Origin of the sequence: Streptomyces sp. NPDC002588 (assembly GCF_040295925.1) — a bacterium.
In the GTDB taxonomy this organism is placed as follows: domain Bacteria; phylum Actinomycetota; class Actinomycetes; order Streptomycetales; family Streptomycetaceae; genus Streptomyces.
The window spans coordinates 1-56658 of sequence record NZ_JBEOWF010000015.1 but is presented as its reverse complement, the minus strand read 5'-3'; the positions used below and the strand labels follow the sequence as shown (position 1 = coordinate 56658).

Below are 56658 nucleotides of genomic sequence, written 5' to 3'. Positions count from 1 at the left end.
CTGCCCGAGACAGGCCAGCACCTCGCGCTCGCGCCGGGTGAGCCCGTCGAGGACGGCGGGGTCGGCGGCCGGTTCACGGGCCGGACGCGCGGCGAACTCGGCGATCAGCCGACGGGTCACGGCCGGCGCGATCAGCCCCTCGCCGCCGGCCACCGTGCGCACGGCCGCCAGCAGATCCCGCGCCTCGGTGTTCTTCAGCAGGAACCCGGCCGCCCCCGCCCTGAGCGCCCCGAACACGTACTCGTCGAGGTCGAAGGTGGTGAGCACGAGGACGTCCGCGAGCCCCTCGCCGACCACCTGCCGGGTCGCGGCCACCCCGTCCAGACGCGGCATCTGCACGTCCATCAGGACCAGATCCGGCCGTAGTTCGCGCGCGAGCGCCACCGCCTGCTCGCCGTCGGCCGCCTCGCCGACCACCTCGATGTCGGGCGCACTGCCCAGGATGAGGACGAGCCCCGCGCGGACGGCCGACTGGTCCTCGGCGACGAGCACCCGGATGGCACGGTTCACGGACGGTCTCCTTCGGTCAGGGGGAGCGCGGCGCGCACGGTCCACCGCGTGCCCTCGCGCCCCGCCTCGAACGTGCCGCCCAGCAGTGCCACGCGCTCCCGCATACCGACCAGACCGGCACCGGAGCCGGGGGCGCGCGGCCCGTCCCGGTGGCCGTAGGGGCTGCTCACCCGGACGTCCAGCACCCGGTCCCGCTGGACGAGGCGGACCGTCACCCGGCCGGGGCAGGCATGCTTGAGGGCGTTGGTCAGTGACTCCTGGACGATCCGGTACGCGGCGAGTTCCACCGGGGCGGGGACGCGGCCGTGGTCGATGTCGCAGGTGACGTCGAGCCCGTTGGCGCGGGCGCCGGTGACCAGGGACTCCAGGCCGTCCAGCGTGGCGGCCGGGGCGGGCTCGTGGTCCCCGCTGCCGTCGCGCAGGATCCCGATCAGCCGCCGCATCTCCGCGAGGCCGTCGACGCTGTTCTCCCGGACGACGGTCAGCGCCCGCCGCGAGGTGTCCGGGTCGTCGATCGACAGCGCGGCGGTGGAGTGGATGGCGATCGCTGAAAGGTGGTTGGCGACCATGTCGTGCAACTCCCTTGCCATCCGGGCCCGTTCGGCGAGAACCGCCTGCGAGCGGTCCTCCCCCATTGCCTCAAGGGCATGGGAGGTGCCCCCACGGCCAGCAGCGCGGTCTGTTCGGCGCGCAGCCGGGCCGCCTCGGCGGCGTCCCGGTGGTCCCGGACGATCCAGCCGGTGGCGGCCGGGCCGAACGAGACGACGCCGATGACCACCCCGATCAACGGCGCCTCCGGCACCCGCCACACCGCGAACGGCGCGACCGTCCCCGCCGCCGTCAGCAGCCCGGTGATCCAGGGGATGCGGCGGGCCGAGGCGGGCGGGCCGTACAGGACGGCCGCGTAGACGAGGTCGGTGAACATCAGGATCGTGGCCACATTGCCCTGCGTCACCAGGTCGGCGCAGATCGTGGCGGTCCCGGTGAGCAGGGCCGTGCGGGGGGCCGTCCGGCGGAGCAGTTCGCAGCCGGACATCACGACCAGCGGTACCAGGACCGGCCAGTGGCCGTCGAAGAGCGTGACCGGATCGGTGGACGGCCGCACGCCCAGCCGGAGGGCCACCAGCAGCAGCCCGCCGAGCAGCCCGCCGACCGCGACGCACACGTCGAAGCGATGCGGCCGAGGCAGTCGTCGCAGGTCCATGCCCTCCATCCAACACGGCGTACCGCCCCTTCACGTGGCCCCGGAGAAGGGTCCGCGAGTACATCGAAGGATGCACCGCGGGGCGCCGCACACTGACGGCCGACGCACCGCGCGCCGGCCTTGCGGACGTGCTCGCGGACAGCCGCCGAGAGCTGTTGCCGTCGGCCTCAGCGTTCCCCGCCCGGGACCCACAGCACGTCCCCGACGTCCTTGTTGGCCGTGCGGGCGAGGATGAAGAGCAGGTCCGAGAGGCGGTTGAGGTAGGTCGCGGTGAGAGGGTTCATCAAGTCTGCGTGGGTCTCCAGGGCGGCCCACGTGGACCGTTCCGCGCGCCGTACGACCGTGCAGGCCTGGTGGAGCAGGGCCGCGCCCGGCGTGCCGCCCGGAAGGATGAAGGAGCGGAGCTTCTCCAGACGCTCGTTGAAGCGGTCGCAGTCCGCCTCCAGCTTGTCGACGTAGGACTGCTCGACCCGCAGAGGGGGGAACTTCGGCTTCTCCACCACCGGTGTCGACAGGTCCGCGCCCACGTCGAACAGGTCGTTCTGGACGCGGGTGAGGACCTTGGCGACCTCCTCGGCCAGGCCGCCCAGCGCGATCGCCGTACCGATGACCGCGTTCGCCTCGTTGACGTCGGCGTACGCGGCGATCCTGAGGTCGGTCTTGGCGACCCGGCTCATGTCGCCGAGGTTGGTGGTGCCCTGGTCGCCGGTCTTCGTGTAGATGCGTGTCAGATTGACCATGCGGCCAATCTAGACCGTTCGGGTGCCGCCACCAATCGGTGGGAACACGCCCGAAACGGACAGTAATTGACGACGTGACCGGCGTCTCACGCCCTGAGACGTGAGACGCGTTACTAACCGGTCACACAGCGCCCCACGAGCGCTAATCTCCCGCCGAGAGCCATACGGAGCGACCCGCGTCCGGATGCGCCGGATGGGTTGACGCCGGTGACATCGGACGCGACAGCGGGCAGGGCTTACTCCAAGCACGGAAACCGCAGGCACTGAAACCGCACAGGCCCCAGGGGCCTCACCCCTGCGGGTGAATTCGGTATCGGTTCGCTCACAGATGGCAACCTCCGGCCGCTTCGCGCAGTCAGAGCATGCAATACCGGACATCACACCGCGGAGCACGAGACGCACGCTTAGGGGAGCGCTATGCACATCAGGGGCGACCACGCCGAGCTGGTCGTCGGGGGCCGCCTCGACGTGCGCAGCGCGGCGGACGCCCGCACGGCCCTGCACACGGCCGTGGACGACGGCGTCGGCGACCTGGTGCTCGACCTGTCCGAACTGGACTCCTGGGACGCCACCGGACTCGGCGTCATCATGGGCGCCCACCGCCGGGCCGGCCGCTGCGGCCGGCGCCTGGTGCTGCGCGACGTGCCGCCGCAGATGCAACGCCTGCTGGTGGCCACCCGCCTGCACCGGATCCTGGCCATCGAGGGCGGCATCGGAGTGGAGTCCCTGCCCCACGTCTGACCCGGAGACGGGGCGACCTGCGGCGAAACGTACGCGGGGCGGCAATCCTCACCGGACTGTGACGTCTCGGACGGCGCGGCACCCCGGGCTGTCATAGATACTGTGCGAAGGTTTACGGTTCGTCTGCCCGCCCTCGGAAGCCCTCGAGCGGGCACCGGACCAGAAGCGACAGCGCAGTGTGCAGCGAGGCCGGGCAGGGCTACCGCCACACGACGCTTTTGGGGGGCTAAGACCTATGGACCCGAACACCAGGGGACCCGAGGAGTACGGCCATGACGGCGAAGGCCACGCGCCGCGCCCGCGCCCGGCCAGGGACCCCCTGACCGCACCCGACTTCGGCCAGCCCACGCCGGGCCCGGCCCGCACGGTCGAACTCGTCGTCGGTGAACACCTGCTCACCGTCAACCCCGTCGACGGCAGCGAGATAGAACTCCGCCCGCCCACCGACAGGACCGAACGCCCCGTCAAGCGCACCGCGGAGCAGCGCGCCGAGGCCGAGCGCGCCGCCCGGCCGCCCGCCCCGGCCGGTCCCGCCCCCACCGCCCAGCCGCTCCTCGGCCGTCAGGACGAACGCGAACAACTGGTCCGCTTCCTCGCCCGCGGCCGCTCCGTCCGCCTCACCGGCCCCGCCGGATCCGGGCGCACCAGCCTCCTCGACCTCGTCGCCGAGGACTGCGACGACCTCGCCCCCGACGGCGTCGTCCGCCTCTCCGGCTTCGGCCGCACCCCGGACGAACTGCTCCACGACCTCTTCCACGCCGTCCACGACGCCGACCGCCGCCGCCCCGACGGGGAGGAGCTGCGCGCCCTCGTCCGGGAGATCGGCGCGGTCGTCGTCGTCGACGATCTCGACTTCGGCGGCGCCGCCCTCGACGAACTCCTCGACGCCACCCCCGAGTGCGCCTTCCTGCTCGGCGCGACCCCCGACACCCCGGTGCCCGCCGCCGACTCCGCCGTCGAGGAGGTCGTCCTCAGCGGCCTGGACCGGGCGGGCGGCGTCGAGGTCATCGAGCGCGCCGTCGGCCGCACCCTCACCGAGGAGGAGGCCAACTGGGCCGGCGACCTCTGGTTCGAGTCCGAGGGCCTGCCCCTGCGCTTCGTCCAGGCCGGCGCCCTGCTGCGGCAACGCGACCAACTCCGCGCGGGAGCCGAGGCGGTCGACGCCTTCGGGGTCTTCGAGGACGCCCGCGAGCTCGCCGCCCCCGTCGAGACGGGCGCCGGTGAGGCCGAGGAGATACCGCTGCCGTCCCTCGGCGAGGCCGCCGCGCCCGCCCCGCTGCTCGCCGCCCGCCTCAGCGCCTCCGCCCGCGCCGCCCTGCGCTTCGCCGTCGCCCTGGACGGCGAGATCCCGCACCAGGCGCATCTGCCCGCCCTGACCGGAGACACCCACGCCGACGCGGCCCTCGGCGAACTCGCCGCCTGCGGACTCGTCTCCCCGGTCGGCACCCGCTACCGGCTCGCCGCCGGCGTCCGGACCCAGCTGGAGGCCGCCGGATACGGCGACGACGCCGACAGCCGCGCCAAGGCCGCCGCCCAGCACTACGCCTGGTGGGCCGCCCACCCCTCCGTCACCCCGGAACGGGTCTGCGCCGAGGCCGACGCCGTGCTCGCCGCCCTCGCCACCGTGGTCCCCGCCACCACTCCCCCCGCCGAGGACGAGGAGGCCACCGCCGTCCTGCTCGCCCGTGCCGCCGCGCCCGCGTTCGCCGCGGGCCTGCACTGGACCGCCTGGGAGAACGCCCTTCACGAGGGCGCCGAGGCCGCCCGGCTCGCCGGGGAGAGCGCCGACCGGGCCTACTTCCACCACGAACTCGGCGTCCTCGCGATCTGTGCCGGTGACCTCGACCGGGCCCGCTCCGAACTGGAGGCCTCCCTCGGCCTGCGCGGCGCCCTCACCGACAAACGCGGCACCGTCGCCGGCCGCCGCGCCCTCGCCCTCGTCGCCGACGCCTCCGGGGACGTCCCCGGCCTGGCCGCGGCGATGGCCGGCGAGGAGGTGTCCGAGGCCCGCCACGAGGAGTCCGCGCCCCCCTCGCGCGGCATCCAGGCGGCACTGCCGACCTACCCGCCGGACGCCGAGACCCTCGTGCACCGCCCGGTGCCGGCCGCCGCGCCCACCCCGGCCCGCCACAGCCGCGGCGGCCTCAGGAGCATGGCCCGGCGCAACCTCGTCGCGGTCGGCGCGGGCGCCCTCCTCGTCGCCGTGCTGGGCACGGTGGTGACGCTCGGCGCGACCTCCGACAACGACGCGGGCGACCCCGCCGACCGCAGCGGCGTCAACCCCTCCGCGAGCACCGGCGTCGGCGACGGCGGCCAGGACTCGCAGACCCCGAGCGAGGACGCCGCCAGCGGGGACACGGGCACGGCGACCAGCAGGCCGACGGATCCGGGCCCGGACGGGACGATGGGGACCTCGGACGATCCGACGCCGAGCGAGTCGGCGCTGCCGTCGACCGGGGCGAGCAGTTCGCAGAGCACGGGGAGCGGCGGTTCGTCGCCGACACCCACCAGGACCTCGCCGACGTCCCCCCGGCCCTCGCACTCCGCGTCGTCGAGCCCGTCGTCGTCCAGTTCCGGTGGGAGCTCGTCGTCCCCGTCGCCGTCCGGCTCCGGCTCGTCCAGCCCGGCTCCGTCCGCCAGCGTTTCGAACTCGGCGAGCGGCTCCACCTCCGCCGCTCCGGTCTCACCGAGCACGGCGGGCAGTGCGGCCTCGCCCTTCTCGCTCTCGTCGGAGTCGGTGATCTGAGCGAGGAGCCGGGCGAGCCCGCGGCCCCCGCTCAGAACAGGCGCAGCTTGTCGTCCTCGATGCCCCGCATGGCGTCGTAGTCCAGGACCTGGCAGCCGATGCCGCGGTCGGTGGCCAGGACGCGGGCCTGCGGCTTGATCTCCTGCGCGGCGAAGATGCCGCGGACCGGGGCGAGATGGGGGTCGCGGTTCAACAGTTCGAGGTAGCGGGTGAGTTGCTCGACGCCGTCGATCTCACCGCGCCGCTTGATCTCGACCGCGACCGTCCGGCCGTCCGCGTCCCGGCACAGGATGTCGACCGGGCCGATCGCCGTCATGTACTCGCGGCGGATGAGGGTGTAGCCCTCGCCGAGGGTCTCGATGCGGTCGGCGAGCAGCTCCTGGAGGTGCGCTTCCACGCCGTCCTTGATCAGGCCGGGATCGACGCCCAGTTCGTGCGACGAGTCGTGGAGGATCTCCTCCATGGTGATGATGAGTTTCTCGCCCGCCTTGTTGACGACGGTCCAGACGGCCGCCGTGTCCTCGGAGTCTCCCGTGTCCTCCTTCAGCGTGCAGGGGGGCGACATCCAGTTCAGGGGCTTGTAGGCACGGTCGTCCGCATGGATCGAGACGCTGCCGTCGGCCTTGACCAGGACGAGGCGGGGGGCCGAGGGGAGGTGGGCGGTGAGCCGGCCGGCGTAGTCGACGGAGCACCGGGCGATGACGAGACGCATGGTGCGCAACGCTATCCGACGCCTCGGGCCCCACGCGATTCGCCCACCTGTCTCCCGCCACCGCCCTCAACCGTGGCCCCTTCGGGCCCGCCCCTTTTGAACTGGAAAAAGATCGTTCGACTCTGGCCGATTGTGTGCCCAAGAGGGCTGCCCTATGTGCTCATTCGCCTGGTGCGGTCACGGTCCGTTGCCTACCGTAGTGAACGGGAGGTCGCGATGTGTGTACTCAGCGTTGCGGAGTTTCGGCATGGCGAACTCCCTTTCCCTGTCCGGCAACCCCTGCTGTCTCGGGGGTGCGAGAGGAGAACCCATGTCGCTCGACGTCTCACCGGCCCTACTGGAAAAGGCCGAGCGAGGCGAGGTCGACGAAGCAGAATTCGTCGACTGCGTCCGGACCTCCCTGCCCTACGCATGGGAGATGATCAGCTCCCTGGTGGCCCAGCTGAAGGTGGACGGCGGAGACTTCGCCGACAACCAGACGCCCCCGCCGGACGAGCGGGCCCGCGGGCAGTTGCTGCGCGCGCTGGCGAGTGACGCCATTCGCGGCGCCCTGCAGCGGCACTTCGGTGTGCGGCTGGCCTTCCAGAACTGCCACCGGGTGGCGGTGTTCCCGCTCGACTCGGCTGTCGACGAGAAGCTCGCCCGCTTCACCTCGGTGCGCAGTCAGGTGCTGAACCAGTCGCCGGAGTTCCGGGACTGCTGAAGTCTCCAGATGTGAGCCTGTTGCTTGCCGCTCCTTACGCGGGAGGTGCCATCAGTACTGGAGCGGCAAGCTCCCGGCCCGGCAGGGCCGTTCGGCATGGGTGTCAGCGGAGGTGGGGGAGTACCTCCGTGCCCAGCCGCCGTACGTTCTCCTCCGTGGCCGCCAGGTCGCCCGAGCCCTCGACCAGGAGGGCGAAGCGCGAGATGCCGGTGCGTTCGCTGGTCGCCGCCAGGCGGTCGGCGCACAGCCGCGGGGCGCCCACCGGGTGCAGCCCGCAGAGCAGTTCGGTGTACGCCACCGGGTCCCGCATGGAGCGGGCGCGGCCGTCCACCGTGACATGGGCGTCGAGGCCCTGCCTCAGCCAGCCCGGCATCGCCTTCACCAGGGTCTCCACCGCGTCCGTGCGCCGGTCCGCGATCTGGCAGACGCCCGCCGAGACATGGGCGGCGCCCCGGATCTCGTCCCCCGACCGGCCGGCGGCGCGCGCGTACTGCCGCCACAGGGCGACCATCTCCGCCTTCTCCTCGTCCCCGACGTGCATCCCGAGCAGCATGGGCAGTCCGCGCTCGGCGGCCAGCCGCACGCTGGTCGGCGAGGTGCACGCGACGACCACCTCGGGGCCCCCGGTGTCCGTCAGCGCCTCCGACGGGCGCGGTACGACGGTGACTTCGCGGAAGCGGAAACGCTCCCCGTCGGCTCCGACGGAGGGCTCGCGCAGCCAGCGCACCAGCAGATCGAGTGATTCGGGGAACCCCTTCTCGTACGCCTCCAGGCCCGAGCCGAACACCTCGAGGTCGACCCAGGGCCCGCCGCGGCCCACTCCCAGCGAGAACCGGCCGCCGCTCGTCAGATGCAGCAGCGCGGCCTGTTCGCCGAGGGCGACGGGATGGGCGGTGGGCAGCACGCTCACCGCCGTACCGACCCGGATGCGCCGGGTGCGGCCCAGCAGCAGAGCGGCCAGGGTGACCGCGGACGGGCACGTGCCGTACGGCACGAAGTGGTGCTCGGCCAGCCAGACCGAGTCAAGGCCCGCTTCCTCGGCGACCTCGGCGGAGCGGACCGCGCGGTGCAGCGCCTCTCCCTGGCCCTGCCCGGGGAACTGGGCACCCAACACGAAACTACCAACGCGCATGGACTTTCCTGCTTCCTTGGCTCCGACACGGAGCTCCCCCACCCGGCATAACCGTCTGACACGTGCCGAGGACACGGCCTGGCGGAGAGATTTGCCGATTGTCTGCAGAATGGGGTGCCGCAGAGGGGGACTTGTGGGGATCGGCGACTCACGGGTGCCCCCGTTCGCGCCGCGTAGGCTGGATACGAACCCTGCTTCCTGTATAGCCCCGTGAGGTGTCCTGTGTCCCCGCGTCGCAACCGACCCAAGGGTGAGGGCTCGTCCGGCCGCAGCGCCGAGGACGACCGCGCGAGCCGCTACGGCGGCTGGCAGTCCTCGGTGAGCTGGCAGGGCGAGGAGTGGAGCGTGCGGCATGTGGCCGGCGCGAGCGCGCAGGGCAAGGCGTACCGGTGTCCCGGCTGCGACCAGCTGATCCCGGACGGCGTCCCGCACGTCGTGGCCTGGTCCGAGCAGGCGGGAGTGGACGACCGCCGCCACTGGCACAAGGCGTGCTGGAACGCACGGGACCGCCGCACCCCGGGGGTGCAGCGGTCCCGTAACGCGCCTCGTTTCTGAGCGGCTGAGCGCGTCCTACACGTCGCGCTTCTCCAGCAGGGCGAACGCACCGGCGAACGCGACGGCCGTGACGCCGAGGGCGATCCACAGCGGGTCCCAGCCGCTCGGGCCGCTGTCGGTGAGCGCGGCCGAGTACCAGACGCCGAGCTGACTCGGGATGGAGTACTCGAACAGGGCCTGGCGCAGGCCCTCCAGGGACGCCGAGAACATGAAGAGGGCGATCACCAGGGGGGCCAGCAGCAGGCCGATCATGATGGTGATGGCTCCGGCCGAGTGCCGGATGACCGAGCCGACGGCGAGGGACAGCAGGCCGAGCAGCGCGATGTAGAGGGACACGCCGAGGGTGGCCTTCAGCCACTCGCCCGCGGAGGGCTGGCGCGCCTCGGGGAACAGCGCCACGTCGAACAGGGCGACGAGCCCGGTGGACACCAGGGTCACGACGAACGCGACCGTGAAGAACACGATGCCCTTCGCCGCGAGGACCCGGCCGCGCGTGGGGCAGGCCACCATCGTGGTGCGGATCATGCCGGTGCCGTACTCGGAGGCGGTGGTGAGCACGCCGAGCGTGATGATCGGCATGCAGCCGAGGAGCACGCCGAAGAAGCCGAGCGACAGCGCGGTGTCCGTGCCCAGGCCGCCGTCCGCGGCGTTCGCGTCCGCGATCAGCCCGACCAGCATCCCGATGCCGACGACCAGCAGCAGGAACACGCCCAGCGTCCACATCGTGGAGCGCACCGACCGGATCTTCGTCCACTCCGAGGAGAGGGCGTGCCCGAGGTGCGTCCGTACGACGGGGATCGGCGAGGTGTAGCCGGAACCGGAGGCGTACGAGGGACCGGCCGCCGCCTGCCAGACGGGCGCGGCGGCGTGCGGGGCCGGGTGCTGAGGGGTGCTCATCGGGCGTCCTCGGGCTGACTCGTCGGGGCGGCGTCGGAGACGGGCGCGTCAGGCGCCTGGTCCTGCGGGGCGGGTGCGGCCGGTGCGGCGGGAGCCTTGGCGAGCGAGGCGGCGGCCGGAGCCGGGGGCTGGTCCTGGGGCACGGCGGCCGGAGCCGCCGGGGCGGCCGGTGCGACGGCGGGTGCCGGTGCGGCCGCCGGCGGGGCGGTGGGCGCGGGCTGTGCCGGGGCGGCCTGGGCGTAGGGGTTGGCCGGGTGCGGGCCGGGAGCCGGGGCGCCGCCGTACACCACCGGGGCGCCGTGGCCGCCGTAGGGGCTCTGGGCGGGCTGGGGCGGGGCGTGGCCGGCTTGCGGGGGCGGTGGGGCGTACCAGCCGGGCTGGCCCTGGCCGGGGACCGGCATGGGGGGCTGGGCGCCGGGCGGCACGGGCTGCTGGAGGCCGGCCTTCTGGTCGATGGTCGAGCGGTAGTCGACGGCGGCCTGCGTCATCCGCATGTACGCCTCTTCCAGCGAGGCCTGGTGCGGCGACAGCTCCCACAGGCGTACGTCGCTGTCGTGGGCGATGTCGCTGATCCGCGACAGCGCCAGCCCCATCACCCGGAGGGCGCCGTCCTGCTCGGGGAGGACCTGGCCGCCCGCCTCGCTGAGCGCGGAGGCCAGCTTCTCGCGCAGCTGCGGCTCGGTCTGCGGGGTGCGGACGCGCGCGAAGTCGGCGGAGTTGGCCGAGATGAAGTCCTTCACGCTCATGTCGGAGAGCAGTTGGCCCCGCCCGATGACGATCAGGTGGTCGGCCGTGAGCGCCATCTCGCTCATCAGGTGCGAGGAGACGAAGACCGTGCGGCCCTCCGCGGCGAGGGACTTCATCAGGTTGCGGACCCAGAGGATGCCCTCGGGGTCGAGGCCGTTGACGGGCTCGTCGAACAGCAGCACCTGCGGGTCGCCGAGCAGGGCCGCCGCGATGCCGAGCCGCTGGCCCATGCCGAGGGAGAAACCCTTGGACCGCTTTCTCGCCACTTCGTGCAGGCCCACGACCCCGAGCACCTCGTCCACCCGGCGGGCCGGGATGCCGGACAGCTGCGCCAGGGACAGCAGATGGTTGCGGGCGTGCCGGCCGCCGTGGACCGCCTTGGCATCGAGCAGGGCGCCGACCTGGCGGGCCGCGTTGGGCAGCTTGCGGTAGGGGTAGCCGCCGATGGTGACCGTCCCCGCGGTGGGGTTGTCCAGGCCGAGGATCATCCTCATGGTCGTCGACTTGCCCGAGCCGTTGGGCCCGAGGAAGCCGGTGACGGCGCCCGGCCGCACCTGGAAGGACAGGTTGTACACAGCGGTCTTGTCGCCGTAGCGCTTGGTCAGGCCGACTGCTTCGATCATGCTCCGCACCCATCGACAGGTTCAGGTCAGCAGGGCACACGCCCCCGTAAGGGTTAGGAGCTTATCCAGGCGCTGACGGTTCCGCTCAAATGAAAGCAAAGCCCGGTGGCGAAGCCGCCACGATCTGGCAAGCGGTGATCTTCACGCGTCGCGTTTCTTCAGGAGCAGATAGCCGCCGGCGAGCGCCGCGACCACCCACGCCACCATGATCGCGAGCCCGCCCCAGGGGCCGTACGGAGTACTGTCGTCCACCGGTGTGACCACCTGCATGATCTTGCTGCCGGCCTGGTCCGGCAGATAGCGGCCCACCTTCTTCGTGGCGGGGACGTTGCCCAGGATGTTGGAGATCAGGAAGAAGAACGGCATCAGGATGCCCAGCGACAGCATCGGCGAGCGCAGCATCGCGGCGACGCCCATGGAGAACATCGCGATGAGGGTCATGTAGAGGCCGCCGCCGATCACGGCCCGCATGACCCCGCTGTCGCCGATCGACGCCCTGTGCGAACCGAGCATCACCTGCCCCAGGAAGAACGTGACGAAGCTGGTCGCGAGGCCGACGGCGAGGGCGAGCCCCGTCGCCACCGCGATCTTGCTGAACAGGAAGGTGCCGCGCTGGGGGACCGCCGCGAGCGAGGTGCGGATCATGCCGGTGCTGTACTCGTTGGACACCACCAGCACCCCGAACACGATCATCGCGAGCTGGCCGAGGCTCATCCCCGCGAAGCTGATGTACGTCGGGTCGAAGGACAGCCGGTCCCTGGCGTCCATGTTGTCGAACTGGCTCTTCGACAGTGCCGAGATCAGCATGCCGAGGGCGATGGTCACGACCACGGCCAGGGACAGCGTCCACACCGTCGACGCCACCGACCGGATCTTGGTCCACTCCGACCGCACCACCTGGATCGCCGTCATCTCAGCCCCTCCTCGTCCACTCGTCGCCCCACTGCGGACCCGACGGTTCCCCGCTGTGCGCGTGGTACTCCACCGACTCGGCGGTGAGCTGCATGAACGCTTCCTCCAGCGAGGCCTGCTGGGGGCTCAGCTCGTGCAGCACGATGCCGTGCTGGGCGGCCAGCTCCCCGATCTGCTCGGACTTCCCGCCGTCCACCTCGAGCACCCCGCTGCCGGACTCGACGACCGTGACCCCCGCCGCGCGCAGCACGTCCAGCAGCCGCTCGCGCTGCGGGGTGCGGATCCGGACGTACGCGCGCGAGTTGCGGGCGATGAAGTCGGCCATGGAGGTGTCGGCGAGCAGCCTGCCCTGCCCGATGACGACGAGGTGGTCGGCGGTCAGCGCCATCTCGCTCATCAGATGGGAGGAGACGAACACGGTCCGGCCCTGCGCGGCCAGCGATTTCATCAGGTTGCGGATCCAGTGGATGCCCTCGGGGTCCAGCCCGTTGACCGGCTCGTCGAACATCAGGATCCGGGGGTCGCCGAGCAGCGCGCCCGCGATGCCCAGCCGCTGCCCCATGCCCAGCGAGAACCCCTTGGCCTTCTTCTTCGCCACGGCCGTCAGGCCGACCGTGTCCAGCACCTCGGCCACCCGGCTCTTCGGGATGCCGTTGCTCTGCGCCAGGCACAGCAGATGGTTGTAGGCGCTGCGCCCGCCGTGCACGGCCTTGGCGTCCAGCAGGGCGCCGATGTACTTGAAGGGGTCCTTGAGCCGGTCGTAGTGCTGTCCGTCGATCCGGACGTCCCCGGAGGTCGGCCGGTCCAGGCCCAGCATCATCCGCATGGTGGTGGACTTGCCGGCGCCGTTGGGACCGAGGAAGCCCGTGACGATGCCCGGTCTGACGCTGAAGGTGAGGTTGTCGACCGCCACCTTGTCGCCGTACCGCTTCGTCAGGCCCACCAGCTCGATCATGCGGCCACGCTAGGTGCCGTGCGGGTCTGATGCCACCCGGACGGGCAAACAGAGTCCTACGGCGACGGCAACAACGCGCGGCCGTCCCCGGAGAAGCGGCCGGGGACGCGACGGAGGCCCGCACCCCCGAGAGGGCGCGGGCCTCGACCGTGGAACCGGGTGTTACCGGGACTGCTGCGCGGGAACCCCGCGCGACATCGTCTCGTCGTCCGTGGACGGCGTGCCGGCCGCGGCCACCGCGGCACCGGTCAGCGTGGCGAGCATCTCGCGGACGTTCGTCAGCTGGGCGTTGATGCTGTCGCGGCGGTTGGTGAGAGCCGCGAGCTCCCGCTCCGATTCCGAGCGGATCCGGTCCGCCTTGGCGTTCGCGTCGGCCACGATGTCCTCGGCCTGGCGCTGCGCCGTCTCGACGGTCTGGCGGGCACGGCGCTCGGCGTCCGTGCGCAGCTTCTCCGCCTCCAGACGCAGCTGCTCCGCGCGGTGCTCGATCTCCGCGAGGCGCTTCTCCGCCTTCTGCTGACGGGACGCCAGGTCGCGCTCCGACTGCTCGCGGCGCTTGGCCAGGTTGGTCTCGAAGTCGGCGGCGGCCTGCGCGGCCTTGGCGCGGGTCTCCTCGAAGAGGGCGTCCGCCTCCTCACGCTTGGACTGCGCGTCCTTCTGTGCCTCCTGGCGCAGCTGCGAGGCGTCGCTCTTGGCCTTCTCGACGATGCGGACGCCCTCGTCCTCGGCCTTGGCCTTGCGGTCCGCAGCGAACGATTCCGCGTCGTTGCGCACCTGCTGGGCCGCGGACTCGGCGAGCTCGCGGTGCTGCTCGGACGCGCGACGAGCCTCGTCGCGCAGATCCTTGGCCTCCTCCTCGGCGAGTCGGAGGATCTTCTCGACACGCGCGCCGAGACCTGCGTACGACGGCTCTGCGTCGCTTACCTGGGCCTGGGCGTTCTGCGTCTCGAGGTGGAGCTCCTCGATGCGCTTTTCCAGAGCGGTGATGCGGGCGAGAGCGCTGTCACGGTCGGAGACGAGCTTGGAGATCCGTTCGTCCACCTGAGCGCGGTCGTATCCACGCCGCACAAGCTCGAAGCCGTAGGGGGAAGTGTCGCTCATGGGGTTCCTGTCGAATGAGACCGGTGAGGTGATAGGTGGAATCCTAGGGGCCTGAGCGGTGTGTCATCGAGCGTATGCGTGTTTGATCTGGAGAATGACACCCCTTTTGGGTGTCAGCGGGGCAGGCCCCTTGTCAAATACTCAGTCAAAGACCCCAGACTTTAACGCAATCCACACATTCCGCTAGCCGTCGGTGGACTTTCCACCCGTTCGGGGGGCACCGATGCTGGCCCCGGCCTTGACGCCCCCGTCCTTGTTCGCGGACGGCACCTCGAAGGACTCCAGCGCCTCCAGGACATCCTGGACCCGGGAGATCTCGGCGTTGATGTCCTCGCGCCGGCGCACCAGGACCTCCAGCTCGCGCTTGCCCTCCTCGACGGTGCGCCGCGCCTCACGGATCGCCTCGGCCTTGAGCTCCTCGGCCTCCCTGATCAGCGCCGACTTCTTCTGCTCGGCCTCCTTCAGCAGGCCCTCCGCCTTCTTCACCGCGGCGATGCGGACCTTGCCGGCCTCGGAGTTCGCCTCCGACACCAGCTCCTTCGCCCTGGCCTGCGCCTTGGCGAGCTGCTCCTCGGACGCCTTGATCAGCGCGTCGCAGCGGTCGCCCGTCGACTTCATCGTCTCGGAGGCCTCGCGGCGGGCCCGCTCGTGCAGCGCCTCGATCTCGGCGGTGATGCGGTCGCGCAGCTCCTCCGCCCGCTCCCTTATCGCCGTGGCGTCCCGGCGGGCACCGACGAGCAGCTCGTCCGCGTCCGTACGGGCCTTCTCCACGCGCGTGTTGCCCTCGCGGGTCGCCTCCGACACCAGCCGGTCGGCCTCCGTGCGGGCCGCGCCGACCATCGAGTCGGCCTGCGCCTCGGCGTCCGCCGTGGTCTGCAGCGCCTGCTCCTGCGCCTCGGTGAGCAGCTTGTCGACCTCGGCCGTGGTCTCCGTGATGAGCGTGTCGACCTGCTCGGCCGCCTCCGAACGCCGCTTGTTGGCCTCCTTGCGGGCCCCGTCCAGCGTCGAGTCGGCCTCCTCGCGCGCCACGCTCATCAGCCGGTCGGCCTCCGCCGCCGCCTGCGCCTTGAACCGCTCCGACTCGGCGCGGATCCGCTCGGCGGCCTGCTGCGCGGAACCCACCGTCTCCGCGGCCTCGGCCCGCAGCCGCTCCGCGTCCCCGGAGGCGTCCTGGATCAGCTTCTCCGCCTTGGCGACCGACTCGGCCCGCACCCGCTCGGCCTCCGCGACCGTCTCCGTCTGGAGCCGCTCCGCCTCGTTGCGGGCCTCGGTGATGAGCGTGTCGGCCTGCGTCGCCGCGTCCGACCGGATGCGGTTGGCGTCCTCGCGGGCTTCGGCCCGGGTCCTGGCCGAAGCCTGGTCGGCCTCGGCCAGCGCGTCCGACGCCTCCGTGCGCACCCGCTGGGCGTACGCGGACGACTCCGAGCGCAGCCGCTCCGCCTCCGCGATCGCCTCGCCGACGGTCCGCTCGGCCAGCTCCTTCGCCGCCTCGGAGGCGTCGTTCGCCTCGCGGCGGATCCGGCTCGCGTCCTCGCTGGCCCGCTCCCGCTCGGCGTAGGCGTCGTGGCGGACCCGGTCCGCCTCCTCCTCGGCCTCCCGCCGGGTGCGGTCCGCCGCGTGCTCGGCGGCCGAGCGCAGCCCGATGATCTCGTCCTGGGCCTGCTCGTGCAGCCCGGCCACGGAGTCCCGTACCTGCTGGGCGTGCTGTTCGGCCGCGCCGACCATTTCGTTCGCGCGCCGGTCGGCCTCCTCGACCAGCCGGACCGCCTCGGCCTGCGCCTCCTCGACCCGCTTGCGCGCCGACGCGAGCAGTTCCTCGGACTGCTCGCGGGCCCGCTCGCGCTCCTGGTCGGCCTCGTGGCGGGCGGAACCGAGGAGTTCCTCGGCCTCGCGGCGCCGGCGGACGGCCTCGTCCTGGGCGGCGGCCAGCGTCTCGGACGCCTCGGCGGCCAGCCGCTCGGCGGCGGCCTGCGCCTCCGCGCGCATCCGGTCGGCGGTGTCCTGCGCCTCGTTCTTCAGCCGCTCGGCCTCGGCCGCGGCGTCCGACCGCAGCCGTACGGCGACGGCCTCGCCCTCGGCCCGCGACGCGGACGCGTCGGCGGCGGCCTCGGTGCGCAGCCGGTCGGCCTCGTCGGCGGCCTGCTGCTGGAGCGAACGGATCCGCTCCGCGGCCTCCGCGCGCAGCCGGTCGGTGTCCTCGGCGGCCTCGCGGCGGATCCGCGCGGCCTCCTCCCGGGCGTCCGTCAGCGCCTGCTCGGCGGAGGCGAGACGGGACTCCGCCTCGGTGTGCAGCCGGGTCAGCTCCTCGGCGGCCTCCGCCTGCCGGGCCTCGACCCCCCGCTCGGTCTCCTCGCGCAGCTCGCGGGCTTCCCGCTCGGCGTTCGAGGTGATGGTCTCGGCGAGCTCCACCGCCTCCTCGCGGCTGCGCTCGGCCTCCGCGCGGGTGCGCTCCAGGGTCTCCTCGGCCTGCCGGCGCAGCGTGGTGGCGCGCTCGATGGCCTCGGTGCGGACCTTCTCGCTGTCCGTGGTCGCCTTCTGGCGCAGCTCGTCCGCGTCGGCCTTCGCCTTGGACAGCAGCTCCTCGGCGGACCGGGCCGCCTCCTCGATCTGCTGGACGGCCTCCTTGCGGGCCTCCGCGCGGATCTTCTCGCCCTCCGCGACCGCGTCGGCACGCAGCTGCTCGGCGTCGCCGCGCAGCCGGCGGGCCTCCTCCTGCAGCTCGACCGTCTTGGCGCGGTACTCCTTGGTGTCGTCCTTCGCCGAGCCCTTGAGCTGCTCGGCGATGTCATGCGCCTCGGCGCGCAGCCGGTCCGCCTCGGTCTCGGCCTCGCGGCGGATCCGCTCGGCCTCCTCGGCGGCCGCCCGGGTGGTGCGCTGCGCGTCCTCCTGCGCCTTGTTGAGGACGTCCTCGGCGGTCTTGGCCGCCTTCGACAGCTGGGTCGCGCTCTCCTCGGCGGTGATCGTGCGGGCCTTCTCGGAGGCCTCCGCGACGATCCTCTCGGCCTCGGCGCGCGCGTCGGCGACGACCTGCTCGGCGTCCGACCTGGTGGTCTCGGCCTCCTTGGTGGCCTCGCTGACCAGCCGGGCGACCTGCTCCTTCGCCGTACGGGTGCGCTGCTCGTTGGCCGACTCGGCGCCGGCGAGGGCCTTCTCGGCGGCCGCCTTGGCCTCGGCGACCACCTTGTCGGCCTCGGACTGCGCCTTGCGCAGCGCCTCCTCCGCCTCGGCCATCCGCTGCTCGGCGGCCCGGCTGAGCTCGCCGGCCTGGCGGCGGGCCGAGTCCGACTCGTTCACCGTGGAGTTGCGCAGCGCCTCGGCGTGGTCGGTGGCCTCCTGGGCCTGGGTGGAGGCGGCGTTCAGCATCCGCTCGGCGTCCGTGCGGGCGCGCAGCAGCAGCTGCTCGGCCTCCGCGCGGGCCGTCTCGGCGTCGGCCTGGAGCCGCTGCCGGGCCTCCGTGGCCACCCGTTCGGCCTCGGCGCGCGCGGCGGCCATGGCCTGCTCGGCCTCGGCGCGGGACTCCTCGAGGAGCCGGCGGGCCTGGGCCTCGGTGCGGGCGCGCAGCTGCTCCGCCCAGGCCACGTTCTCGTTGACGTGCGACTCGACGGTCTGCCGGCGCTCGGCCAGCTCCTGGTCGAGCTGCTGACGCCGGGCGACGGCCTCCTGGTGCAGCTCCGCCTGGAGCCGGGCCGCCTGCTCGGCGTGCTCCTGGAGGATGCGCTGCGTCTGCGCCCGCGCCTGGCTCAGCTCGCGCTCGGCGTCCTGGCGCAACTGGTCGGCCTGCATCTGCGCATTGCGCAGCATCTGCTCGGCCTGGTACCCGAGGTCGCCGCCGTCGAAGGACGGCCGGGACATGAGTGTGCGGCGCGCCTCGTGCAACTTGGCGCGCAGCACCTCGACCTGGTAGCCGAGGTCCTCGGCATGCTGGATCGCCTTTTCCCGCTCGGTCTTCAGCCGCTTCATCTCGGCTTCGAACCGTGTCAGGTGGTCGACGTCAGCCGCCGGCTCCCGCTCCTGGCTCTCGTAGCCCCGCACTGCGCGGTCCCATCCGTCCCTGGTCGCAAGCTTCCCGAACGAGCTCCGTCCATCCGCCGAACGGGGCCCCCGGGGAATGGTGTCAGATCAACGACGGAGCATGGGCTGCTGCCCCGACGCTCGTCCCCCGAAACCCGGACCCCGGAAAATGTCCCACCGTCGAAGGCAGCAGGACCGGTCGCCCTGATGGGAGCGACGACCGCCCCCAACCCTACCGGCCCATATGTACGAGGGTCAGTGCTCAGGTGACTCAACAGGCGCCGATGTGACCAGTTCTGTCAGTACTCCGTGGCAATCCTTCGGGTGCAGGAAGGTGATTCGTGACCCCATGGAGCCGCGTCGCGGCTCTTCGTACAGAACGCGTACCCCCTTGGAGCGGATGTCCTCGGAGTCCCCGTCCACATCCGCCGTACCGAAAGCGATGTGATGGACGCCCTCGCCGTTCTTCGCGAGCCACTTCCCGACGGCCGAGTCCTCCCGGGTCGGCTCGAGAAGCTGCAGGTAGGAGGCGCCGCCGTCGGACGTTTCGTTGATCTTGAGCATGGCCTCGCGCACGCCCTGCTCCTCGTTGACCTCGGAGTGGTACACCTCGAAGCCGTAGGTGGCACGGTAGAACTCGACGGTCGCGTCGAGGTCGTGGCAGGCGATCCCGATGTGGTCGATTCGCGTCAGCATGTTGTTAGTGGAACGCGGCCGTGATGGTTACGCAACGTGCGCGCGATCACACTGACTGCCGGATGACGGCACGGAGTGCCACTCAGTACATTCGAAGTAAACCCTCGTTCACTCCTCGGCCAGTGCAGGCCGGTAAGGGGAATCGCAGCTCATGACTGGATCGACTGGTTCCAACGGCACGACCTCGGTGATCGTCGCGGGCGCGCGTACGCCCATGGGACGGCTGCTGGGCTCGCTGAAGTCCTTCTCCGGAGCCGACCTCGGCGGCTTCGCGATCAAGGCCGCCCTCGACCGCGCGGGGATCGGCGGCGACCAGGTGCAGTACGTGATCATGGGCCAGGTGCTCCAGGCCGGCGCGGGCCAGATCCCAGCCCGCCAGGCCGCGGTCAAGGCCGGCATCCCGATGAGCGTCCCGGCGCTCACGATCAACAAGGTCTGTCTGTCCGGCCTCGACGCCATCGCGCTCGCCGACCAGCTGATCCGCGCCGGCGAGTTCGACATCGTGGTCGCGGGCGGCCAGGAGTCCATGACCAACGCCCCCCACCTGCTGCCGAAGTCCCGCGAGGGCTACAAGTACGGGGCGATCGAGATGCTCGACGCGATGGCCCACGACGGCCTCACCGACGCCTTCGAGAACATCGCCATGGGCGAGTCCACCGAGAAGCACAACACGCGCCTCGGTATCCGGCGCCCCGAGCAGGACGAGATCGCCGCCCTGTCCCACCAGCGCGCCGCCGCCGCGCAGAAGAACGGCGTCTTCGAGGCCGAGATCACCCCGGTCGAGATCCCGCAGCGCAAGGGCGAGCCGGTCGTCTTCAGCAAGGACGAGGGCATCCGGGGCGACACCACCGCGGAGTCCCTGGCCAAGCTGCGTCCGGCGTTCACCCGCGACGGCACCATCACGGCGGGCACCTCCTCGCAGATCTCCGACGGCGCCGCCGCGGTCGTCGTGATGAGCAAGGCCAAGGCCGAGGAGCTGGGCCTCGCCTGGATCGCCGAGATCGGCGCCCACGGCAATGTCGCGGGCCCGGACAACTCCCTGCAGTCCCAGCCGTCCAACGCCATCCTGCACGCCCTGAAGAAGGAGGGCCTGGGCGTCGGGGACCTGGACCTCATCGAGATCAACGAGGCCTTCGCCGCCGTGGCGGTCCAGTCAATGAACGACCTCGGCGTGTCCACGGAAAAGGTGAACGTCAACGGTGGCGCGATCGCCCTCGGCCACCCGATCGGCATGTCCGGCGCCCGCCTCGTCCTGCACCTGGCCCTGGAGCTCAAGCGTCGCGGCGGCGGCACCGGCGCGGCCGCGCTGTGCGGCGGCGGCGGCCAGGGCGACGCGCTGATCGTGCGGGTGCCCAAGGCCTGAGCCCGCGGTCCGCCCTCACCCGAACGGAGCAGTGATGCAGGACGTCTCCTCGCTGGTCGCCCAGGCCAGGGACGGCAGGCCCAGGGCCGTGGCCCGGCTGATCTCCCTGGTGGAGGGGGCGTCCCCGCAGCTCAGAGAGGTCATGGCGGCGCTGGCCCCGCTCACCGGCAACGCCTACGTCGTCGGCCTCACCGGCTCCCCGGGCGTCGGCAAGTCGACCTCCACCTCCGCGCTCGTGACGGCGTACCGCAAGCAGGGCAGACGGGTCGGTGTGCTCGCCGTCGACCCGTCCTCGCCCTTCTCCGGCGGCGCCCTGCTCGGCGACCGCGTCCGGATGTCCGACCACGCCTCCGACCCCGGCGTCTACATCCGCTCCATGGCCACCCGCGGCCATCTGGGCGGCCTCGCCCGGTCCGCCCCGCAGGCGATCCGCGTCCTGGACGCGGCGGGCTGCGAAGTGATCCTGGTCGAGACGGTCGGCGTCGGACAGTCGGAGGTCGAGATCGCCTCCCAGGCGGACACGTCCGTGGTCCTCCTGGCCCCCGGCATGGGCGACGGCATCCAGGCCGCGAAGGCCGGCATCCTCGAGATCGGCGACGTGTACGTCGTCAACAAGGCCGACCGGGACGGCGCCGACACCACCGCCCGCGAACTGAACCACATGCTGGGCCTCGGCGAGTCCCGCCGCCCCGGCGAGTGGCGTCCGCCGGTCGTCAAGACCGTCGCCTCCCGCTCCGAGGGCGTCGACGAGGTCGTGGCGGCCCTGGACAAGCACCGCGCGTGGATGGAGGAGCACGGCGTCCTCGCCGAGCGCCGCCGCTCCCGCGCCGCCCACGAGGTCGAGGCGATCGCCGTGGCGGCCCTGCGCGAACGCATCGGGGACCTGCACGGAGACCGCCGGCTGAGCGCGCTGGCCGAGCGGATCGTCGCCGGCGAACTGGACCCCTACCGCGCGGCGGACGAACTGGTGGCAGGCCTCACGGAAGGCTGATTCCTCGTCAGTTCGCGTGCCCCGCTGATATGTTGATCCGCATGTTCCTCCTCTTGGCATAGGGCCCGCCCGGGCCCGCGACCGCGGAGCGGCAGCCGGCCGCCGCGGTCGCGGCGATCAGGCGTCCCCTTTTCGCTTTCGCTTTTCATCGCCATGAGTCGAGGAACTCCTCATGTCCGTTTCGTATGCGGCCGTCCTGCGCGTCCCGCACGCCCGCCGCACCTTCACCGCCGCCCTCGTCGGCAGACTGTCGTACGGTGTCGTCCCGCTGTCCCTGATGCTCGCCGTGACCCGGACCACCGGCTCCTACACGTCGGCCGGCAGCGTGATGGCCCTGTTCGGCGGCACCGCCGTCTTCCTCTCGCCGGCCCGCGCGGCCCTCGTCGACCGGTACGGCCCGCGGCGCGCGCTCCCCCCGATGACCGCCGCCTACCTCGCGCTGCTGGGTCTGCTGGTCCTCGCCCTCGCGCGGCCGTCCCTGCTCGTCCTGGCGCCCCTCGCCGCGGCCGCCGGGTGCTGCTGTCCGCCGCTGGGACCGACCATGCGGGCCGTATGGGGAAGGATCACCCCGGACCGGGCGCTGCTGCAACGCGCCTACAGCCTCGACGGGGTCGCCGAGGAACTCCTCTTCGTCACCGGCCCCCTGCTGGTCGGTGTCCTCGTCGGGTTCGCCCCGCCGGCCGCCGGGATCCTCCTGGGCGCGGTGCTGATGGCCGTGGGGATCGCCGGGTTCGCGTCGTCGCCCGCGGTGCGGGAGACGCCGTCCGGGAAGCGCACCGCGCGGCGGGGCGGGGGCGGCCTGACCGGGCTGCGGCGGCCGGTGACCGCCGTCGCGGCCGTCGGACTCACGCTGGGCGTGGTCGACCTGCTGACCGTGGCGTTCGCCGAGGACCACGGCTACGGCGGCTCGGCCGCGGCCTGGCTGCTGGCCGGACTGTCGGCCGGCAGCGCCGTCGGCGGGCTCCTCAACGGGGCCGTCGCCTGGCGCGCCTCCACCGGGGCACGGCTGTCGGCGTCGACGGCGTGCCTCGGCCTGGCGGTGTGCGCGGCGGGAACGGCGCCCGGGCTCGTGACACTGGCTCTTTCCGTCGCGGCCGTCGGGTTCTTCGTGTCGCCGACGATCACCACCGCGTATCTGATGGCCGACGAGACCGCCGCGGCGGAGGCCCGGGTGCGGGCCGGGGCCTGGGTCAACACGGCCGTCAACGCCGGCAGCACGGCCGGCACGGCGGCCGCCGGGGCGCTGGCCGGACGGCTGCCGGTGGGGGTGTGCTTCGCCCTGACGGGGGCGGTGGCGCTGGCCGCGGCGGCGGCCGTCACCCGGAGGCCGCGAAGGGGCACGAGCGAACTCGTGCCCCTGGCCTGACGGAGGCGGGTCGCCGTCTACGGGCGTCCCCGCTGCCCGCGGAGGTGTTCCGCGATGGGCTTCAGGGAGCCGCTGAGGTCCGTGAGGGCCTCGGGGGGGAGCAGGTCGATGAAGTGGCGCCGCACGGAGGCCACATGGTGGGGCGCGACCTTCATCATCGTCTCCATGCCGTGCTCGGTCAGCACGGCGTAGAGGCCGCGTCGGTCGGACTCGCAGTTCTCCCGGCGCACCAGGTTCGCGTTCTCCATCCGGGTGATCTGGTGCGAGAGGCGGCTCTTGGACTGGAGAGTGGCGGACGCGAGATCGCTCATCCGCATCCGGACGTCCTCCGACTCGGAGAGGTTCACCAGGATCTCGTAGTCGTTCATCGTCAGGCCGAAGGGCTGCAGATCCTTCTCGAGCTGGTACGTCAACAGCCTGTTGACCTCCAGGTGGGTGCGCCAGGCGCACTGCTCCGCATCGGTCAGCCAGCGTGTGGCCGTTTCGGTCTCCATGAAAGAAGTCTACCTAAAATGTTGAAAGGTGAACTAGTGAGGGTGGTGTTGCGGTGTGTTGTGACGGTGTGCACGCGTTCGATGTCACACTCCGCAGACTACCGCTCACAGCCCGAAGCGACGCTGGAGGTCCCCCAGCTGTCCGGGAAGGCGCGGTACGCCACTCTGGCCTCCGTGCCCCCCGGAACCGCCCGGAATCCCTCCGCCGCCGGGCACCCCCGGCTCGTGCGGAACCACCCCTGTGGCCTGCTCGGCCATGAGGGTCTCGCTCGACTGCAGCAGCACCGTGCCCGCACCCACGAACTCGAACTGGTGCTCCTCCCCGGAGGCCCCGCCGAGGCCCGTCAGTGCACGTAGACCGCCCATCACGCCTGTCATGTACCCGTGGTCGTAGTGATGGCACGGGGACGGGCAGTCGGCCCAGCCGACGAGTGCCTGCGGATCCACCCGGATCGGAGGCTCCATGAACACCACCGGGCCGTTGGACGCGGCCACGAACTTGCCGGTTCCGATCAGCGTCAGAAATCCCGGCACGATCGACTGCTTGAGGGACAGACTTGGCTGAAAAGCGAGCAGATTGCCCGAGCGAATGGTCAGATTGCCGTCGTCCAGGTCGTACGAGTTCACATCGAAGGCCCGGTCGGCGAGGAGCATCTTGCCCGAGCCCTCCGCCACGACCCAGTCGCTCGCGTGCAGAGGCGAATGGAACGACGTCCGCACGAGACGGTCCAGCCGGCCGTGCCCGACGCCGTTGAAGTCGATCGAGCCGTAGTAGGCGATCATCTTCCCCTTCTGCAGGAACCACTGGCTCCCCTTGAGCTCCACGCAGAAGGTGTACTTGTTGACGTTGTCGTCGACCGGCAGGGTCATCGGGTCGTAGACCGTCGGGCCCGCGCCCGGAGCCCCGTACGTGCTCACAGCTTCTCCTCCGACGCCTGGACGAACACCGCACCGCTGCCGCTGAGCTCCAGCTGGAACGCCTCGCCGGAGCCCCGGCCCACCATGTCCCGCCAGCCCAGCGCGGTCGACAGCTTGTTGCGTACGTCGCCGTGGTGGGCGACGTAGGCCTGGGGGTCGACGTGGACGGGACGCTGGGGGGTGATCGGGATCTCGAAGACCCCGCCGTGAGCCATCACGGCGACCGCGCCCTGCCCCTTCAGGGTGGTCGTGAACAGGCCCTGGCCGCTGACCTGGCCCCGGACCATGCCCATGACGCCGCCCTGGGAGCCCAGGAACATCGTGCCCTGCTGGAGGGTGCCCTCGAAGGCGAGGAGGCGGTCCGCCTCGACGTACAGCGTGTCGCCGGTGAGCCGGATGACCTGGACGTGGTGGCCGCCGTGCCCGAACAGGACCGTACCGCTGCCCTCGACCGTCATCAGAGGAGTGTCCTCGTTGGCCAGCCGGCGGCCGATCATGGACATCACACCGCCCTGGCCGCCCTGCATGTTGGGCGTGAAGGACACCTCGCCGCGGTACGCCAGCATGGCGCCGCGCTGACTGAACAGCCGCTGCCCCGGCACGACCGTCGCCTCGACCATCTTGGAGTTGATCTCACGGAAGGCCATGTCACACATCCCCCGCGATCGTGTTGCGCTCGCTCGGCTGGACGTACACGAGGCCGTCCCCCTCGAAGCGGATCTGGAAGGCCTCGCCGCCGCCCTCACCCAGGAACGTGCGGAAGGTCACACCGGACTGGAAGGACTGCCGGACGTTTCCCTGATGCGCGATGTACGCGCCCGGGTCGACGGTCAGCGGGTACTGCGGGCTGACCCGCAGCACCACGGCCGGACCGTCGGAAGTGATCGCCGCCTGGCCGTGTCCCTCGACGGTCGTCGTGAACAGACCGTTGCCCTGGGAGGCTCCGCGCAGGCCGGTGAAGCTCGTCCCCGTCCTGAGCCCGGAGTCCGTGGCGAGCAGATTGCTCGACTCCACGAACAGCTTGTCCCCCTGGAGACTCACGAGGTTGATCTCCGAGGCACGGTCGGCGAACCAGCACGTGCCCTGCCCCCTCACCTCCATCACGGTCATCTGTTCGCCGGTGAGCCGCCGGGTCACCATCCCCCGGATCCCCTCACCGCCGCCACTGAGCTTCTTGAAGGCCATCTGCCCGTCGTACGCGACCATCGAGCCGTTCTTCGCCTTCACGGTGTCGCCGGTCATGTCGACGGCGAGCACCTTGCTGCCTTGCAGTCGGAACATCGCCACGCTGCGAAGGTAGCGGCCACACGGGTGCGCGGAACAGCACCTGAGGGTGGAGAACGACCCTGACCGCACCCCTAGGTGGATCGTTTGCCACAATGGCGGAACGCTTGTGCGCGTGTTCACAAACGGCGCGTTCACAAACGAACGGTTCGTCCAGACCCCGAAGGTGACCCCCCGTGGACCTCAAGACAGCCTCCGCCCTCAACCGCCTCCGCCTGGTCTCCGCCCCCGAGGCCATCTCCTTCCTCGTCCTGCTCGTCTGCTCGGTGCTGAAGCGGACCACGGAATTCAACGCGGTTCCCGTCATGGGCGCGGTCCACGGCGTGCTGTTCGTCCTGTACGTGCTCTTCTGGGCGGACGCCTGGAAACGCGCGAAGTGGTCCTCGAAGACCGCGGCCCTCTACTTCGTCCTCTCCGTCCTGCCCACCGGCGGCTTCTTCGCCGAGCGCAAGCTGCGCCGCGAGGCCGAGGACGCGGTGATCGCCTCCCGCGCCCGCAAGGAAGGCGTCGTGAACGCATGATCGTCGCCTTCTCCGTCACACCCCTGGGCGTCGGCGAGGACGTCGGGGAGTACGTCGCCGAGGCCGTCCGCGTGGTCCGCGAGTCCGGCCTGCCGAACCGCACCGACGCGATGTTCACCTCGATCGAGGGCGAGTGGGACGAGGTCATGGACGTCGTCAGGCGCGCCGTCGCCGCCGTGGAGGAACGCGCCCCGCGTGTCTCCCTCGTCCTCAAGGCCGACATCCGCCCCGGCGTCACGGACGGCCTGACCTCGAAGCTGGAGACCGTGGAACGGCACCTGGCGGAGCGGGGGGAGTAGCGAGGTGCGGGCGCTCGGCCGCCTTCCCCTGGACGAGCAGCTCGCCGCCCTCCGCACCGTGCTGAGCCGCAACGACGTCCTGCTGGAGGTCCTGCGCCGCACGGCCGCACTGGGCCTGCCGGGGTGGTACGTCACGGCGGGCTGTCTGTTCCAGACGGTCTGGAACGTGGTCACGGACCGGCCCCCGCAGGCCGGCATCAAGGACTACGACGTCTTCTACTTCGACGACGGCGACCTGACCTGGGCGGCCGAGGACGCGGTGATCCGGGCCGGCCGCGAGGCCTTCGCCGGCCTGCCGGCCGAGGTCGAGATCCGCAACGAGGCGCGGGTCCACCTCTGGTACGAGGAGAAGTTCGGCGTGCCGTGCGCCCCGCACACCTCCACCGAGGCGGCCATCGACTCCTTCGCCGCGACCACCTGCTGTCTCGGTGTGCGGCTCGAGCCCGACGGCCGCTGGCGGGTCTACGCCCCGCACGGGCTCTCCGACGTGTTCGGCCTCGTCGTCCGGCCCAACCCGGTGCTCGCCCCGCGCGCGGTGTACGAGGCGAAGACCGCGCGGTGGCGTGAGCAGTGGCCCGAGCTGACCGTTCTGGAGTGGCCCGCGGGGCGTTGAGCACCGGCCCGCTTCGGCGGGCACCGGTCCCCGCTCAGCGGCGGCCGGAAGCGCGGCGCAGGTACTGGCGTACCGCCCGCTGGGCCACCGGACCCAGTTCCTCCAGGGCGGCGACCAGCACGCCCAGTTGCTGCAGGGCGTCCAGCGCGGCCGTGGCGCCGGCCGGGTCGACGCCTTCGTACAGCTCGATGCCGACGAACGACGCGGCCACCGCCTTGGCCAGGCCCGCCGGGTCGGTGAACTCGCCGAAGGGCGTGCCCGTGAGGACGCGGTCGAGGACCCGCTCGATCTCCACGATCCACAGGTCGAGGCCCGCCGCGGTGGCCGGCCCGAGGGCCTCGTGGGTCTGGGCCCCGGCCAGGAGCTGGCCGAGGAGGGCGACATGGCCCTCGGCGCGCTCCTGTTCGTGGATCTCGCGTCCCAGCGCGAGCAGCTCGGTCAGGGAGGTGACCGCGGCGAAGCGGGGACGGTGGCGGGCCACCGTGCGCTCCGCCCCGTACCGGCAGGCCGCCGCGAGCAGCTCGTCGACCGAGCCGAAGTGGTAGAAGACCAGCGCCTGGTTGACCCCGGCGGCCGCCGCGACCGTACGCGCCGACGTCCTGGCGATGCCGTGCTCGGTGAGCGTGCGCAGGGTGCCTTCGAGCAGCTTGGTCCTGGTGTCCGGCGTGCTCGTCACAGGGGGCTCTCCAGGGTGCGCAACAGCCGGGGCGTACGCGCCTGGACCAGCGGTTCCCGCACACAGCGGCGGGCCGCCGGGGTGCCGGCGAGCGGTGCCTTGAACAGCGCCACGCACACCGCGACGCTCAGCAGCAGCGGGCACCCGTACAGCAGCCAGGCCTCGAACGGGCCCAGCAGACCGAGCAGATCGACGAGGGGCCCGAGGCCCAGGCCGGTCACCGCGAACGCGATCACGCACGCGCGTACGGCGATCTCCGCGAGCCAGTTCCGCAGCGCCCGCTCCGGGGTGATGCCCCGCTCCAGCCAGAGCCGCAGCCGGTCGAGCGACCAGGCCGTCGCCCAGCCCGCCAGCGGGCGCAGCAGCAGCCGGTCGGCGGGCGCGCCGAGGACGCCCCAGCGGGTGCGGTAGTCGCAGCCCGTGAGGAGGCGGACGCCGTCGCCGTCCGGGACGGCCCGCCAGTAGCCGCGGCCCTCGGCCGGCAGGGAGAGGGGGTGCGGGGAGGCGAAGCGCAGGGCGGAGGTGCGGGTGCCGTCCGGGCGTTCACCGTCGTCCGCCGAGACGCCCGTGCCGGAGATGGTCAGGAACGGCAGCACGCGCGTGGCGAACCGGAACCGCTGGGGCTCGCCCTCCGCGCGCGGGAGGTGCTCGATCCGGGTGAAACGCAGGTCCCACCGCCGGCGCCGGGCAGGGTCCTGTGCACGCGCCCACACGTCGTCGAGGTCGGCGCGGATTCGGGTCTCTCTGTAGAGCCTCAACTGAATACCCCAGGTCGGACCGGTGTTTGAGCGACTGCTCAAGCAGCCCGAAGGCAAAGTACACCTGTTTGAGCGGTCGCTCAATCAGGCGACCGAACGGAGGGTTTCGCGCCCCCGGGGGTTGGCTAATCTCTCCCGGTGTCGATCAAGTCCTGTGTGATGAAACGTTGTTCGGCCGCCGCGCTGCTGGCGGCCTCGCTGGCGTTCCTGGCGTCCGGGGGCGATGCGCACACGAGTGCGGACCACCCCGGCCAGGCGTGCGTGCTCGCCCCCGGCGAGCTGACCGTCGACGACCTGCCCGCCGGGTCGTCCGCGACCCGCTGCGGCGCCGTGGGCCGGGTGGTCACCCATGCCGGCTCCGGCGTCACGGTCCCCGAACCCGGCACCAAGGTCAGCGTCGACGCCCTCACCGTGGACGGCCGGGCCCACGGCTTCACCCTGGCGGTCGACGGCGACGGCACGGTGTCGTACACCTACGAGGAGGAAGCACACGCGAGTAAGGCCGTCGGCAGCCGCTCCGACGCCCCCGCACCCTGCGCCGACACCGCCTACTCCAGGGCCGGCCGCAAGGAGTACGGCACGTACCGGTGGTTCATCGGCGACGGCCCCCAGCCGGGCGACCTGCCCCGCCACGAGGTCCGCCTGATCGTCCAGGAGGCCATCGCCACCATCATCCGCGGCCGCAACAACTGCGGCCTGGACGACAGGATCAGGGCGAAGGCACGGTTCCTGGCCGCCACCGGTCACGAGGCCGGCATCGACCACCGGGCCCGCTGCGTCGCGCGGGACGGCCTGAGCGTCTGGGACGCCGGAGACCTCAGCGCCGACTCCGTCGCCACCACCTGCTCGTGGAGCCGCCCCGTCGCCCACGGCCCGGACCGGCTGCTCGAGGCCGACGTCCGCTTCAACATCCACGACTACACCTTCACCGACGACCCCTCGGGGGACTGCGACGACGCCTACGACCTTCGCAGCGTGGCCACCCACGAGGCCGGCCATGTCTTCGGCCTGGGTCACGCGGGCGCCGGCCACGAGAACCTCACCATGTTCGCGAACTCGTTCGCCTGTTCCACCACCGCCCGCACCCTCGGCAAGGGAGACGTGCTCGGCCTGCGGAGCCTCTACTGAGCGCCGGGCGACCGAAGACCGAGATGGGGCTGACCGGGATATGACCGGCGGGTAGGGTCTGGTTTCGTGCCGAAGCCGCTCAGTCTTCCCTTCGATCCCATCGCGCGCGCCGACGAGCTCTGGAAGCAGCGCTGGGGCAGCGTGCCGTCCATGGGCGCGATCACCTCGATCATGCGCGCGCACCAGATCCTGCTCGCCGAGGTCGACGCCGTCGTCAAACCGTACGGGCTGACGTTCGCCCGGTACGAGGCGCTGGTGCTGCTCACCTTCTCCAAGGAGGGCGAGCTGACCATGTCGAAGATCGGCGAGCGGCTCCAGGTGCACCCCACGTCGGTGACGAACACCGTCGACCGGCTGGTGAAGTCGGGCCTGGTCGCCAAACGGCCCAACCCCAACGACGGCCGCGGCACCCTCGCCGTCATCACCGACAAGGGTCGAGAGGTCGTCGAGGCGGCCACCCGCGACCTGATGGCGATGGACTTCGGGCTCGGGGTGTACGACGCGGAGGAGTGCGAGGAGATCTTCGCGATGCTGCGCCCGCTGCGGGTCGCGGCACGGGACTTCGAGGACCGGTAGCCCCGGGCAAGATCCCCCGAAAACCGGCGGTTACGCTCGTCGGCATGAAAAAGAGCGTGCTGACCCGCTACCGCGTCCTGGCCTACGTCACCGGTGTCCTGCTGGTCCTGCTGTGCCTGAGCATGATCGCCAAGTACGGCCTGGACGTCGACGGAGCCGCGGACTTCACCCGGGTCGTCGCCATCGCCCACGGCTGGCTCTACGTCGTCTACCTGGTCTTCGCCTTCGACCTGGGCTCCAAGGCCAAGTGGCCGGTCGGCAAGCAGTTGTGGGTCCTGCTGGCCGGGACCGTCCCCACGGCCGCCTTCTTCGTGGAGCGCCGCATCTCCCGCGAGCTGGAGGGCAAGGTCGCCGACCAGGCGCCGGCACCCGTCAAGGCATAGCCCCACCACCGCACGCACGCACATGAGTGCGGTCTTGCACGGCCGCGTTCACGGACCCGGCCGTTTCAGGGCGCGCCCGCCAGTCCCAGCAGCAGTACGCCCGTGAAACTCCGCACCCACTCCTCGTCCGCCGGTTCCGCGCTCACCAGGGTGCGGTGGACGACCGCGCCCGCGACGACGTCGAAGATGAGGTCGGCGGTGCGGGCGGCCTGGTCCGGGTCGGTCTCCCCGGGGAGCTCGCCGCGGGCCTGGGCCCGGGTGCGGCCCTCCAGGACGAGGTGCTTCTGGGGTTCGACGATGGAGGCGCGGATGCGTTCGCGCAGGGCGTCGTCCCGGGTGGACTCCGCGACGACCGCCATCAGGCCGCTGCGCGCCTCGGGGAGCGCCAGGATCGCCGCGAACTGCAGCACCACACCCTCGATGTCGGCGGCCAGGCTGCCCCGGTCGGGGAGTTCCAGCTCGGCGAAGAGTTCCGCGACCGCGTCGACGACGAGTTCGTTCTTGCCGGCCCAGCGGCGGTAGAGGGTCGTCTTCGCCACCCCGGCCCGCGTGGCCACGTCTCCGAGGGTCAGCTTCGACCAGCCGAGTTCGACCAGCGCCTCCCGTGTCGCGGCCAGGATCGCGGCGTCCGCGGCGGCACTGCGCGGACGGCCGGTACGGCAAACGGGGGTGCGGCTCTGCATTCCCCGACCATAACCGCCGGTTCGCGGCCTATCGGAGACTCCGTCGCCGTGAGGGAGATCACGGGGAGGCGCTGGTGCGGAGGCACTCGGTGCCATTACGCTACGACTCGTAGCGAAAGCATGCGGCGAGTCTCGGGACGGACGTATCGAGAGCCGCGACCGCGGGTGTGGGGTGGGGACCCCGGCGCCTGGGCAGGAACGCTTTCGGAACGCTTTTCACGTACGCGCGCGGACGGGGGAGGATAGACGCATGCAGCCACGGAACATGTCCATGAGCGGAGTCGTCGACCTCGCCGCGGTGAAGGCGGCCCAGGAGGCCAAGGCGAAGGCGGAGCAGGCGCGCGCCGAAGCGGCCCGTCAAGGGGGCGGCCCGGGTGCCGTCTCCCCGGCCGATCTCGTCATCGACGTCGATGAGGCGGGCTTCGAGCGAGAGGTCCTGCAGCGTTCCGCCGAGGTGCCGGTCGTCATCGACTTCTGGGCCGAGTGGTGTCAGCCCTGCAAGCAGCTGAGCCCGGTCCTGGAGCGGCTCGCCGTCGAGTACGGCGGCCGCTTCCTGCTCGCCAAGATCGACGTCGACGCGAACCAGATGCTGATGCAGCAGTTCGGGGTGCAGGGGATCCCCGCTGTGTTCGCCGTCGTCGCGGGGCAGGCGCTGCCCCTCTTCCAGGGGGCCGCCGGGGAGCAGCAGATCCGTCAGACCCTCGACCAGTTGGTGCAGGTCGCCGAGGAGCGGTTCGGGCTGACCGGGCTCACCGTCGACCCCGACGCCGAGCCCGCGGGCGGCGCCGAGCCGGCCGCCGCCGCGGCCGGGCCGTACGACGCGCTGCTCGAGGCCGCCGTACAGGCCCTGGACGCGGGGGACTTCGGCGGCGCGGTGCAGGCGTACCGCAACGTGCTGTCCGCCGACCCGGCGAACACGGAGGCGAAACTCGGCCTGGCGCAGGCCGAGTTGTTGCAGCGGGTCGGGGGTATGGATCCGCAGCGGGTGCGCAAGGAAGCGGCCGAGAAGCCGGCGGACGTCGAGGCGCAGATCGCCGCCGCCGACCTGGATCTGGTGGGCGGTCATGTCGAGGACGCCTTCGGGCGGCTCATCGAGACCGTGCGGCGCACGGCCGGTGACGACCGGGATGCCGTACGGGTGCGGCTGCTCGAACTGTTCGAGGTCGTAGGGCCGGACGACCCCCGGGTCGCGGCGGCCCGACGGGCGCTGGCGCGGGCGCTGTTCTGATCCGGCCAGGGGCCCGGTGCTGACCAGTCGCTAAACGTCGGGGCATGTGGTTCCCGAGTGAAAGTTCTGCCGACATGGTTCGACTGCGGCCGCGCTTTACCAAATCTTGGTAATCGCGGCCGCTGTTACTGGAAGTAAGACCAGGCCGTTGATCTGTCGGATTCTGTCCACCGATCAACTGCTTTGTTCCGGGCCCTGTTGCCACCCTGTGTCGCCGCCCGAGACCTCTGGGTCGTTGTTCGGTTATCCGGCCGTTACTAGCGAGTAACGAACCCCCTTGTGCGGGCGGCGAGAATGGACCACGATCGGCCACGCTCGGTCCATTCCCGTACCCCGACAGCCGGTTGGGTCAACGGGTTTTCCTGGGTCCCCACCGAGCAGAGCCGACGGCACAGGACGCCGGCTCTTGGACAGGGGGGTCTTCGCCGTTCGGTGAAGCCTGTCCAGCAAGGTTGTGCGTGATGCGTGTCAGGCGCGACCAGTGGTTGTCGCTCGGGGGTGATCGCCGGTGATCGGTGCGCGGTTCGCGCCTCCGGGACAGGCGCTCCCCTTCCCGAGGACGTAGCACTTCTCCCATCCCTGTCCGGCTGAGCCGCCGCATATGTGGGGCGAGCCGGGGCCAGGAGATGTACGTCCGAGAAGGAGGAAATATGGAGTCCCAGGTGCGTGGCGGGACCAGATGGAAGCGGTTCGCTGTGGTGATGGTGCCCAGCGTTGCCGCCACGGCAGCGATAGGCGTGGCCCTCGCACAGGGTGCGCTCGCCGCGTCGTTCAGTGTGTCGGGGCAGTCGTTCAAGGTGAGCGCGGACTACCTCCACGGTGACGGCTTCTCGCAGTACGGCGCGGTCGACTCGGGGTACACCCTCTCCGGGGAGAAGACCCTGCACCCCGTCGCGGTGTCGGCGTTCAACTCGGCTCGCATCCAGAAGATGTGCCAGTCGGTGACCACCCCGGGCATCCCGTTGCTCGGCAGCGTCACGCTGACGCTGTCGGCGGGCGACAGCAGTGACGAGGACAAGCAGGTCTCGGCCTCGAACCTGTACATCGACGTCGAGGACCTGCAGACGTCGAAGGCCGTCTTCAACGGCATCGACATCGGTGTGGATGCGAGCAGCATCACCAAGGGTCCCAAGCCCAAGAGCGACGAGGTCAGCAAGGGTCAGACCTACGCGCACGGCTTCTCCCAGCAGGCCGATTCGGCGGACCTCTACGACGTGAAGCAGACGGCGTGGGCCACCACTGCCGGAACCTTCACCCTGCCGGGCCTGCACATGTCGCTGGCGGCCGGTTCCAAGGGGTGCTACTAGGCACCCGGTGACGGGCGGGGGAGCCGAGGGCACCCCCGCCCGTCATGCTTCACCGCGCTTGCGCACACACCCCCCACACACACCGCAGTAAACCCTCACTACAGCAACGCCGCACCAGGGAGCTGTTTTCCATGAGCGCCGAGACTCCTGCCGCACCGGGTCAGTTCACTCGCCGGAGGCTGCAGTTCCGCGCCTGGCGGGGCACGAGGCCGTTCTGGGCGGGACTGTTCGTCCTGATCGCCGGTTTCCCGATCATGTACTTCCCGTACGCGCATCTCCAGATCGGTCACCTGACCATTGCGATGTCGACCACCGCGGGTGCCGGTTCGCTGATCATCGGAGTCCTGCTGGTCGTCCTGGGCATCAGTCTCTGGTTCCAGAAGCACATCCGTACCTTCGCGGGCGTGGCGGCGATCCTGCTGGCGCTGGTGTCGCTGCCCGTCTCCAACTTCGGTGGCTTCATCGTCGGCTTCCTGTTCGGGATGATCGGCGGCGCCATGGCCATCGCGTGGGCACCGGGCACGCCGCCGGAGCCGCAGGCGGTGCAGGAGGACGCGCAGGGACAGGGCGGCGCCCCCGAGGGCGCGGTCACGGACCCGCTCCAGGCCGACGGGTCCGGGTACGCGACCACCGACCTCTCCAAGCACGACGGCGGGACGGACCTCGGCGGAGCCGGCGACCGGGTGGGCGAGCCGAACGATCTGTCAGGAACGAGCCCGGCGAACGGGGCGAACGGGAGGCACAGTGTCGGCTGACGAGGTGACCCACGGGACGGACGTGGACACGTCCCGTGTGAGAACCGGGCCGCGCCATGCGGCGCCCAAAAAGCCGCTGTTCGCAAGATTCCACATGCCGGCCGGCAAGGCGATAGCCCTGGCGGCGATGCCGACGGCCGTCCTCATGGGGATGGGGTTCACGCCGACGCTCGCCCAGGCGGACGACACCCCGACCTCGCGCAGCCTCACGGCCGAGGAGTACGAGGACTGTGTCGCGGCGATGACCGCCGACGCGTCGGCCTCGGCGTCGCCCTCCGCGTCCGCGAGCGAGTCGGCCGACTCCACGGACGACTCCACGTCCTCCGACAGTTCCACGGACACCTCGAAGGACGCCAAGAGCGGTTCGGACGACACCTCGTCGTCCTCGTCGTCGGACAAGTCGAGTTCGTCGGATTCAGGTTCCGACGACAAGGCCGAGCCCTCGCCGTCCGCGACCGGGGAGTCGACGTCGTCGTCCTCCGACGACACCGCGACGGCCAGTCCCTCGGCCTCCGAGACGAGCAAGAACGTCCTGGACACCATCGGCGACGCCCTCACGGACCTCTTCGACGGTGACAGCACCTCGTCGTCCTCCGACTCCACCGCGAGCGCCAGCCCGAGCCCCTCGGCCTCCGCCTCCGCCTCCGACGACAGCGGCAAGGACAGCTCGTCCGGTTCCTCGGACACCGTCAAGGAGACCACCCAGAAGGTCACCGACACGGTCGAGGACACCGTCGACGACGCGGCCGACACGGCCTCCGAGGCGGCCGACGACGCCACGGCCTCGCCGAGTTCCTCCGCGAGTTCCTCGCCGAGCCCCTCCGCGAGCTCCACCACGGACGTCGACGACTGCCCGGTCGCCACGGACGACGAGAGCGGGATCGACAACAAGCTCCCGCTGCCCGACGACCCGTGGTACCTGAACGCCAGTTCGCTGCTCCTCAAGGGCGCCGACTACCAGGGCATCGTCAAGGTCAAGACCGGCGGCGGCAAGACCAAGGAAGTGCTGAAGTACGTCATCTCCGGCGGAACCGACATCGGAGACCTGCACCAGACGGTGAACGACAAGCTGTCCGGCAAGACGTACCACGTGCAGGCCGGCTCGGGCACGACCTCCACGATCACCGGCGGCGACACGGTCATGTACACCGAGAGCATCTCGGGCAACCTGTTCGGCCTGATCCCGGTCACGTTCACCCCGGAGAACCCGCCGCCGCTGAACATCCCGCTGATCTACTTCACGAACGTCAAGGTCCAGCAGGCCGGCCAGTTCGGCGGCAACCTGACCGTCCCGGGCCTCCACCAGTACACGACCTGAGCCGCCCCCCAGAACCCGTTCGGGAGCCGCACAACAGCTGAGGGCGCCCCCTGTCGCAGGGGGCGCCCTCAGTGGTGTGACGGAGGCGGAGGGCGTCAGCCCCGGCCCTCCTCGCCGATGTGGTGGACGCGGAGCATGTTGGTGGTGCCGGGGACGCCGGGCGGGGAGCCCGCCGTGATGATGACGGTCTCGCCCGGGTTGAAGCGGCTGATCTTGGCGATCTCCTGGTCCACCAGGTCGACCATCTCGTCGGTGCTGTTCACGAACGGCACGACGTGCGACTCGACACCCCAGCTGAGCGCCAGCTGGTTGCGGGTGTTCTCGTCGGTGGTGAAGGCGATGATCGGCTGGCTCGCGCGGTAGCGGGAGAGCCGACGGGCGGTGTCACCGGACTGGGTGAAGGCCACCAGGCCCCGGCCGCCGACGAAGTCGGCGATCTCGCACGCCGCCCGCGCGATCGAACCGCCCTGCGTACGCGGCTTCTTGCCCGGCACCAGCGGCTGCAGTCCCTTGGAGAGCAGCTCCTGCTCGGCCGCGGTGACGATCTTCGACATCGTCTTCACGGTCTCGATCGGGTACGCGCCCACGCTCGACTCCGCCGACAGCATGACCGCGTCGGCGCCGTCCAGGATCGCGTTGGCCACGTCGGAGGCCTCGGCGCGGGTCGGACGCGAGTTGGTGATCATCGACTCCATCATCTGGGTCGCCACGATCACCGGCTTGGCGTTGCGCCGGCACAGCTCGATCAGACGTTTCTGCACCATGGGGACCCGCTCCAGCGGGTATTCGACGGCGAGGTCGCCACGGGCGACCATCACACCGTCGAACGCCATCACGACGTCCTCCATGTTCTCCACCGCCTGCGGCTTCTCCACCTTGGCGATGACGGGGACCCGGCGGCCCTCCTCGTCCATCACCCGGTGGACGCCGGCCACGTCCTTGGCGTCGCGCACGAAGGACAGCGCGACCAGGTCGGTGCCCATCCGCAGCGCGAACCGCAGGTCCTCGATGTCCTTCTCGCTGAGCGCCGGTACGTTGACGGCCGCGCCGGGCAGGTTGATGCCCTTGTGGTCGGAGATGACACCGCCCTCGATGACGATCGTCTTCACCCGCGAACCCTCGACGTCCAGGACCTTCAGCTCGACGTTGCCGTCGTTGATCAGGATCTGGTCGCCGCGCGAGACGTCACCGGGCAGACCCTTGTACGTCGTCCCGCAGATCGTCTTGTCGCCGGGGACGTCCTCGGTGGTGATGGTGAACTCGTCACCGCGCACCAGCTCCACCGGGCCCTCGGCGAAGGTCTCGAGACGGATCTTCGGGCCCTGGAGGTCGGCGAGGACACCGATGGCCCGGCCGGTCTCCTTGGCCGCGGCCCGGACCCGGTCGTAACGGCCCTGGTGCTCGGCGTGCGTGCCGTGGCTGAAGTTGAAGCGGGCCACGTTCATGCCGGCTTCGATCAGCGCGACGAGCTGATCGTGGGAGTCGACCGCGGGGCCGAGAGTACAGACGATTTTCGAACGGCGCATGGGGCGATCCTATCGGTTTGTTTCGCTACGGAATATTCCGTCTGGCGGAAGATACAAATGGGCGGGTTGGTGCTCAGTTGCTTTCCCGCTCAGTGCCACACGGCGGAGCCGCATATCAATACCGTCCGGCCAATGCGTAGGTCTGTGTGGCGATCTCGAGTTCCTCGTCCGTCGGCACCACGGCGACCGCCACCCGGGAGCCCGCGGGCGAGATCAGCCGCGGCCGGTCGTCGCGTACGGCGTTCAGCGCGCCGTCCACCGCGAGGCCCAGGGTCTCCAGGTCCGCGAGCGCCGCCGCGCGCACCTCGGCCGCGTTCTCCCCGACCCCGGCGGTGAACGCGACCGCGTCCACCCGCCCGAGTACGGCGTAATAGGCGCCGATGTACTTCTTCAGACGGTGAATGTAGATGTCGAAGGCGAGCTCGGCCCGAGCGTCGCCCTCGTCGATCCGGCGCCGGATCTCCCGCATGTCGTTGTCACCGCACAGTCCGATGAGCCCGCTCCTCTTGTTGAGAAGAGTGTCGATTTCATCGATGGACATTCCGCCAACACGTGCCAAATGGAAGATGACAGCCGGATCGGTGTCGCCGGATCGCGTACCCATCACCAGCCCCTCCAAGGGGGTGAGCCCCATGGAGGTGTCCACACACCTGCCCCCTCGCACGGCGGAGGCGGACGCCCCGTTGCCGAGATGCAGCACGATCACGTTCACCTCTTCGGGCGCCCTGCCGAGCAGCTTCGCCGTCGCCCGGGAGACGTAGGCGTGCGAGGTCCCGTGGAATCCGTACCGCCGGATCCGGTGCGCGTCGGCCGTCTCGGTGTCGATGGCGTAGCGGGCGGCGGCCTCCGGCATCGTCGTGTGGAAGGCGGTGTCGAACACGGCGACCTGAGGGAGGTCCGGCCGCAGCGCCTGCGCGGTGCGGATCCCGGTCAGGTTCGCGGGGTTGTGCAGCGGCGCGACGGGGATCAGCCGCTCGATCTCCGCCAGCACGGCGTCGTCGACGACGGTCGGCTCGGTGAAGGTCTTCCCGCCGTGCACGACGCGGTGCCCGATGGCGGCCAGTTCGGGCGAGTCGAGGCCGAGCCCGTCCTCCGCCAGCTCCTCGGCCACGGCCTTCAGCGCGGCCTCGTGATCGGCGATCGGCCCGGTCCGCTCGCGGCTCCCGCCGCCGGTGGCGAGCGGGGTGTGCTTCAGCCGCGAGGTCCGCTCACCGATGCGTTCGACGAGCCCGCTCGCCAGCCGGCTGGCGTCGCTCATGTCGAGCAGCTGGTACTTCACCGACGAGGAGCCGGAGTTGAGGACGAGGACACGCGTGGCTGTCACTTCTGGGAGGCCTTCTGGTCGAGGGGGTGGTCCTGGGCCCGGGTGAGGGTCTGGGCCTGGATGGCGGTGATGGCGACGGTGGTGACGATGTCCGGCACGAGGGCGCCCCGGGACAGGTCGTTGACCGGCTTGCGCAGCCCCTGCAGCACCGGTCCGACGGCGATCGCGCCGGCCGAACGCTGCACGGCCTTGTAGGTGTTGTTGCCGGTGTTGAGATCGGGGAAGATCAACACGCTGGCCTGCCCGGCGACTTCGGAGCCCGGCAGCTTGGTCGCGGCGACGGTGGGCTCGACGGCGGCGTCGTACTGGATCGGCCCCTCGATCTTCAGATCGGGCCGGCGGGAACGCACCAGCTCGGTGGCCTCCCGCACCTTGTCGACGTCGGCGCCCGACCCGGACGTACCCGTCGAGTACGACAGCATCGCGATCCGCGGCTCCACACCGAACTGGGCGGCGGTCGCGGCCGACTGGATGGCTATGTCGGCGAGCTGCTCGGCGTTCGGGTCGGGGTTCACGGCGCAGTCGCCGTAGACGAGGACCTTGTCGGCGAGGCACATGAAGAAGACCGAGGAGACGATGTCGGCGTCCGGCTTGGTCTTGATGATCTCGAAGGCGGGCCGGATGGTGGCCGCGGTGGAGTGGACCGACCCCGAGACCATGCCGTCGGCGAACCCCTCCTGCACCATCAGCGTCCCGAAGTAGTTGACGTCGGAGACCACGTCGTAGGCCAGCTCGACGCTGACGCCCTTGTGGGCGCGGAAGGCGGCGTACCTCTCGGCGAAGGAGTCGCGCAGTTCGCTGGTGGCCGGGTCGATGAGGTCGCAGCCGCCGAGATCGATCCCCAGATCGGCGGCCTTCTTGCGGATCGCGTCGACCGGCCCGAGCAGGGTGATGTCGCAGACGGCACGCCGGAGCAGCACCTCGGCGGCGTGCAGCACCCGCTCCTCGGTGCCCTCGGGCAGGACGACACGGCGCTTGTCGGCGCGGGCCTGTTCGAGGAGCTTGTGCTCGAACATCATCGGCGTCACGCGGTCGCTGCTCGGCGCGGAGACGCGGCCCAGCAGCCCGGCGGTGTCCACGTGCCGCTCGAACAGCCCGAGGGCGGTCTCGGCCTTGCGCGGGGTGGCCGCGTTGAGCTTGCCCTCCAGGGAGAACAGCTGCTCGGCGGTGGGGAAGCTGAGCCCGGGCACGGAGATCACCGGGGTGCCGGGGGCGAGGCGGGCGGCGAGGGTGAGGACCTCGTCGCTCGGGACCTCGTTGAGCGTGAGCACCACACCGGCGATCGGCGGGGTGCCGGCGCTGTGCGCGGCGAGCGAGCCGACCACCAGGTCGGCCCGGTCGCCCGGGGTGACGACGAGACAGCCCGGGGTCAGGGCGTTCAGGAAGTTCGGCAGCATCGCGCCGCCGAAGACGAAGCCGAGGGCGTCGCGGGCGAGCCCCGAGTCGTCGCCGAGCAGCACCCGCGCGCCGAGGGCGTGGGCGACCTGCGCGACGGTGGGCGCGGAGAGCGCGGGCTCGTCGGGCAGGACGTAACAGGGGACCGGGAGGCGGGCGGCGAGCAGGTCCGCCATCTCGTCCCGGTCCTCCCGGGCCACCCGGTTGGTCACCATGGCGAGGACGTCGCAGCCGAGCGCCTGGTAGGCCCGGTAGGCGTTGCGGGTCTCGGCGAGCACGGCCTCCGCGGTCTGCCCCCGCCCGCCGACCACCGTGATCACCGCGGCGCCGAACTCGTTCGCGAGGCGGGCGTTGAGGGCCAGCTCGTCCGGGAACTGGGTGTCCGCGAAGTCGGTCCCCAGGACGAGGACGAAGTCGTAGTCGCGGGCGACGCGGTGGAACCGCTCGACGAGCGTCGAGACGAGTTCGTCCGCCCCCTGCTCGGCCTGGAGGGCGGACGCCTCGTGGTAGTCCATGCCGTAGACGGTCGCCGGATCCTGGGACAGCCGGTAGCGGGCGCGCAGCAGCTCAAACAGCCGGTCGGGTCCGTCGTGGACGAGGGGGCGGAAGACGCCCACCCGGTCGACCTGCCGGGTCAGGAGCTCCATGACCCCCAGCTCGACGACCTGGCGGCCGTCGCCGCGATCGATACCGGTCACGTAGACGCTGCGGGTCACGCGTGCTCTCCGTTTCATGGGGAGGAGTGAGGGACAAGTGAGGGACGAAGGGATTCGGGAGGGGGGCCTGTCCGGGTGCTGGTGTCATAAAAATCGCTCACCTGGGTGAGCGAAACCCCCTTGACAATACCCCCGCGCCTAGTTAAGGCGCCCGTCAAGAGACAGTGCCCTCGGGGGCGTGAAACAATCGGACCCGGCTCACCGGTCTCGACGGCGATCAGGAGACACAGCACGATGCGCATCGGAGTTCTCACCGCAGGTGGCGACTGCCCCGGCCTGAACGCAGTGATCCGGTCGGTGGTACACCGCGCGGTCGACAACTACGGCGACGAGGTCATCGGTTTCGAGGACGGCTACGCGGGTCTCCTGGACGGCCGCTACCGCACCCTCGACCTGAACGCGGTGAGCGGCATCCTCGCCCGCGGCGGCACGATCCTCGGCTCCTCCCGGCTCGAACGCGACCGGCTGCGCGAGGCCTGCGAGAGCGCCTCCGACATGATCCACGACTTCGGTATCGACGCGCTGATCCCGATCGGCGGCGAGGGCACGCTGACGGCCGCCCGGATGCTGTCGGACGCCGGCCTCCCGGTCGTCGGCGTCCCCAAGACGATCGACAACGACATCTCCTCCACGGACCGCACCTTCGGCTTCGACACGGCGGTCGGCGTCGCCACGGAGGCGATGGACCGCCTCAAGACGACCGCCGAGTCCCATCAGCGCGTGATGGTCGTCGAGGTCATGGGCCGGCACGCCGGCTGGATCGCCCTCGAGTCCGGAATGGCGGCGGGCGCGCACGGCATCTGCCTCCCCGAGCGCCCCTTCGACCCGGCCGACCTGGTGAAGATGGTCGAGGAGCGCTTCGCGCGCGGCAAGAAGTTCGCCGTGATCTGCGTGGCCGAGGGCGCGCACCCGGCCGACGGCACGATGGACTACGGCAAGGGCGCGATCGACAAGTTCGGCCACGAGCGGTTCCAGGGCATCGGCACGGCACTGGCGTACGAACTGGAGAAGCGGCTCGGCAAGGAGGCGCGGCCGGTCATCCTCGGGCACGTCCAGCGCGGCGGCGTACCGACCGCCTACGACCGGGTCCTCGCCACCCGCTTCGGCTGGCACGCGGTGGAGGCGGCGCACCGGGGCGAGTTCGGGATGATGACGGCGCTGCGGGGCACGGGTGTGCTGATGGTGCCGCTGGCCGAGGCGGTCACCGAACTGAAGACCGTCCCGGCGGACCGCATGGAGGAAGCGGAGTCGGTTTTCTAGTCCCGGTTCCGGTTCGTCGCCTCCGTTCCGGGGGAGCGTCGTCCCATGGACGGTCTCTACGAGGTGAACGGCAGGCTCGACGGTCATGTGCGGGAGCGGTTGCTCGCGCCGAACTTCTGGCACCTCGCGACGGTGGGGCCGGACGGGGCGCCCCAGGTCTCGCCGATGTGGGCGGACCTGGAGGGCGAGTACGTCATGGTCAACACGTCGATCGGGCGTGTGAAGGAACGCAACCTGCGGCGCAACCCGTGGGTGTCCCTCTCCCACCACGACACCGCGAACCCCTACGACCGGGTGGAGATCCGGGGCCGGGCCGCGCGGTTCGTGGAGGGCGAGGAGGCGGACCGGGCGATGGACCGCCTGACGCAGAAGTACATCGGCGAGCCGCGGTACCCGTGGCTGCTGGAGGGGGAGCGGCGGGTGATGCTGCTCATCGAGCCGGTACGGGTGCGGCGGGTCGTGGGGGTGGAGCCGTTCCCCCAGCGGTGAGGGGCGCTTCGGAGGAGCGGATGTCCGCCAGGACGACGTCCCCGATCCCGATGCCGGCCCCGAGGCTGCCCGCCCCGCCGGCGAACAGCACGGCCCGCGGGGGCAGCCGTGCGTCTCCGGCGTCCCCTCAACTACTGGCAGGCGGTCTACGGGGGAGGGGTGTCGGCGTGGCTGAACCGGATGTCACCGTGGGGCAGTTGCTGCTCGCGGAGTATCAGAGCGTCAAGGACGAGCAGAAGGCGCGGATCGGGTTCCGGGACAACCTGCTGTATGTGACGCTGACCGTGGTGGCCGCCGTCATCGCGGCCGCGGCCCAGGCCGGGCAGGCGGCCATGCTGCTGGCGCTGCCGCCGGTGTGTGTCGTGCTCGGGTGGACCTATCTCGTCAACGACGAGAAGATCTCGGCGATCGGCCGGTACGTGCGGGAGGACCTGGGGCCCCGGCTCGGCGCATACGCCGTGCCGGACGGCGGGTTCGCCGCCTTCGGCTGGGAGTCCGCTCATCGTGGCGACGCGCGTCGGACGTCACGCAAGGCCGTGCAGCTGATCGTGGATCTGACCGCCTTCTGTGCCGTGCCGCTGGCCGCCCTGGCGGTGTTCTGGGCGGACGGCGACCGCGAGGGCGGGGCGCTCCTCGTGGCCCTGTCGGTGGCGGAGGCCCTCACCGTGCTCGGGCTCGCCACCCAGATCGTCCGCTACACACGGCCGGCCCCCGCACCCGCCGCCTGACCCCTCACCGGCCTGCCCGCACCCACCGGTACACCAGCTCCGGCCTCCCCACCTGCCCGTACAGCGGCTTGCGCTCCGCCCGTCCCGCCTCCACGAGGTGTTCCAGATAGCGGCGGGCGGTGATGCGGGAGATCCCGACCGTCTCCGCCACGCCCGCCGCCGTCAGGCCCTCCGCGGCCTCCCGGAGGGCCACCGTCACCCCTTTCAGCGTCGGCGCGCTCAGCCCCTTGGGCAGCGCCGCGGGCGACGGCGCGCGCAGGGCCGCCAGCGCGCGGTCGACCTCGTCCTGGCCGCTCGCCTCGCCCGCCGCCCCCCGGAACTCCGCGTACCGGATCAGCCGGTCCCGGAGGGTCGCGAACGTGAAGGGTTTCAGTACGTACTGGACGACCCCCAGCGAGACCCCCTCGCGGACCACCGTCAGGTCGCGGGCCGAGGTCACCGCTATCACGTCCGCGTGGTAGCCCGCCGCCCGGAGGGAGCGGGCCAGTTGCAGGCCGTGGGCGTCGGGGAGGTGGAGATCCAGCAACAACAGGTCCACCGGTGTCCGGTCAAGGAGGCGCCGTGCCTCCGCGCCCGTGTGCGCCTTCCCGACCGCGACGAAACCCGGCACCCGTCCGACGTACATGACATGCGCGTCCGCGGCCACCGGATCGTCCTCGACGACCAGCACTCTTATGGGGTCCTCGCCCGGTACTTCCGTCATACCTCGACCTCGTCCTTCGAGGCCGCCGTCGCCCGCAACGGCAGCCGCACCACGAACTCCGCTCCGCCCCCCTCGGCTTCCGCCACCGACAGCGTCCCCTCGTGCCGGTGCACGGCCTGCCGGACCAGGGCCAGCCCCAGCCCCCGTCCGCCCGGTCCCGCCGGCTTCGTGGAGAAACCGCGTTCGAAGACGAGGGAGGCGTGGGCAGGATCCACCCCCGCGCCCGTGTCCGCCACCCTCAGAAGCAGTTCGGTCCCCTCCGTGCGCGCGGTCACCGTGACCCGGCCCCGCACGGTGCCCTGCGCCGCGTCCACCGCGTTGTCGATGAGGTTGCCGAGGATGGTGACCAGGTCCCGCGCCGGGAGGGACTCGGGGAGCAGGCCGTCGTCGATACCGCTGTCCTCCGAGACGACGAGTTCCACGCCCCGCTCGTTGGCCTGGGCGGTCTTGCCCAGCAGCAGGGCCGCCAGCACCGGTTCGCTCACCGCCGCGACCACCTGGTCCGTCAGCGCCTGGGCCAGTTCCAGTTCCGCCGTCGCGAACTCCACCGCCTCCTCCGACCGGCCCAGCTCGATCAGCGAGACGACCGTGTGCAGACGATTCGCCGCCTCGTGCGCCTGGGAGCGCAGTGCCTGGGTGAAGCCCCGCTCCGAGTCCAGCTCGCCCATCAGCGACTGGAGTTCGGTCACGTCCCGCAGGGTGACGACCGTGCCGCGCCGTTCGCCGCCCGACACCGGTGACGTGTTCACCACCAGCACCCGGTCGGCCGCCAGGTGCACCTCGTCCACCCGGGGCTCGGAGGCCAGCAGCGCGCCCGTCAGCGGGGCCGGCAGCCCCAGCTCCGCCACCGACCGGCCGACCACCTCCTCCGAGACGCCCAGCAGCTCCCGCCCGCCGTCGTTGACCAACGCCACCCGGTACTGCCCGTCCAGCATCAGCAGCCCCTCCCGAACCGCGTGCAGCGCCGCCTGGTGGTAGTCGTGCATGCGGCTGAGCTCGGCCGCGTTCATGCCGTGCGTGTGGCGGCGCAGGGAGGCGTTGATGACATACGTGCCCACCGCGCCCAGCAGCAGCGCGCCCCCCGCCACCGAGAACAGGGCCGTGACCTGGTCCTGGACCCGCTTGCTGATCGCCTCGACCTTGATGCCCGCGCTGACCAGCCCGATGATGTCGTCGTCGGCGTCCTTCACCGGGGTGACCGCGCGGACGGACGCGCCGAGGGTGCCGGTGTAGGTCTCGGTGAAGGTGTGGCCCGCCAGGGCCTTCGCCGTGTTGCCGCGGAAGCGCCGGCCGATCTGGTCCTTCTCCGGGTGGGTCCAGCGGATGCCCTCGGGATTCATGATCGTCACGAAGTCGACCTCGGTGTCCTTCATGACGCGCAGGGCGTAGGGCTGGAGCTCGGCGGTGGGGTTCGGGGTGCGGATGGCCGCCCGTACGGAAGGCGAGTCGGCCACCGAGCGGGCGACCGCGGTGGCCTGCCGGCCCGCCGCCTCCTCGGCCTGGGTGCGGTCGCTGACGTAGGTGAACAGCGCGTACCCGGCCACGACGACCGCAATCAGCACGGCCTGCATCGCGAACAGCTGGCCGGCCAGGCTGCGGGGTCTCGGCACGGGGACGGGGAAACGCATGTCGTCAGTGTGCCCCCCGTGTTAAGCGCGAACTAAATGAACAGAAGGGTGACCGCCCTCACACGCCGGGAGATAGTCACCGCATTCCCCATATCTCCCCGGACGTGAGCCGCACGCCGGTGTGATGCCGACGAAGACGTCAAGGAGGGCAGCCGTGGCCGCCAGCAGCACCCCCGATACGGCACCAGTCGCACCCGCTGGGAAGCGGGACCGCACCCACTATCTCTACATCGCCGTCATCGCCGCCGTGGCGCTCGGCATCGCCGTCGGTCTGATCTGGCCCGACCTCGGCGTCGAGCTCAAGCCCCTCGGCACCGGCTTCGTGAACCTGATCAAGATGATGATCGCGCCGATCATCTTCTGCACGATCGTGCTGGGCATCGGATCCGTACGGAAGGCCGCCAAGGTCGGCGCCGTCGGCGGTATCGCGCTCGGCTACTTCCTGGTGATGTCCCTGGTCGCGCTGAGCATCGGCCTCGTCGTCGGCAACATCCTGCACCCGGGCGACGGGCTGCACCTCACCGAGGCGATCAAGGCGTCCGGGCACAGCCAGGTCTCGGACGAGGCGCTGCCGCCGGTCGACTTCGTCCTGTCGATCATCCCGACGACCTTCGTCTCCGCCTTCACCGAGGGCCAGGTCCTGCAGACCCTGCTGCTCGCCCTGCTCACCGGCTTCGCGCTGCAGGCCATGGGCAACGTCGGCCAGCCGGTGCTGCGCGGCGTCGAGCACATCCAGCGGCTCGTCTTCCGCATCCTCGCCATGGTGATGTGGGCCGCCCCGGTCGGTGCCTTCGGCGCCATCGCCGCCGTGGTCGGCTCGGCCGGTCTGGACGCGCTCAAGAGCCTCGCCGTGCTGATGCTCGGCTTCTACGTGACCTGCTTCCTCTTCGTCTTCGTGGTGCTCGGCATCCTGCTGCGCGCCGTCGCCGGCCTGAACATCCTCGTCCTGTTCAAGTACCTGGCCCGTGAGTTCCTGCTGATCCTGTCCACCTCCTCCTCCGAGTCCGCGCTGCCGCGCCTCATCGCGAAGATGGAGCACCTGGGCGTCAGCAAGCCCGTCGTCGGCATCACCGTCCCGACCGGCTACTCCTTCAACCTCGACGGCACCATGATCTACATGACCATGGCGTCCCTCTACATCGCCGACGCCCTCGGCACGCCGATGTCGATCGGCGAGCAGATCCCGCTGCTGCTCTTCCTGCTCCTCGCCTCCAAGGGCGCGGCGGGCGTCAGCGGCGCCGGTCTGGCCACGCTGGCCGGCGGTCTGCAGTCCCACAAGCCCGCCCTGGTGGACGGCGTCGGCCTGATCGTGGGCATCGACCGCTTCATGAGCGAGGCCCGCGCCCTGACCAACTTCGCCGGCAACGCGGTCGCCACCGTCCTGATCGGCACCTGGACCAAGGAGATCGACACAGCCCGCGTCCGGCAGGTCCTCGCCGGCGAGCTCCCCTTCGACGAGACGACGCTGCTCGATGAGGGCGAGACGGTCACCGGGGGCGACGTCGCCGAGCCCCGCGAGGACGGCGAGAAGGCACTCGCCAAGGCCTGACCGGCCCGCTCAGCTCCTCTCAGCTCCGGATGTCCGGCCCCGCCTGAACCGGGGCCGGACATCCGGCCACCAGCCCCCCGTTCTCCGGGCGGCCGAGCACTCCCCCGTGGCTCGGCCGCCCGGTTCCGTCGTACCGGATCCTCACCGGCCTCTTACCCGCGTCCGTTACCCTCCGCCGCCGGCACCGCAACGGGAGGCACGGGGGATGAAGATCGACTGGGACCGGCGCACATGTGCGCGCCGGGGGCATGTGACGTACGCGCCGGACGACCCCCGGCTGCGGGTGCGGCTGCGGGCCGACACCGCGCTCGGCGAGGTCTGGCGGTGTCTGCGCTGCGGTGACTTCGCGCTCGGCGAGCCGCACGGCTCGGGACCCGCCGCCGACGCCCCGCTGGTCCCGCGCGGGAAGGTGCTGCGGGACCTGTTCGTCCTGCGGTTCCTGGCGGTCGAGCGGGCCGTGCGAGGCGTGTTCATCGTGCTGGTCGCGGTCGCGGTGTGGAAGTTCAGCAACAGCCAGGACGCTGTGCGCAGGCTCTTCAACGAGTATCTGGACACGTTCCGTCCGGTGTTCAGGCACTTCCACTACGACCTCGACCACTCACCGGTCGTCGGCACCATCCAGAAGACCTTCGGCTACAAGCACTCCACCCTCGTCCTGGTCGCCGTGCTCCTCCTCGCCTACGCGCTGATCGAGCTCGTCGAGGCGGTGGGGCTCTGGTACGCCAGACGCTGGGCCGAGTACCTGACGGTCGTCGCGACCGCCGCCTTCCTCCCGCTGGAGGTCTACGAGCTCACCGAGCACGTCAGCTGGCTGAAGATCGGCACGCTGGCACTGAACATCCTCGCCGTGCTGTACATCCTGCTGACCAAGCGGCTGTTCGGGCTGCGCGGCGGCCACCGTGCCTTCGAGGCGGAGCGGCGCGGGGCCTCCCTGCTGGAGGTCGAGGAGTCCGCGGGGCTCTCCCTCTTGCCTTGACGTCGGCGTCAAGCCGTACGTTCGTACGCATGCGAATCGGCGAGCTGGCCGCGCTGGCCGGGACCACGACGCGGACGCTGCGGTACTACGAGTCGCGGGGTCTGCTGCCCGCGCGGCGCGGTGAGAACGGACACCGGACCTATGACGAGAGCGACCTGAAGCTGCTGCGGCAGATCAGGACGCTCCAGGACTTCGGGTTCGACCTGGAGGAGACCCGGCCGTTCGTGGAGTGTCTGCGGGCCGGTCATCCCGAGGGCGACTCCTGTCCCGCCTCGCTCGCGGTCTACCGCCGCAAGCTGGACGAGCTGGACGCGCTCATCGGGGAGCTGCGGGCGGTGCGGGAGCAGGTCGCCGGGCAGCTGGTGCGGGCCGAGCTGGCCGCCGAGGCGCTGGTTCCGGGGGGTCCGGAGCCCGGGTGCGAGCTGGGAGGCCGGAAATGGTGACGGATGTGACGGACGCGGATTTCGAGGCGGAGGTGATCGGGGCGGATCTGCCGGTACTCGTGGAGTTCACCGCCGACTGGTGTCCGCCGTGCCGGCAGATGGGGCCGGTCCTCGAGGACCTGGCCCGCGAGGAGGGGGACCGCCTGAAGGTGGTGCAGCTGAATGTGGACCACAACCCGGAGACGACCAACGCCTACAAGGTGCTGTCGATGCCGACCTTCATGGTCTTCCGCGGAGGTGAGCCGGTGAAGTCCATGGTGGGCGCCCGGCCCAGGCGCCGGCTCCTGGAGGAGCTGTCCGACGTGCTCTGATCCCGGCGCGGCAACAAGAAATCCCCCGAGCAATTGCGCTCGGGGGATTTCTCTGCGTATATTCGATGGTTCGTGACTTCGAAAAGAAAAAGCCGCGAGAAGCTGAATGAGCAGAGTATATCCGGGCGGGAGTGGAATTGTCAAACACCGGCTTTCCAGACAGTGAATTGCGGAGCGAGCAGGAATTCATCGACGACCTGTACGCCCGGGTGGACGCGCTGCGCGGCGACACCGAGACCTCCGTCACGGACGCGCTCGCCCAGGGCCACACACCCAGGCAGGCCCGGCTGGAGCGGGACATCCTCGTCGCCGAGCGCTCGGGACTGCTGGCCGCGCTGAACGCGGTGGAGGGCTCCCTCTGCTTCGGCCGGATCGACCTCACCTCGGGCGTCAGCCACCACATCGGCCGCATCGGCCTGCGCGCCGAGGACGCCGAGCGCACCCCGGTCCTGATCGACTGGCGCGCGGGCGTGGCCCGCCCCTTCTACCTGGCCACCGGGCACACGTCGATGGGCCTGCGCCGCCGCCGGCACCTCACCACCGAGGGCCGCACGGTCACCGCGCTGCACGACGAGATCCTCGACCTCGGCGACCAGGAGCGCACCGGCCACGAGGACCCCACCGGTGACGCCGTCCTGCTCGCCGCGCTGAACTCCGCGCGCACCGGCCGGATGAGCGACATCGTGCAGACCATCCAGGCCGAGCAGGACGAGATCATCCGAGCGCCCCACCGGGGCGTCCTGGTCGTGGAGGGCGGGCCCGGCACCGGCAAGACCGCCGTCGCCCTGCACCGCGCCGCGTACCTGCTGTACGAGCACCGGGAGCTCCTCGCCAAGCGCGCCGTCCTGATCGTCGGCCCCAACCCCGCCTTCCTCGGCTACATCGGCGAGGTGCTGCCCTCCCTCGGCGAGACCGGTGTGCTCCTCGCCACGGTGGGCGAGCTGTACCCGGGCGTGAAGGCCACCGCGGCCGACACCGCGGAGGCGGCCGCGGTGAAGGGCCGCGCCGACATGGCCGACGTCCTCGCCGCCGTCGTACGCGACCGGCAGGCGCTGCCCGATCCGGTGCTCGCGATCGAGCACGACCGGGAGATCCTGATGCTCGACGACGGCCTCGTCGGCGTCGCACGCGAGCGCACCCGGGCCGCGAACCTGCCGCACAACGCGGCCCGCGAGCACTTCGAGGGCCACATCCTCAACGCCCTCACCGAGCTGTACGCCGAACGCGTCGGCACCGACCCCTACGACGGCTCGAGCCTCCTCGACCCCAGCGACATCACCCAGATCCGCGACGAACTCGCCGAGAACCCCGAGGTCTGGTCCGCCATCGGCCGGCTGTGGCCGAGGATCACCCCGCGGCGCCTGGTCGCCGACTTCCTCGCCGACCCCGAGGGGTACCTCCCCGACGAGGACGCGGACGCCATCCGCCGCCCCGTCACCCGGGCGTGGACCGTGGCGGACGTACCGCTGCTCGACGAGGCCGCCGAACTCCTCGGCGAGGACGACCGGGTGGCCCGGGCCCGGGCGGAGCGCGAGCGGGAGACCCAGGTCGCCTACGCGCAGGGCGTGCTCGACGTCTCCTACGCCTCCCGGACCTACGAGTTCGAGGACAAGGAGGACGGCGACCCCGAGTCCTCCGAGGTCCTCTCCGCGCACGACATCATCGACGCCGAGCGGTTCGCCGAGCGGCACGAGGAGGACGACCACCGCAGCGCGGCCGAGCGGGCCGCCGCCGACCGGACCTGGGCGTTCGGCCACATCATCGTCGACGAGGCGCAGGAGCTGTCGCCGATGGCGTGGCGGCTGCTGATGCGGCGCAACCCGACCCGCTCCATGACCCTCGTCGGCGACCCGGCGCAGACGGCGGAGGCGGCCGGCGTCGGATCGTGGGCGAACATCCTGCAGCCGTATGTCGGGGACCGCTGGGAGCACACCCGCCTCGGCGTCAACTACCGCACCCCGGCGGAGATCATGGAGGCCGCGGCGGCCGTCGTCCGCGCCGAGCACCCCGACTTCGAGCCCCCGGCCTCCGTCCGCTCCACCGGCGTACGGCCCTGGGCCCGCGAGACCGACGACCTGCCGGCGGCCGTCGCCGAGGCCGTCCGGGAGCTCACCCCCGCCGAGGGGCGGCTCGCGGTGATCGCCCCGCGCGGGCTGCACCGCGCGCTGGCCGCCCGGCTGGACGGGGTGACCGCGGGCGCGGAACCCGATCTGACCCGCACGGTCGTCCTGCTGGACCCCCGGCAGTCGAAGGGCCTGGAGTTCGACTCCGTGCTGGTGGTGGAACCGGCCGACTACGGCACCAGCGACCTCTACGTCGCCCTGACCCGGGCCACCCAGCGCCTCGGAGTGGTCCATACCAAGGAGCTGCCGAAGGCGCTGGTGACGGCGCTGGTGACGGCTCCGGCGTAACGCGGGATCACCAAGACGTAACAGTTCGTGCCGTGATCACTGCGTGTGCACGGCCGGTGCGGTAAGCGTTGCCGTATGGAAGCCCAGTCCCATGGCACCGCACCGGCCGACAGTCCCGTCCTCGGGGCGCTGTCCGTCGAACCATTGCTCACCGCGGAGTTCGACGCCGACCCCGGCGCGGTGTACAGACGGCTGCGCGCCCGGTACGGCCCCGTGGCGCCCGTCGGCCTCATGGGCGTACCGCTGTGGCTGGTCCTGGACTACCGGGAGGTCCTGGAGGTCCTGAGGAACGAGAGCCAGTGGCGGCGGGACGTGCGGTACTGGCGGGCCCGGGCACAGGGTGAGCTGCCGCGCGACTGGCCGCTCCTCGCGGGCTACGAGGTCCGCCAGATGATGTTCGTGGACGACGAGGAGCACCGCGCCGCCCGCCGCACCCACCACACCGCGCTGCGCCCCTTCCAGGACGCCCGGAGCCCCGAGGGCTGGGAGCTGCGGTCGGCCGTCGCCCGCTACGCCGACGAGCTGGTCGCGATGCTCGCCGCCGAGTCGGGCCGCTCCGGCTTCGCCGACCTGGGCGCGCAGTACACCCGGCCGCTGCTGCTGATGGTCACCACCAAGCTGTTCGGCTGCCCGGTCGAGCTCGGCGACGAGCTGGTCATGGACCTGTGGCGGATGCTCGACGGCGGCCCCGACGCGGGCCCCGCCACCGGCAGGGCCCTGGCCGCCTTCACCCGTCTCGCCGCCCACCGCCGCGCCAGGCCCGGCGACGACCTCACCTCCTACCTGATGCTCGCCGACCCGGATCTCACCGACGAGCAGCTCGGCCGGGAGCTGTTCATGAACGCCGTCTACCTCAACGACATCACCGGCAACATGGTCCTCAACACCCTCCTCGAGGTGCTGCGCGGCAACGCCACGGTCCGCCGCAGCCTGTCGGCCGGGCAACTGGGCGAGACCGTCAACCGGGCCGCGCTCGCCAACCCTCCCGTCGCCAACATGTGCTTCCGGTTCGCCGCGCGGGACGTGCGGCTCGGCGGGTTCTGGATCCGCGCGGGCGACATCGTCTCCCCGTCCGCCGCCGGGGCCCACCAGGACCTGCTGGCCATCGGCTCCTCCCACATGGTCGGCTCCACCGTCTCCACCCGGGCCCATCTGGGCTGGGGCGCGGGCCCCCACCAGTGCCCCAGCGCGGCCCGCGAACTCGGCGCGATGATCGTCACCACGGCCGTCGGCCGGGTCTTCGACCACTTCACCCGGGCCGAGCTCACCCTCCCGCCCGACCAGCTGCCCTGGCGCTCGGGCCCGTGCGTACGGGGCCTGAAAGTCCTGCCGGTCCGCTACGACCTCGCCCACGACATCCCCCTCCCGCACGGCCCCGGCCCGGACCGGTTCCCGGCCGCCCCGCAGCCCGAGGGCCACACCAAGGGCCTGCTCGCGGCACTGCGCCGCCTGATGTTCGGCGGCGGGAAGACCCGCACTCTCTGAGGGCCGTCCCGTGATCCCGCTCAGGCGGGCCGCAGCCACACCGTCGCAAGGGGCGGCAGGGTCAGGCGGACCGAGGCGGGGCGGCCGTGCCGGCCGTGCGGTTCCGGTTTGACCGGGTCCGGGCCGACGACCCCGCTGCCGCCGTACCGCTCGGCGTCGGTGTTGAGGATCTCGTGCCAGGCCGGGATGTCGTCGGGGACGCCGAGCAGGTAGTCGTGGCGGACGACGGGGGAGAGGTGGGAGACGGCGAGCAGCGGAGCGCCCTCGGCGTCGTAGCGCAGGAAGGCGAAGACGTTGTCCTCGGCCGCGTCGCCCACCACCCACTGGAAGCCCGCCGGGTCGGTGTCCCGCTGCCACAGGGCGGGCGTGGCGCGGTAGGCGGTGTTGAGGTCGCGCACCAGGTCGCGTACCCCGCGGTGGTCGGCCTCGGCGCCGTAGGCCGGGTCGAGCAGCCACCAGTCCGGGCCGTGCGCCTCGGACCACTCCGCGCCCTGCGCGAACTCCTGCCCCATGAAGAGGAGTTGCTTGCCGGGGTGCGCCCACATGAAGCCCAGGTAGGCGCGGAGGTTCGCGCGCTGCTGCCACCAGTCGCCCGGCATCTTCGACACCAGTGAGCGTTTGCCGTGCACGACCTCGTCGTGCGAGATGGGAAGAACGTAGTTCTCGCTGTACGCGTACACCATCGAGAAGGTCATCTCGCCGTGGTGGTAGCGGCGGTGCACCGGCTCGTGGGCCATGTACTCCAGCGAGTCGTGCATCCAGCCCATGTTCCACTTCAGGCCGAAGCCGAGCCCGCCGAAGCCGCTCGGACCGCGGTGGTCGGTGGCCCGGGTGACGCCGTCCCAGGCGGTCGACTCCTCCGCGACCGTCACGACCCCCGGGCTGCGCCGGTACACGGTCGCGTTCATCTCCTGCAGGAACGCCACCGCGTCCAGGTTCTCCCGCCCGCCGTTCTCGTTCGGGGTCCACTGGCCCGCCTCGCGCGAGTAGTCGAGGTAGAGCATCGACGCCACGGCGTCCACCCGCAGCCCGTCGATGTGGAACTCCTCGCACCAGTAGGTGGCGTTGGCCACCAGGAAGTTGCGCACCTCGCGCCGCCCGAAGTCGAACTCCAGCGTCCCCCAGTCGGGGTGGGCGGCACGCAGCGGATCCTCGTGCTCGTAGAGCGGCCGGCCGTCGAACTCGGCGAGCGCCCACTCGTCGCGCGGGAAGTGGGCCGGTACCCAGTCCATCAGGACGCCGATCCCGGCCCGGTGCAGCGCGTCCACCAGGTACTTGAAGTCGTCCGGGGTGCCGAGCCGGGCCGTGGGCGCGTAGAAGCCGGTGACCTGGTAGCCCCAGGAACCGCCGAAGGGGTGCTCCGCGACCGGCATCAGCTCGACGTGTGTGAAGCCGAGGTCCGCGACGTACGCGGGGAGCTGGTCGGCGAGCTGACGGTACGTCAGGCCCGGTCGCCAGGACGGGAGGTGAACCTCGTAGACGGAGAACGGCGCCTCGTGCGCCGGAACCCCGGCCCGGCGGGCCAGCCACTCCTCGTCGCCCCACTCGTACCGCGAGGTGTGCACGATCGACGACGTGGCCGGCGGGACCTCCGTGCGCCTCGCCAGCGGGTCGGCACGCAGCGTGTGCGAGCCGTCGGCCCGCGCTATGTCGAACTTGTACAGCTCGCCCTCGCCGACGCCGGGCACGAACAGCTCCCACACCCCGGAGGACCCGAGCGAACGCATCGGGAACCCGGTGCCGTCCCAGAAATTGAAGGAGCCGGCCACCCGCACCCCGCGCGCGTTCGGCGCCCACACCGAGAAGCTGGTGCCGCTCACCCCCTGGTGGGTCCTCGGATGAGCGCCGAGCACCGTCCACAGCTCCTCGTGCCGGCCCTCCCCGATCAGGTGCAGGTCCAGCTCGCCCAGCGTGGGCAGGAAACGGTACGCGTCCTCGGTCTCCACGGTCGTGCCGTCGTACGTCACGACGAGCCGGTGTTCCGGGATCTCCGTCAGCGGCAGGAGGGCCGAGAAGAAGCCGTCGCCGTCGTCCTGCAGACCGGCCCGCAGCTCGCCCGCGACGACGGTGACCGACCGCGCGTACGGGCGCAGCGCGCGGAACACCACGCCGCCCGGCGCCGGGTGCGCGCCGAGCACCGAGTGCGGGTCGTGATGGGTGCCGTGCAGCAGTCGCTCGCGGTCCGCGGCGCCGAGCGCCGGGGAGATCTGCTGCCCGGCCCCTGCCTCGGCGCCCGCCGCTTTCTTTCCGGTGGCCTTCTTCTTCGGGGGAGTCACGTACGGGGCCTCCTCAAGGCTGGTCGGGGGCGGCGAGGCGATGTATCGCGGACAGCGGGACGGAGAGCCAGTCGGGGCGGTGCCGGGCCTCGTAGACGACCTCGTAGACCGCCTTGTCCGTCTCACAGGCCCGCAGCAGGACGGGATCGGTGCGCGGGTCGCGGCCCGCCGCCTCGGCGTACCCCGAGCAGTACGCCGCCCGGCAGGCGTGCGCCCATTCCGGGGCCGGCGGGTCGGCCGAACTGGCGGCGTAGTCGAAGGACCGCAGCATCCCCGCCACGTCCCGCACCGCGGGCTGCGCCATCCGCCGCTCGGCCGGGGGCCGGGCAGGCTCGCCCTCGAAGTCGATCAGCGACCACTCACCGGTGGGCGCCCGCAGACACTGCCCGAGGTGCAGATCGCCGTGCACCCGCTGCGCGGTCCAGGTGTGCCCCTCGGCCGCGAGATCCGCGAGCGCGGTGAAGGCGGTGCGCAGCGCGGGCGCGTACGGCCGCAGCGCCGGCACGGCCTGCGCGGCCGCGTCGAGCCGTCCGACCATCCCGTCGACCATCGGTCCTATCTGCGCCGACCCCAGCGTCGCCGTGGGCAGCGCGCGGGCCAGCGCTCCGTGCACCTCGGCCGTCGCCCGCCCCAGCGCCCGCGCCTCCGCGCCGAAGTCCTCCCCCTTGGCCAGCTCCCGCAGGGCCAGCTCCCAGCCGTCGGTCGCGCCCTGGACGTAGGGCTGGAGCACGCCGAGGACGTACGGCTCTCCGTCGCCCTCCTCCAGGTCCGCCTCCATCCAGGCGGTGGGCGGCGGTACCCGGGGGCAGCCCTCGCGGGCCAGCGCCAGCGGCAGCTCCAGGTCGGGGTTGACACCGGCCGCGACCCGGCGGAACAGCTTCAGAATGAACGTATCTCCATAGACGACGGACGAATTCGACTGCTCGGCGGTCATCAGCCGCGGGACCAGACCCGGCCTGATCTCCTGCTCCGGGTCCCGTTCGCAGCGCAGCGCGCCGATCCGGGCCCCGCTGCGCAGCGCCTCCAGAAGCAGTTCCGCCGGCCGGGTGTCGTACAGGCCGTCGTAGACGGTCCGCCCGGCCAGCGGTCCCTGCGCCACATGTCCGATCAGCGCGGATGCCAGCCGGGGCGGCAGGGCGTCGCGGACCCCGATCAGGAGCTGGTAGCAGTCGCCGGCGGTGTCCGGCTGGTGGGCCCGCAGCAGCAGGTGGTACAGCCCGAGCCGGGTGCCGGACGGCACCAGCTCGGTGACGGCGACCAGCGAGAACCCGGTGACCGGACGCCCCTTGCCGGCGAACCAGCGCTGCCGGGGCAGCCACTCCCGCAGCAGCGGGTCCAGTGACGCGAGGAGTCCGGGACTGGTCCTGCCGGAGCTGCCGGAACGTGTGACCGTCTTCGCCATAGCGTCACATTTCCTTTCCCCGGAGGGTCGGGGTGCTACTGATGCGTGCCCCGGGCGGGGCAGAGGAAACCGCCCCGCCCCCGGGTTCTAGACAGCGTCCCGTCGGAGCCGGAACCAGTAGAAGCCGTGTCCCGCCAGGGTCAGCAGGTACGGCAGCTCGCCGATGGCCGGGAACCGCACCCCGCCGAACAGCTCGACCGGGTGGCGGCCCTCGAACCGGCGCAGGTCGAGCTCGGTGGGCTGTGCGAACCGTGAGAAGTTGTGCACGCACAGCACCAGGTCGTCCTCGTACTCACGCAGGAACGCGAGGACGGCCGGGTTCGAGGACGGCAGCTCGGTGTACGTGCCGAGCCCGAAGGCGGGGTTCTGCTTACGGATCTCGATCATGCG

Annotated in this window: 52 protein-coding genes and 1 pseudogene (1 of these 53 only partly in view); 26 read left to right on the top strand and 27 right to left on the bottom strand. The window is 71.4% G+C overall.

Annotated elements, in window-relative coordinates:
- The 3 genes and pseudogenes from ABT057_RS18875 to ABT057_RS18865 all read right to left on the bottom strand — a co-directional run.
- Positions 1-510 carry the 5' portion of a response regulator gene (locus tag ABT057_RS18875; protein ID WP_352344198.1) on the bottom strand. The gene continues 141 nt to the left of window position 1, outside the view, so only the first 510 of its 651 coding nucleotides appear in the window; its start codon is at positions 508-510; its stop codon lies off the left edge, out of view.
- A pseudogene (locus ABT057_RS18870) lies at positions 507-1714 on the bottom strand (sensor histidine kinase). Before ABT057_RS18870 ends, ABT057_RS18875 begins: the two are co-directional and overlap by 4 nt.
- 167 nt (positions 1715-1881) lie before the next feature.
- Complete coding sequence (locus ABT057_RS18865) at positions 1882-2454, bottom strand: cob(I)yrinic acid a,c-diamide adenosyltransferase (RefSeq protein WP_352344197.1); 573 nt, start codon at positions 2452-2454, stop codon at positions 1882-1884.
- A 417-nt stretch (positions 2455-2871) separates the two neighbouring features.
- Between ABT057_RS18865 and ABT057_RS18860 the strand changes: the two genes are divergently transcribed.
- Both ABT057_RS18860 and ABT057_RS18855 read left to right on the top strand, forming a co-directional pair.
- Positions 2872-3195 carry an STAS domain-containing protein gene (locus tag ABT057_RS18860; protein ID WP_352344196.1) on the top strand — a complete coding sequence of 108 codons (324 nt, stop codon included), beginning with the start codon at positions 2872-2874 and terminating at the stop codon, positions 3193-3195.
- Between the two features lie 235 nt (positions 3196-3430).
- Complete coding sequence (locus tag ABT057_RS18855) at positions 3431-5941, top strand: ATP-binding protein (protein WP_352344195.1); 2511 nt, start codon at positions 3431-3433, stop codon at positions 5939-5941.
- Between the two features lie 31 nt (positions 5942-5972).
- Here the strand turns inward: ABT057_RS18855 and nucS are convergent, their stop codons facing one another.
- On the bottom strand, positions 5973-6653 hold the full coding sequence (gene nucS / locus ABT057_RS18850; protein WP_352344194.1) for an endonuclease NucS: 681 nt from the start codon (positions 6651-6653) through the stop codon (positions 5973-5975).
- 310 nt (positions 6654-6963) lie between these two features.
- Between nucS and ABT057_RS18845 the strand changes: the two genes are divergently transcribed.
- Entirely contained in the window at positions 6964-7356 is a 393-nt protein-coding gene (locus ABT057_RS18845) for an SCO5389 family protein (RefSeq protein WP_352344193.1), read from the top strand.
- A gap of 103 nt (positions 7357-7459) precedes the next feature.
- Here ABT057_RS18845 and ABT057_RS18840 read toward each other — a convergent pair whose 3' ends face one another.
- Positions 7460-8488 (bottom strand): LLM class flavin-dependent oxidoreductase, encoded by a 1029-nt coding sequence (locus ABT057_RS18840; protein ID WP_352344192.1) that lies wholly within the window; start codon positions 8486-8488, stop codon positions 7460-7462.
- Positions 8489-8710: 222 nt separating this feature from the next.
- Here ABT057_RS18840 and ABT057_RS18835 point away from each other — a divergent pair, with 222 nt between their 5' ends.
- A complete protein-coding gene (locus ABT057_RS18835; RefSeq protein WP_352344191.1) occupies positions 8711-9043 on the top strand; it encodes an Rv1322 family protein in 333 nt (110 codons plus the stop codon).
- A gap of 15 nt (positions 9044-9058) precedes the next feature.
- Here the strand turns inward: ABT057_RS18835 and ABT057_RS18830 are convergent, their stop codons facing one another.
- The 7 genes from ABT057_RS18830 to mce all read right to left on the bottom strand — a co-directional run bounded on the left by ABT057_RS18830 (position 9059) and on the right by mce (position 18985).
- On the bottom strand, positions 9059-9940 hold the full coding sequence (locus tag ABT057_RS18830; RefSeq protein WP_352344190.1) for an ABC transporter permease: 882 nt from the start codon (positions 9938-9940) through the stop codon (positions 9059-9061).
- Complete coding sequence (locus ABT057_RS18825) at positions 9937-11310, bottom strand: ATP-binding cassette domain-containing protein (protein WP_352344189.1); 1374 nt, start codon at positions 11308-11310, stop codon at positions 9937-9939. Before ABT057_RS18825 ends, ABT057_RS18830 begins: the two co-directional genes overlap by 4 nt.
- 141 nt (positions 11311-11451) lie before the next feature.
- Entirely contained in the window at positions 11452-12222 is a 771-nt protein-coding gene (locus tag ABT057_RS18820; protein WP_352344188.1) for an ABC transporter permease, read from the bottom strand.
- Between the two features lies 1 nt (position 12223).
- Positions 12224-13177, bottom strand: a complete 954-nt coding sequence (locus ABT057_RS18815) for an ABC transporter ATP-binding protein (RefSeq protein WP_352344187.1) — start codon at positions 13175-13177, stop codon at positions 12224-12226.
- A 162-nt stretch (positions 13178-13339) separates the two neighbouring features.
- Positions 13340-14278: a coiled-coil domain-containing protein gene (locus tag ABT057_RS18810; RefSeq protein ID WP_352344186.1), complete on the bottom strand. Its 939-nt coding sequence runs from the start codon at positions 14276-14278 to the stop codon at positions 13340-13342.
- A gap of 183 nt (positions 14279-14461) precedes the next feature.
- A complete protein-coding gene (gene scy, locus ABT057_RS18805) occupies positions 14462-18310 on the bottom strand; it encodes a polarized growth protein Scy (RefSeq protein WP_352344185.1) in 3849 nt (1282 codons plus the stop codon).
- Between the two features lie 234 nt (positions 18311-18544).
- Positions 18545-18985: a methylmalonyl-CoA epimerase gene (mce, locus tag ABT057_RS18800; RefSeq protein WP_352344184.1), complete on the bottom strand. Its 441-nt coding sequence runs from the start codon at positions 18983-18985 to the stop codon at positions 18545-18547.
- A gap of 151 nt (positions 18986-19136) precedes the next feature.
- Between mce and ABT057_RS18795 the strand changes: the two genes are divergently transcribed.
- From ABT057_RS18795 to ABT057_RS18785, 3 genes are all read left to right on the top strand, one after another.
- The gene (locus tag ABT057_RS18795) at positions 19137-20348 is read left to right on the top strand and encodes an acetyl-CoA C-acetyltransferase (RefSeq protein ID WP_352344183.1); all 1212 of its coding nucleotides are present in this window, start codon (positions 19137-19139) and stop codon (positions 20346-20348) included.
- 34 nt (positions 20349-20382) lie between these two features.
- Positions 20383-21339 carry a methylmalonyl Co-A mutase-associated GTPase MeaB gene (gene meaB, locus ABT057_RS18790; protein ID WP_352344182.1) on the top strand — a complete coding sequence of 319 codons (957 nt, stop codon included), beginning with the start codon at positions 20383-20385 and terminating at the stop codon, positions 21337-21339.
- Positions 21340-21511: 172 nt separating this feature from the next.
- Positions 21512-22705 carry an MFS transporter gene (locus ABT057_RS18785; RefSeq protein ID WP_352344181.1) on the top strand — a complete coding sequence of 398 codons (1194 nt, stop codon included), beginning with the start codon at positions 21512-21514 and terminating at the stop codon, positions 22703-22705.
- 17 nt (positions 22706-22722) lie between these two features.
- Here ABT057_RS18785 and ABT057_RS18780 read toward each other — a convergent pair whose 3' ends face one another.
- The 4 genes from ABT057_RS18780 to ABT057_RS18765 form a co-directional block, all read right to left on the bottom strand.
- On the bottom strand, positions 22723-23199 hold the full coding sequence (locus ABT057_RS18780; protein ID WP_352344180.1) for a MarR family winged helix-turn-helix transcriptional regulator: 477 nt from the start codon (positions 23197-23199) through the stop codon (positions 22723-22725).
- A gap of 105 nt (positions 23200-23304) precedes the next feature.
- Positions 23305-24117 carry an AIM24 family protein gene (locus ABT057_RS18775; protein ID WP_352344179.1) on the bottom strand — a complete coding sequence of 271 codons (813 nt, stop codon included), beginning with the start codon at positions 24115-24117 and terminating at the stop codon, positions 23305-23307.
- Positions 24114-24764, bottom strand: a complete 651-nt coding sequence (locus ABT057_RS18770; RefSeq protein WP_352344178.1) for an AIM24 family protein — start codon at positions 24762-24764, stop codon at positions 24114-24116. The genes ABT057_RS18775 and ABT057_RS18770 overlap by 4 nt, the downstream gene beginning before the upstream one ends.
- Before the next feature lies 1 nt (position 24765).
- A complete protein-coding gene (locus ABT057_RS18765; RefSeq protein ID WP_352344330.1) occupies positions 24766-25398 on the bottom strand; it encodes an AIM24 family protein in 633 nt (210 codons plus the stop codon).
- 179 nt (positions 25399-25577) lie between these two features.
- Between ABT057_RS18765 and ABT057_RS18760 the strand changes: the two genes are divergently transcribed.
- The 3 genes from ABT057_RS18760 to ABT057_RS18750 are packed head-to-tail and all read left to right on the top strand — an operon-like array spanning position 25578 to position 26834.
- Positions 25578-25922, top strand: coding sequence for a DUF3817 domain-containing protein (locus ABT057_RS18760; RefSeq protein WP_352344177.1), 345 nt, complete (start codon positions 25578-25580; stop codon positions 25920-25922).
- Positions 25919-26221 (top strand): MTH1187 family thiamine-binding protein, encoded by a 303-nt coding sequence (locus ABT057_RS18755; RefSeq protein ID WP_352344176.1) that lies wholly within the window; start codon positions 25919-25921, stop codon positions 26219-26221. Before ABT057_RS18760 ends, ABT057_RS18755 begins: the two co-directional genes overlap by 4 nt.
- 4 nt (positions 26222-26225) lie before the next feature.
- On the top strand, positions 26226-26834 hold the full coding sequence (locus ABT057_RS18750; protein WP_352344175.1) for a nucleotidyltransferase family protein: 609 nt from the start codon (positions 26226-26228) through the stop codon (positions 26832-26834).
- 34 nt (positions 26835-26868) lie between these two features.
- On the opposite strand, the gene ABT057_RS18745 is transcribed toward ABT057_RS18750, so the two are convergent.
- Both ABT057_RS18745 and ABT057_RS18740 read right to left on the bottom strand, forming a co-directional pair.
- Positions 26869-27510 carry a TetR/AcrR family transcriptional regulator gene (locus ABT057_RS18745; protein ID WP_352344174.1) on the bottom strand — a complete coding sequence of 214 codons (642 nt, stop codon included), beginning with the start codon at positions 27508-27510 and terminating at the stop codon, positions 26869-26871.
- Positions 27507-28268, bottom strand: coding sequence for a hypothetical protein (locus tag ABT057_RS18740; RefSeq protein WP_352344173.1), 762 nt, complete (start codon positions 28266-28268; stop codon positions 27507-27509). Before ABT057_RS18740 ends, ABT057_RS18745 begins: the two co-directional genes overlap by 4 nt.
- 138 nt (positions 28269-28406) lie before the next feature.
- Here ABT057_RS18740 and ABT057_RS18735 point away from each other — a divergent pair, with 138 nt between their 5' ends.
- The 3 genes from ABT057_RS18735 to ABT057_RS18725 all read left to right on the top strand — a co-directional run bounded on the left by ABT057_RS18735 (position 28407) and on the right by ABT057_RS18725 (position 30355).
- Complete coding sequence (locus ABT057_RS18735; protein ID WP_352344172.1) at positions 28407-29396, top strand: matrixin family metalloprotease; 990 nt, start codon at positions 28407-28409, stop codon at positions 29394-29396.
- A gap of 66 nt (positions 29397-29462) precedes the next feature.
- On the top strand, positions 29463-29972 hold the full coding sequence (locus ABT057_RS18730) for a MarR family winged helix-turn-helix transcriptional regulator (RefSeq protein WP_352344171.1): 510 nt from the start codon (positions 29463-29465) through the stop codon (positions 29970-29972).
- Between the two features lie 44 nt (positions 29973-30016).
- Complete coding sequence (locus ABT057_RS18725) at positions 30017-30355, top strand: DUF3817 domain-containing protein (RefSeq protein WP_352344170.1); 339 nt, start codon at positions 30017-30019, stop codon at positions 30353-30355.
- Positions 30356-30420: 65 nt separating this feature from the next.
- On the opposite strand, the gene ABT057_RS18720 is transcribed toward ABT057_RS18725, so the two are convergent.
- Positions 30421-31038, bottom strand: a complete 618-nt coding sequence (locus ABT057_RS18720; RefSeq protein WP_352344169.1) for a TetR/AcrR family transcriptional regulator — start codon at positions 31036-31038, stop codon at positions 30421-30423.
- 250 nt (positions 31039-31288) lie between these two features.
- Here ABT057_RS18720 and ABT057_RS18715 point away from each other — a divergent pair, with 250 nt between their 5' ends.
- The 4 genes from ABT057_RS18715 to ABT057_RS18700 all read left to right on the top strand — a co-directional run bounded on the left by ABT057_RS18715 (position 31289) and on the right by ABT057_RS18700 (position 35646).
- Positions 31289-32266, top strand: coding sequence for a tetratricopeptide repeat protein (locus tag ABT057_RS18715; protein ID WP_352344168.1), 978 nt, complete (start codon positions 31289-31291; stop codon positions 32264-32266).
- Between the two features lie 650 nt (positions 32267-32916).
- Positions 32917-33573 carry a DUF6230 family protein gene (locus ABT057_RS18710; RefSeq protein WP_352344167.1) on the top strand — a complete coding sequence of 219 codons (657 nt, stop codon included), beginning with the start codon at positions 32917-32919 and terminating at the stop codon, positions 33571-33573.
- Between the two features lie 131 nt (positions 33574-33704).
- Positions 33705-34328: a DUF6114 domain-containing protein gene (locus tag ABT057_RS18705; protein WP_352344166.1), complete on the top strand. Its 624-nt coding sequence runs from the start codon at positions 33705-33707 to the stop codon at positions 34326-34328.
- The gene (locus ABT057_RS18700) at positions 34318-35646 is read left to right on the top strand and encodes a hypothetical protein (protein WP_352344165.1); all 1329 of its coding nucleotides are present in this window, start codon (positions 34318-34320) and stop codon (positions 35644-35646) included. The genes ABT057_RS18705 and ABT057_RS18700 overlap by 11 nt, the downstream gene beginning before the upstream one ends.
- Positions 35647-35741: 95 nt before the next feature.
- Here the strand turns inward: ABT057_RS18700 and pyk are convergent, their stop codons facing one another.
- The 3 genes from pyk to pta form a co-directional block, all read right to left on the bottom strand.
- On the bottom strand, positions 35742-37172 hold the full coding sequence (gene pyk / locus ABT057_RS18695; RefSeq protein ID WP_352344164.1) for a pyruvate kinase: 1431 nt from the start codon (positions 37170-37172) through the stop codon (positions 35742-35744).
- A 115-nt stretch (positions 37173-37287) separates the two neighbouring features.
- Entirely contained in the window at positions 37288-38496 is a 1209-nt protein-coding gene (locus ABT057_RS18690; RefSeq protein ID WP_352344163.1) for an acetate kinase, read from the bottom strand.
- The gene (gene pta, locus ABT057_RS18685) at positions 38493-40607 is read right to left on the bottom strand and encodes a phosphate acetyltransferase (RefSeq protein ID WP_352344162.1); all 2115 of its coding nucleotides are present in this window, start codon (positions 40605-40607) and stop codon (positions 38493-38495) included. The genes ABT057_RS18690 and pta overlap by 4 nt, the downstream gene beginning before the upstream one ends.
- Before the next feature lie 234 nt (positions 40608-40841).
- Between pta and ABT057_RS18680 the strand changes: the two genes are divergently transcribed.
- The 3 genes from ABT057_RS18680 (at position 40842) to ABT057_RS18670 (ending at position 43084) form a co-directional block, all read left to right on the top strand.
- The gene (locus ABT057_RS18680) at positions 40842-41867 is read left to right on the top strand and encodes an ATP-dependent 6-phosphofructokinase (RefSeq protein WP_352344161.1); all 1026 of its coding nucleotides are present in this window, start codon (positions 40842-40844) and stop codon (positions 41865-41867) included.
- A gap of 45 nt (positions 41868-41912) precedes the next feature.
- Positions 41913-42356, top strand: a complete 444-nt coding sequence (locus ABT057_RS18675; protein WP_352344160.1) for a PPOX class F420-dependent oxidoreductase — start codon at positions 41913-41915, stop codon at positions 42354-42356.
- Positions 42357-42523: 167 nt separating this feature from the next.
- Positions 42524-43084, top strand: coding sequence for a hypothetical protein (locus ABT057_RS18670; protein WP_352344159.1), 561 nt, complete (start codon positions 42524-42526; stop codon positions 43082-43084).
- 4 nt (positions 43085-43088) lie between these two features.
- Here ABT057_RS18670 and ABT057_RS18665 read toward each other — a convergent pair whose 3' ends face one another.
- Both ABT057_RS18665 and ABT057_RS18660 read right to left on the bottom strand, forming a co-directional pair.
- Positions 43089-43787 (bottom strand): response regulator, encoded by a 699-nt coding sequence (locus ABT057_RS18665; RefSeq protein WP_352344158.1) that lies wholly within the window; start codon positions 43785-43787, stop codon positions 43089-43091.
- Positions 43784-45415: a sensor histidine kinase gene (locus ABT057_RS18660; RefSeq protein WP_352344157.1), complete on the bottom strand. Its 1632-nt coding sequence runs from the start codon at positions 45413-45415 to the stop codon at positions 43784-43786. Before ABT057_RS18660 ends, ABT057_RS18665 begins: the two co-directional genes overlap by 4 nt.
- Positions 45416-45539: 124 nt before the next feature.
- On the opposite strand from ABT057_RS18660, the gene ABT057_RS18655 reads away from it, so the two are divergent.
- From ABT057_RS18655 to ABT057_RS18630, 6 genes are all read left to right on the top strand, one after another.
- The gene (locus ABT057_RS18655) at positions 45540-46964 is read left to right on the top strand and encodes a cation:dicarboxylate symporter family transporter (RefSeq protein WP_352344156.1); all 1425 of its coding nucleotides are present in this window, start codon (positions 45540-45542) and stop codon (positions 46962-46964) included.
- A gap of 205 nt (positions 46965-47169) precedes the next feature.
- Complete coding sequence (locus ABT057_RS18650; protein WP_352344155.1) at positions 47170-47940, top strand: DUF2127 domain-containing protein; 771 nt, start codon at positions 47170-47172, stop codon at positions 47938-47940.
- A 29-nt stretch (positions 47941-47969) separates the two neighbouring features.
- The gene (locus ABT057_RS18645; protein WP_352344154.1) at positions 47970-48383 is read left to right on the top strand and encodes a MerR family transcriptional regulator; all 414 of its coding nucleotides are present in this window, start codon (positions 47970-47972) and stop codon (positions 48381-48383) included.
- The gene (gene trxA / locus ABT057_RS18640) at positions 48377-48694 is read left to right on the top strand and encodes a thioredoxin (protein ID WP_352344153.1); all 318 of its coding nucleotides are present in this window, start codon (positions 48377-48379) and stop codon (positions 48692-48694) included. Before ABT057_RS18645 ends, trxA begins: the two co-directional genes overlap by 7 nt.
- A 167-nt stretch (positions 48695-48861) precedes the next feature.
- The gene (locus ABT057_RS18635; protein WP_352344152.1) at positions 48862-51105 is read left to right on the top strand and encodes a HelD family protein; all 2244 of its coding nucleotides are present in this window, start codon (positions 48862-48864) and stop codon (positions 51103-51105) included.
- A gap of 75 nt (positions 51106-51180) precedes the next feature.
- On the top strand, positions 51181-52590 hold the full coding sequence (locus tag ABT057_RS18630) for a cytochrome P450 family protein (protein ID WP_352344151.1): 1410 nt from the start codon (positions 51181-51183) through the stop codon (positions 52588-52590).
- A 20-nt stretch (positions 52591-52610) separates the two neighbouring features.
- Here ABT057_RS18630 and glgB read toward each other — a convergent pair whose 3' ends face one another.
- From glgB to ABT057_RS18615, 3 genes are all read right to left on the bottom strand, one after another.
- Positions 52611-54866: a 1,4-alpha-glucan branching enzyme gene (gene glgB / locus ABT057_RS18625; protein ID WP_502973938.1), complete on the bottom strand. Its 2256-nt coding sequence runs from the start codon at positions 54864-54866 to the stop codon at positions 52611-52613.
- Between the two features lie 13 nt (positions 54867-54879).
- The gene (locus tag ABT057_RS18620) at positions 54880-56268 is read right to left on the bottom strand and encodes a maltokinase N-terminal cap-like domain-containing protein (RefSeq protein WP_352344150.1); all 1389 of its coding nucleotides are present in this window, start codon (positions 56266-56268) and stop codon (positions 54880-54882) included.
- A gap of 87 nt (positions 56269-56355) precedes the next feature.
- A partial coding sequence (locus ABT057_RS18615) for an alpha-glucosidase C-terminal domain-containing protein (RefSeq protein WP_352344149.1) occupies positions 56356-56658 on the bottom strand: 303 nt, incomplete at its 5' end.

Excerpts from the sequence above, each read along its gene's own strand:
- ABT057_RS18680 (WP_352344161.1), top strand. The coding sequence starts at position 40,842 with ATGCGCATCGGAGTTCTCACCGCAGGTGGCGACTGCCCCGGCCTGAAC.
- ABT057_RS18855 (WP_352344195.1), top strand. The coding sequence starts at position 3,431 with ATGGACCCGAACACCAGGGGACCCGAGGAGTACGGCCATGACGGCGAA.
- ABT057_RS18840 (WP_352344192.1), bottom strand. The coding sequence starts at position 8,488 with ATGCGCGTTGGTAGTTTCGTGTTGGGTGCCCAGTTCCCCGGGCAGGGC.
- ABT057_RS18830 (WP_352344190.1), bottom strand. The coding sequence starts at position 9,940 with ATGAGCACCCCTCAGCACCCGGCCCCGCACGCCGCCGCGCCCGTCTGG.
- ABT057_RS18630 (WP_352344151.1), top strand. The coding sequence starts at position 51,181 with ATGGAAGCCCAGTCCCATGGCACCGCACCGGCCGACAGTCCCGTCCTC.
- ABT057_RS18660 (WP_352344157.1), bottom strand. The coding sequence starts at position 45,415 with ATGCGTTTCCCCGTCCCCGTGCCGAGACCCCGCAGCCTGGCCGGCCAG.
- pyk (WP_352344164.1), bottom strand. The coding sequence starts at position 37,172 with ATGCGCCGTTCGAAAATCGTCTGTACTCTCGGCCCCGCGGTCGACTCC.
- ABT057_RS18770 (WP_352344178.1), bottom strand. The coding sequence starts at position 24,764 with ATGGCCTTCCGTGAGATCAACTCCAAGATGGTCGAGGCGACGGTCGTG.
- ABT057_RS18620 (WP_352344150.1), bottom strand. The coding sequence starts at position 56,268 with ATGGCGAAGACGGTCACACGTTCCGGCAGCTCCGGCAGGACCAGTCCC.
- ABT057_RS18860 (WP_352344196.1), top strand. The coding sequence starts at position 2,872 with ATGCACATCAGGGGCGACCACGCCGAGCTGGTCGTCGGGGGCCGCCTC.
- ABT057_RS18715 (WP_352344168.1), top strand. The coding sequence starts at position 31,289 with ATGCAGCCACGGAACATGTCCATGAGCGGAGTCGTCGACCTCGCCGCG.
- ABT057_RS18815 (WP_352344187.1), bottom strand. The coding sequence starts at position 13,177 with ATGATCGAGCTGGTGGGCCTGACGAAGCGGTACGGCGACAAGGTGGCG.
- ABT057_RS18720 (WP_352344169.1), bottom strand. The coding sequence starts at position 31,038 with ATGCAGAGCCGCACCCCCGTTTGCCGTACCGGCCGTCCGCGCAGTGCC.
- ABT057_RS18785 (WP_352344181.1), top strand. The coding sequence starts at position 21,512 with ATGTCCGTTTCGTATGCGGCCGTCCTGCGCGTCCCGCACGCCCGCCGC.
- ABT057_RS18755 (WP_352344176.1), top strand. The coding sequence starts at position 25,919 with ATGATCGTCGCCTTCTCCGTCACACCCCTGGGCGTCGGCGAGGACGTC.
- ABT057_RS18780 (WP_352344180.1), bottom strand. The coding sequence starts at position 23,199 with ATGGAGACCGAAACGGCCACACGCTGGCTGACCGATGCGGAGCAGTGC.
- ABT057_RS18765 (WP_352344330.1), bottom strand. The coding sequence starts at position 25,398 with ATGTTCCGACTGCAAGGCAGCAAGGTGCTCGCCGTCGACATGACCGGC.
- ABT057_RS18665 (WP_352344158.1), bottom strand. The coding sequence starts at position 43,787 with ATGACGGAAGTACCGGGCGAGGACCCCATAAGAGTGCTGGTCGTCGAG.
- ABT057_RS18865 (WP_352344197.1), bottom strand. The coding sequence starts at position 2,454 with ATGGTCAATCTGACACGCATCTACACGAAGACCGGCGACCAGGGCACC.
- ABT057_RS18705 (WP_352344166.1), top strand. The coding sequence starts at position 33,705 with ATGAGCGCCGAGACTCCTGCCGCACCGGGTCAGTTCACTCGCCGGAGG.
- nucS (WP_352344194.1), bottom strand. The coding sequence starts at position 6,653 with ATGCGTCTCGTCATCGCCCGGTGCTCCGTCGACTACGCCGGCCGGCTC.
- ABT057_RS18675 (WP_352344160.1), top strand. The coding sequence starts at position 41,913 with ATGGACGGTCTCTACGAGGTGAACGGCAGGCTCGACGGTCATGTGCGG.
- ABT057_RS18645 (WP_352344154.1), top strand. The coding sequence starts at position 47,970 with ATGCGAATCGGCGAGCTGGCCGCGCTGGCCGGGACCACGACGCGGACG.
- ABT057_RS18845 (WP_352344193.1), top strand. The coding sequence starts at position 6,964 with ATGTCGCTCGACGTCTCACCGGCCCTACTGGAAAAGGCCGAGCGAGGC.
- ABT057_RS18810 (WP_352344186.1), bottom strand. The coding sequence starts at position 14,278 with ATGAGCGACACTTCCCCCTACGGCTTCGAGCTTGTGCGGCGTGGATAC.
- ABT057_RS18820 (WP_352344188.1), bottom strand. The coding sequence starts at position 12,222 with ATGACGGCGATCCAGGTGGTGCGGTCGGAGTGGACCAAGATCCGGTCG.
- trxA (WP_352344153.1), top strand. The coding sequence starts at position 48,377 with ATGGTGACGGATGTGACGGACGCGGATTTCGAGGCGGAGGTGATCGGG.
- ABT057_RS18710 (WP_352344167.1), top strand. The coding sequence starts at position 32,917 with ATGGAGTCCCAGGTGCGTGGCGGGACCAGATGGAAGCGGTTCGCTGTG.
- ABT057_RS18825 (WP_352344189.1), bottom strand. The coding sequence starts at position 11,310 with ATGATCGAAGCAGTCGGCCTGACCAAGCGCTACGGCGACAAGACCGCT.
- meaB (WP_352344182.1), top strand. The coding sequence starts at position 20,383 with ATGCAGGACGTCTCCTCGCTGGTCGCCCAGGCCAGGGACGGCAGGCCC.
- ABT057_RS18650 (WP_352344155.1), top strand. The coding sequence starts at position 47,170 with ATGAAGATCGACTGGGACCGGCGCACATGTGCGCGCCGGGGGCATGTG.
- mce (WP_352344184.1), bottom strand. The coding sequence starts at position 18,985 with ATGCTGACGCGAATCGACCACATCGGGATCGCCTGCCACGACCTCGAC.
- ABT057_RS18795 (WP_352344183.1), top strand. The coding sequence starts at position 19,137 with ATGACTGGATCGACTGGTTCCAACGGCACGACCTCGGTGATCGTCGCG.
- ABT057_RS18655 (WP_352344156.1), top strand. The coding sequence starts at position 45,540 with ATGCCGACGAAGACGTCAAGGAGGGCAGCCGTGGCCGCCAGCAGCACC.
- ABT057_RS18725 (WP_352344170.1), top strand. The coding sequence starts at position 30,017 with ATGAAAAAGAGCGTGCTGACCCGCTACCGCGTCCTGGCCTACGTCACC.